The organism is Desemzia sp. FAM 23988 (assembly GCF_045528365.1).
GTDB lineage: Bacteria > Bacillota > Bacilli > Lactobacillales > Carnobacteriaceae > Desemzia.
This window is the reverse complement of sequence record NZ_JBGQQS010000005.1, coordinates 57,672-114,640: the sequence shown is the minus strand read 5'-3', so window position 1 is coordinate 114,640 and position 56,969 is coordinate 57,672. Positions and strand designations below refer to the sequence as shown.

63 protein-coding genes (2 of these 63 cut by a window edge) are annotated in these 56,969 nt (G+C 38.5%); 54 read left to right on the top strand and 9 right to left on the bottom strand.

Going from position 1 to position 56,969, the window contains the following annotated elements:
- From ACEN4L_RS04725 to ACEN4L_RS04715, 3 genes are all read left to right on the top strand, one after another.
- Window positions 1–2,524: the 3' portion of a sigma-54-dependent transcriptional regulator gene (locus ACEN4L_RS04725; protein WP_407096190.1), read on the top strand. The gene continues 314 nt to the left of window position 1, outside the view; 2,524 of the gene's 2,838 nt are visible here — the last part of the coding sequence; its start codon lies beyond the left edge, outside the window; it ends in the stop codon at window positions 2,522–2,524.
- A gap of 97 nt (window positions 2,525–2,621) precedes the next feature.
- A complete protein-coding gene (locus tag ACEN4L_RS04720; RefSeq protein ID WP_407096189.1) occupies window positions 2,622–3,119 on the top strand; it encodes a mannose/fructose/sorbose PTS transporter subunit IIB in 498 nt (165 codons plus the stop codon).
- A gap of 25 nt (window positions 3,120–3,144) precedes the next feature.
- Window positions 3,145–3,597, top strand: coding sequence for a GNAT family N-acetyltransferase (locus ACEN4L_RS04715; RefSeq protein ID WP_407096188.1), 453 nt, complete (start codon window positions 3,145–3,147; stop codon window positions 3,595–3,597).
- An 801-nt stretch (window positions 3,598–4,398) separates the two neighbouring features.
- Here ACEN4L_RS04715 and ACEN4L_RS04710 read toward each other — a convergent pair.
- From ACEN4L_RS04710 to ACEN4L_RS04700, 3 genes are all read right to left on the bottom strand, one after another.
- Window positions 4,399–5,151 carry a sugar phosphate isomerase/epimerase family protein gene (locus ACEN4L_RS04710; protein ID WP_407096187.1) on the bottom strand — a complete coding sequence of 251 codons (753 nt, stop codon included), beginning with the start codon at window positions 5,149–5,151 and terminating at the stop codon, window positions 4,399–4,401.
- A gap of 10 nt (window positions 5,152–5,161) precedes the next feature.
- On the bottom strand, window positions 5,162–6,160 hold the full coding sequence (locus ACEN4L_RS04705) for a hydroxyacid dehydrogenase (RefSeq protein WP_407096186.1): 999 nt from the start codon (window positions 6,158–6,160) through the stop codon (window positions 5,162–5,164).
- Between the two features lie 189 nt (window positions 6,161–6,349).
- Window positions 6,350–6,862, bottom strand: a complete 513-nt coding sequence (locus ACEN4L_RS04700; protein WP_407123583.1) for a YczE/YyaS/YitT family protein — start codon at window positions 6,860–6,862, stop codon at window positions 6,350–6,352.
- A gap of 188 nt (window positions 6,863–7,050) precedes the next feature.
- Here ACEN4L_RS04700 and ACEN4L_RS04695 point away from each other — a divergent pair, with 188 nt between their 5' ends.
- Window positions 7,051–7,791, top strand: a complete 741-nt coding sequence (locus ACEN4L_RS04695) for a sugar phosphate isomerase/epimerase family protein (protein ID WP_407096184.1) — start codon at window positions 7,051–7,053, stop codon at window positions 7,789–7,791.
- 275 nt (window positions 7,792–8,066) lie between these two features.
- On the opposite strand, the gene ACEN4L_RS04690 is transcribed toward ACEN4L_RS04695, so the two are convergent.
- Window positions 8,067–8,888: an aminotransferase class IV gene (locus ACEN4L_RS04690; RefSeq protein WP_407096183.1), complete on the bottom strand. Its 822-nt coding sequence runs from the start codon at window positions 8,886–8,888 to the stop codon at window positions 8,067–8,069.
- Window positions 8,889–9,094: 206 nt separating this feature from the next.
- On the opposite strand from ACEN4L_RS04690, the gene ACEN4L_RS04685 reads away from it, so the two are divergent.
- The 3 genes from ACEN4L_RS04685 (at window position 9,095) to ACEN4L_RS04675 (ending at window position 10,969) form a co-directional block, all read left to right on the top strand.
- Window positions 9,095–9,250: a hypothetical protein gene (locus ACEN4L_RS04685; RefSeq protein WP_407096182.1), complete on the top strand. Its 156-nt coding sequence runs from the start codon at window positions 9,095–9,097 to the stop codon at window positions 9,248–9,250.
- 111 nt (window positions 9,251–9,361) lie between these two features.
- On the top strand, window positions 9,362–10,510 hold the full coding sequence (locus ACEN4L_RS04680) for a zinc-dependent alcohol dehydrogenase (protein ID WP_407096181.1): 1,149 nt from the start codon (window positions 9,362–9,364) through the stop codon (window positions 10,508–10,510).
- Window positions 10,511–10,591: 81 nt separating this feature from the next.
- Window positions 10,592–10,969, top strand: a complete 378-nt coding sequence (locus ACEN4L_RS04675) for a VOC family protein (protein WP_407096180.1) — start codon at window positions 10,592–10,594, stop codon at window positions 10,967–10,969.
- Window positions 10,970–11,644: 675 nt separating this feature from the next.
- Here the strand turns inward: ACEN4L_RS04675 and ACEN4L_RS04670 are convergent.
- Window positions 11,645–12,817, bottom strand: a complete 1,173-nt coding sequence (locus ACEN4L_RS04670) for an NADP-dependent malic enzyme (protein ID WP_407096179.1) — start codon at window positions 12,815–12,817, stop codon at window positions 11,645–11,647.
- 12 nt (window positions 12,818–12,829) lie between these two features.
- Window positions 12,830–13,936, bottom strand: coding sequence for an Ldh family oxidoreductase (locus ACEN4L_RS04665; protein WP_407096178.1), 1,107 nt, complete (start codon window positions 13,934–13,936; stop codon window positions 12,830–12,832).
- 335 nt (window positions 13,937–14,271) lie between these two features.
- Between ACEN4L_RS04665 and ACEN4L_RS04660 the strand changes: the two genes are divergently transcribed.
- From ACEN4L_RS04660 to ACEN4L_RS04650, 3 genes are all read left to right on the top strand, one after another.
- Entirely contained in the window at window positions 14,272–15,636 is a 1,365-nt protein-coding gene (locus ACEN4L_RS04660) for a uracil-xanthine permease family protein (protein WP_407096177.1), read from the top strand.
- Between the two features lie 174 nt (window positions 15,637–15,810).
- On the top strand, window positions 15,811–16,467 hold the full coding sequence (locus ACEN4L_RS04655) for a CAP domain-containing protein (RefSeq protein ID WP_407096176.1): 657 nt from the start codon (window positions 15,811–15,813) through the stop codon (window positions 16,465–16,467).
- Window positions 16,468–16,790: 323 nt separating this feature from the next.
- A complete protein-coding gene (locus tag ACEN4L_RS04650; RefSeq protein WP_407096175.1) occupies window positions 16,791–17,720 on the top strand; it encodes a nuclease-related domain-containing protein in 930 nt (309 codons plus the stop codon).
- A gap of 276 nt (window positions 17,721–17,996) precedes the next feature.
- Here the strand turns inward: ACEN4L_RS04650 and ACEN4L_RS04645 are convergent, their stop codons facing one another.
- On the bottom strand, window positions 17,997–18,443 hold the full coding sequence (locus ACEN4L_RS04645; protein ID WP_407096174.1) for a YaiI/YqxD family protein: 447 nt from the start codon (window positions 18,441–18,443) through the stop codon (window positions 17,997–17,999).
- Window positions 18,444–18,722: 279 nt separating this feature from the next.
- Between ACEN4L_RS04645 and ACEN4L_RS04640 the strand changes: the two genes are divergently transcribed.
- The 16 genes from ACEN4L_RS04640 (at window position 18,723) to ACEN4L_RS04565 (ending at window position 35,225) form a co-directional block, all read left to right on the top strand.
- Window positions 18,723–20,489: a methyl-accepting chemotaxis protein gene (locus tag ACEN4L_RS04640; protein ID WP_407096173.1), complete on the top strand. Its 1,767-nt coding sequence runs from the start codon at window positions 18,723–18,725 to the stop codon at window positions 20,487–20,489.
- Window positions 20,490–20,594: 105 nt separating this feature from the next.
- Window positions 20,595–22,805 carry a methyl-accepting chemotaxis protein gene (locus ACEN4L_RS04635; RefSeq protein ID WP_407096172.1) on the top strand — a complete coding sequence of 737 codons (2,211 nt, stop codon included), beginning with the start codon at window positions 20,595–20,597 and terminating at the stop codon, window positions 22,803–22,805.
- 82 nt (window positions 22,806–22,887) lie between these two features.
- Entirely contained in the window at window positions 22,888–23,364 is a 477-nt protein-coding gene (locus ACEN4L_RS04630) for a chemotaxis protein CheW (RefSeq protein ID WP_079650667.1), read from the top strand.
- 55 nt (window positions 23,365–23,419) lie between these two features.
- Window positions 23,420–23,902, top strand: a complete 483-nt coding sequence (locus tag ACEN4L_RS04625) for a chemotaxis protein CheD (protein ID WP_407096171.1) — start codon at window positions 23,420–23,422, stop codon at window positions 23,900–23,902.
- 19 nt (window positions 23,903–23,921) lie between these two features.
- Entirely contained in the window at window positions 23,922–24,968 is a 1,047-nt protein-coding gene (locus ACEN4L_RS04620) for a chemotaxis response regulator protein-glutamate methylesterase (protein WP_407096170.1), read from the top strand.
- Window positions 24,968–25,750, top strand: coding sequence for a CheR family methyltransferase (locus ACEN4L_RS04615; RefSeq protein WP_407096169.1), 783 nt, complete (start codon window positions 24,968–24,970; stop codon window positions 25,748–25,750). Before ACEN4L_RS04620 ends, ACEN4L_RS04615 begins: the two co-directional genes overlap by 1 nt.
- 314 nt (window positions 25,751–26,064) lie before the next feature.
- A complete protein-coding gene (locus tag ACEN4L_RS04610; RefSeq protein WP_407096168.1) occupies window positions 26,065–28,104 on the top strand; it encodes a chemotaxis protein CheA in 2,040 nt (679 codons plus the stop codon).
- Window positions 28,088–28,684: a chemotaxis protein CheC gene (locus tag ACEN4L_RS04605; RefSeq protein WP_407096167.1), complete on the top strand. Its 597-nt coding sequence runs from the start codon at window positions 28,088–28,090 to the stop codon at window positions 28,682–28,684. The genes ACEN4L_RS04610 and ACEN4L_RS04605 overlap by 17 nt, the downstream gene beginning before the upstream one ends.
- A gap of 15 nt (window positions 28,685–28,699) precedes the next feature.
- A complete protein-coding gene (locus ACEN4L_RS04600; RefSeq protein ID WP_407096166.1) occupies window positions 28,700–29,062 on the top strand; it encodes a response regulator in 363 nt (120 codons plus the stop codon).
- Window positions 29,063–29,078: 16 nt separating this feature from the next.
- On the top strand, window positions 29,079–29,495 hold the full coding sequence (locus ACEN4L_RS04595; RefSeq protein ID WP_407096165.1) for a chemotaxis protein CheW: 417 nt from the start codon (window positions 29,079–29,081) through the stop codon (window positions 29,493–29,495).
- Window positions 29,495–30,487: a flagellar motor switch protein FliM gene (gene fliM, locus ACEN4L_RS04590; RefSeq protein ID WP_407096164.1), complete on the top strand. Its 993-nt coding sequence runs from the start codon at window positions 29,495–29,497 to the stop codon at window positions 30,485–30,487. The genes ACEN4L_RS04595 and fliM overlap by 1 nt, the downstream gene beginning before the upstream one ends.
- A complete protein-coding gene (fliY, locus tag ACEN4L_RS04585; protein WP_407096163.1) occupies window positions 30,487–31,563 on the top strand; it encodes a flagellar motor switch phosphatase FliY in 1,077 nt (358 codons plus the stop codon). The genes fliM and fliY overlap by 1 nt, the downstream gene beginning before the upstream one ends.
- Window positions 31,564–32,177: 614 nt before the next feature.
- On the top strand, window positions 32,178–32,477 hold the full coding sequence (gene flgM, locus ACEN4L_RS04580; RefSeq protein ID WP_407096162.1) for a flagellar biosynthesis anti-sigma factor FlgM: 300 nt from the start codon (window positions 32,178–32,180) through the stop codon (window positions 32,475–32,477).
- Complete coding sequence (locus ACEN4L_RS04575; RefSeq protein WP_407096161.1) at window positions 32,474–32,842, top strand: flagellar motor switch protein; 369 nt, start codon at window positions 32,474–32,476, stop codon at window positions 32,840–32,842. Before flgM ends, ACEN4L_RS04575 begins: the two co-directional genes overlap by 4 nt.
- Before the next feature lie 19 nt (window positions 32,843–32,861).
- A complete protein-coding gene (flgK, locus tag ACEN4L_RS04570; RefSeq protein ID WP_407096160.1) occupies window positions 32,862–34,298 on the top strand; it encodes a flagellar hook-associated protein FlgK in 1,437 nt (478 codons plus the stop codon).
- A 6-nt stretch (window positions 34,299–34,304) separates the two neighbouring features.
- Window positions 34,305–35,225 (top strand): flagellin, encoded by a 921-nt coding sequence (locus ACEN4L_RS04565; protein ID WP_407096159.1) that lies wholly within the window; start codon window positions 34,305–34,307, stop codon window positions 35,223–35,225.
- A gap of 90 nt (window positions 35,226–35,315) precedes the next feature.
- Here the strand turns inward: ACEN4L_RS04565 and ACEN4L_RS04560 are convergent, their stop codons facing one another.
- Both ACEN4L_RS04560 and ACEN4L_RS04555 read right to left on the bottom strand, forming a co-directional pair.
- The gene (locus ACEN4L_RS04560) at window positions 35,316–36,293 is read right to left on the bottom strand and encodes an FRG domain-containing protein (RefSeq protein ID WP_407096158.1); all 978 of its coding nucleotides are present in this window, start codon (window positions 36,291–36,293) and stop codon (window positions 35,316–35,318) included.
- A gap of 221 nt (window positions 36,294–36,514) precedes the next feature.
- Window positions 36,515–36,667 carry a hypothetical protein gene (locus ACEN4L_RS04555; RefSeq protein WP_407096157.1) on the bottom strand — a complete coding sequence of 51 codons (153 nt, stop codon included), beginning with the start codon at window positions 36,665–36,667 and terminating at the stop codon, window positions 36,515–36,517.
- A gap of 365 nt (window positions 36,668–37,032) precedes the next feature.
- On the opposite strand from ACEN4L_RS04555, the gene ACEN4L_RS04550 reads away from it, so the two are divergent.
- From ACEN4L_RS04550 to flhA, 28 genes are all read left to right on the top strand, one after another.
- Window positions 37,033–38,076 (top strand): flagellin, encoded by a 1,044-nt coding sequence (locus ACEN4L_RS04550; RefSeq protein ID WP_407096156.1) that lies wholly within the window; start codon window positions 37,033–37,035, stop codon window positions 38,074–38,076.
- Window positions 38,077–38,208: 132 nt separating this feature from the next.
- Window positions 38,209–38,568 (top strand): flagellar protein FlaG, encoded by a 360-nt coding sequence (locus ACEN4L_RS04545; RefSeq protein WP_407096155.1) that lies wholly within the window; start codon window positions 38,209–38,211, stop codon window positions 38,566–38,568.
- 14 nt (window positions 38,569–38,582) lie between these two features.
- Complete coding sequence (fliD, locus tag ACEN4L_RS04540) at window positions 38,583–40,037, top strand: flagellar filament capping protein FliD (protein ID WP_407096154.1); 1,455 nt, start codon at window positions 38,583–38,585, stop codon at window positions 40,035–40,037.
- Between the two features lie 13 nt (window positions 40,038–40,050).
- A complete protein-coding gene (locus ACEN4L_RS04535; RefSeq protein ID WP_407096153.1) occupies window positions 40,051–40,407 on the top strand; it encodes a hypothetical protein in 357 nt (118 codons plus the stop codon).
- A gap of 34 nt (window positions 40,408–40,441) precedes the next feature.
- Complete coding sequence (gene fliS, locus ACEN4L_RS04530; RefSeq protein WP_407096152.1) at window positions 40,442–40,807, top strand: flagellar export chaperone FliS; 366 nt, start codon at window positions 40,442–40,444, stop codon at window positions 40,805–40,807.
- A gap of 587 nt (window positions 40,808–41,394) precedes the next feature.
- On the top strand, window positions 41,395–41,772 hold the full coding sequence (gene flgB, locus ACEN4L_RS04525) for a flagellar basal body rod protein FlgB (protein WP_407096151.1): 378 nt from the start codon (window positions 41,395–41,397) through the stop codon (window positions 41,770–41,772).
- 15 nt (window positions 41,773–41,787) lie between these two features.
- Window positions 41,788–42,219, top strand: coding sequence for a flagellar basal body rod protein FlgC (gene flgC / locus ACEN4L_RS04520; protein WP_407096150.1), 432 nt, complete (start codon window positions 41,788–41,790; stop codon window positions 42,217–42,219).
- A gap of 76 nt (window positions 42,220–42,295) precedes the next feature.
- Window positions 42,296–42,616 carry a flagellar hook-basal body complex protein FliE gene (gene fliE / locus ACEN4L_RS04515; RefSeq protein ID WP_407096149.1) on the top strand — a complete coding sequence of 107 codons (321 nt, stop codon included), beginning with the start codon at window positions 42,296–42,298 and terminating at the stop codon, window positions 42,614–42,616.
- A 25-nt stretch (window positions 42,617–42,641) separates the two neighbouring features.
- The gene (fliF, locus tag ACEN4L_RS04510) at window positions 42,642–44,243 is read left to right on the top strand and encodes a flagellar basal-body MS-ring/collar protein FliF (RefSeq protein ID WP_407096148.1); all 1,602 of its coding nucleotides are present in this window, start codon (window positions 42,642–42,644) and stop codon (window positions 44,241–44,243) included.
- Between the two features lie 3 nt (window positions 44,244–44,246).
- Window positions 44,247–45,257, top strand: coding sequence for a flagellar motor switch protein FliG (gene fliG, locus ACEN4L_RS04505; protein WP_407096147.1), 1,011 nt, complete (start codon window positions 44,247–44,249; stop codon window positions 45,255–45,257).
- On the top strand, window positions 45,241–45,630 hold the full coding sequence (locus tag ACEN4L_RS04500; RefSeq protein WP_407096146.1) for a hypothetical protein: 390 nt from the start codon (window positions 45,241–45,243) through the stop codon (window positions 45,628–45,630). The genes fliG and ACEN4L_RS04500 overlap by 17 nt, the downstream gene beginning before the upstream one ends.
- Before the next feature lie 24 nt (window positions 45,631–45,654).
- A complete protein-coding gene (locus ACEN4L_RS04495; RefSeq protein ID WP_407096145.1) occupies window positions 45,655–45,990 on the top strand; it encodes a FliH/SctL family protein in 336 nt (111 codons plus the stop codon).
- A gap of 70 nt (window positions 45,991–46,060) precedes the next feature.
- The gene (fliI, locus tag ACEN4L_RS04490; RefSeq protein ID WP_407096212.1) at window positions 46,061–47,314 is read left to right on the top strand and encodes a flagellar protein export ATPase FliI; all 1,254 of its coding nucleotides are present in this window, start codon (window positions 46,061–46,063) and stop codon (window positions 47,312–47,314) included.
- A 31-nt stretch (window positions 47,315–47,345) separates the two neighbouring features.
- A complete protein-coding gene (gene fliJ / locus ACEN4L_RS04485) occupies window positions 47,346–47,780 on the top strand; it encodes a flagellar export protein FliJ (protein ID WP_407096144.1) in 435 nt (144 codons plus the stop codon).
- Between the two features lie 31 nt (window positions 47,781–47,811).
- Window positions 47,812–49,191, top strand: a complete 1,380-nt coding sequence (locus ACEN4L_RS04480; protein ID WP_407096143.1) for a flagellar hook-length control protein FliK — start codon at window positions 47,812–47,814, stop codon at window positions 49,189–49,191.
- Between the two features lie 13 nt (window positions 49,192–49,204).
- The gene (locus ACEN4L_RS04475; protein ID WP_407096142.1) at window positions 49,205–49,651 is read left to right on the top strand and encodes a flagellar hook assembly protein; all 447 of its coding nucleotides are present in this window, start codon (window positions 49,205–49,207) and stop codon (window positions 49,649–49,651) included.
- The gene (locus ACEN4L_RS04470; protein ID WP_407096141.1) at window positions 49,635–50,006 is read left to right on the top strand and encodes a flagellar biosynthesis protein; all 372 of its coding nucleotides are present in this window, start codon (window positions 49,635–49,637) and stop codon (window positions 50,004–50,006) included. Before ACEN4L_RS04475 ends, ACEN4L_RS04470 begins: the two co-directional genes overlap by 17 nt.
- A gap of 81 nt (window positions 50,007–50,087) precedes the next feature.
- Complete coding sequence (locus ACEN4L_RS04465; protein WP_407096140.1) at window positions 50,088–50,951, top strand: flagellar hook-basal body complex protein; 864 nt, start codon at window positions 50,088–50,090, stop codon at window positions 50,949–50,951.
- A gap of 92 nt (window positions 50,952–51,043) precedes the next feature.
- Window positions 51,044–51,253, top strand: coding sequence for a flagellar FlbD family protein (locus tag ACEN4L_RS04460; RefSeq protein WP_079650629.1), 210 nt, complete (start codon window positions 51,044–51,046; stop codon window positions 51,251–51,253).
- Window positions 51,250–52,071 (top strand): motility protein A, encoded by an 822-nt coding sequence (locus ACEN4L_RS04455; protein ID WP_407096139.1) that lies wholly within the window; start codon window positions 51,250–51,252, stop codon window positions 52,069–52,071. Before ACEN4L_RS04460 ends, ACEN4L_RS04455 begins: the two co-directional genes overlap by 4 nt.
- Complete coding sequence (locus ACEN4L_RS04450; RefSeq protein ID WP_407096138.1) at window positions 52,064–52,813, top strand: OmpA family protein; 750 nt, start codon at window positions 52,064–52,066, stop codon at window positions 52,811–52,813. Before ACEN4L_RS04455 ends, ACEN4L_RS04450 begins: the two co-directional genes overlap by 8 nt.
- On the top strand, window positions 52,813–53,280 hold the full coding sequence (gene fliL / locus ACEN4L_RS04445; RefSeq protein ID WP_407096137.1) for a flagellar basal body-associated protein FliL: 468 nt from the start codon (window positions 52,813–52,815) through the stop codon (window positions 53,278–53,280). Before ACEN4L_RS04450 ends, fliL begins: the two co-directional genes overlap by 1 nt.
- 28 nt (window positions 53,281–53,308) lie before the next feature.
- Window positions 53,309–53,698 (top strand): flagellar biosynthetic protein FliO, encoded by a 390-nt coding sequence (locus ACEN4L_RS04440; protein ID WP_407096136.1) that lies wholly within the window; start codon window positions 53,309–53,311, stop codon window positions 53,696–53,698.
- Window positions 53,699–53,724: 26 nt separating this feature from the next.
- Window positions 53,725–54,447, top strand: coding sequence for a flagellar type III secretion system pore protein FliP (gene fliP, locus ACEN4L_RS04435; protein ID WP_407096211.1), 723 nt, complete (start codon window positions 53,725–53,727; stop codon window positions 54,445–54,447).
- 9 nt (window positions 54,448–54,456) lie between these two features.
- The gene (gene fliQ / locus ACEN4L_RS04430; protein ID WP_079650494.1) at window positions 54,457–54,720 is read left to right on the top strand and encodes a flagellar biosynthesis protein FliQ; all 264 of its coding nucleotides are present in this window, start codon (window positions 54,457–54,459) and stop codon (window positions 54,718–54,720) included.
- Window positions 54,720–55,490, top strand: coding sequence for a flagellar biosynthetic protein FliR (fliR, locus tag ACEN4L_RS04425; protein WP_407096135.1), 771 nt, complete (start codon window positions 54,720–54,722; stop codon window positions 55,488–55,490). Before fliQ ends, fliR begins: the two co-directional genes overlap by 1 nt.
- Before the next feature lie 18 nt (window positions 55,491–55,508).
- Window positions 55,509–56,594 (top strand): flagellar biosynthesis protein FlhB, encoded by a 1,086-nt coding sequence (gene flhB, locus ACEN4L_RS04420; protein WP_407096134.1) that lies wholly within the window; start codon window positions 55,509–55,511, stop codon window positions 56,592–56,594.
- Between the two features lie 35 nt (window positions 56,595–56,629).
- Window positions 56,630–56,969, top strand: partial view of a flagellar biosynthesis protein FlhA gene (gene flhA, locus ACEN4L_RS04415; RefSeq protein WP_407096133.1) — the 5' end (the start) only. It continues 1,751 nt past the right edge of the window; only the first 340 of its 2,091 coding nucleotides appear in the window; it begins with the start codon at window positions 56,630–56,632; the stop codon falls past the right edge of the window.

The window sequence follows — 56,969 nt, the reverse complement described above, 5'->3', positions numbered from 1 at the left end:
TGATCTATTCCATAATATGATTGGAGCAAGCGGCAGTTTGACTAGTCAGATCAGTCAGGCAAAAGCAGCTATTTTTTATCCGCCGAAAGGATTGAACACGCTGATTATAGGTCCAACTGGATCAGGGAAGACTTATTTTGCAAATGCAATGTATCAGTATGCCCAAGACAATAAATTGATTGCTAAAGATAAGACGATGGTGGTGTTGAATTGTGCCGATTATGCGCACAATCCGCAACTTTTGATGTCTCATTTGTTTGGCCATGTGAAAGGTGCCTACACCGGAGCAATCAGCAGTAGTGAAGGGTTATTGGAAAAAGCCAACCACAATATGCTGTTCTTAGATGAGATCCATCGCCTGCCGCCTGAAGGACAAGAGATGTTGTTTTACTTTATGGATACGGGTTCTTTTTCACCTATGGGAGACACGGGAGAAAAGAAAAAAGCTGATGTGCGGATTGTATGTGCCACAACAGAAGATCCAAATTCAGCTTTGTTGGCAACTTTTAACCGACGGATACCTATCGTTATTACGCTGCCGTCATTCCAAAATCGTCCAGCTGTCGAGCAGATCAATTTATTGAAATATTTAATGAGCATCGAAGCTAAACGGATCCAAAAAAGTATCCAAATAGAAGATAAAGTCATGCAAGCCATCTTGGGTAGTGTCACATATGGAAACGTTGGACAATTAAAGTCAGTGATCCAAATGGTTTGTGCCAGAGGATTTTTGGATAGTGTCAACAATCGATCAGAAATCACGTTACGCTACGACAGCATGTCCAGTATATTAGAAGACGGATATGATTCTATTGCGTTAAATCAACGATTGAGACACGAAATTGTTCATTTTTTAGAACCTTGGACTACAATTACGCCGATTGACGATATTATGGTATTTGATTCAGATACTTACGAATTGCCATTTAATTTATATGAAATTATTGGAGATAAAGTAGCCATGTTGAAGGAAAGCGCGGTTTCTGATCAAGAAATCCACCATTTTATCACGACCGATATCGATCTGCATTTAAAATCTTTTTATAAAAATACGATTTTTTCGACTAAAGAAGACGGACTGAAAGATATTGTCGATGTGGAGATCATTGAACTAACAAAAAAAATTCAGCAGATCGTAGAAGAAATATTGCAATTCAATTTTTCAAAAAAATTCTTGTACGCGATGAGTCTGCACATCAGTTCTTTCGTCAAGCGTATCCAAGAAGGAATATTCGTACACAATAATAATGTACATTTAAAAGAGTTTGTATTGAATTACCAAGAAGAACAGCGTGCTGCTCGAGCGGTCAAAACTGAGATTGAACAGTATTACAAAATCGTAGTCCCCACAGTAGAGGTCAATTATTTGACGATGCTGCTGGTTTCTTTACGAACAGAAGAACAGCAAGGCCAAGTAGGGATCGTGATTGCAGCGCATGGAGTTTCGACAGCGTCCTCCATGAAAGAAGTGGTCGCAACATTGCTGAATTCTGTTAATTTGTATGCGGTAGATATGCCATTGGAAATGAATCCTAATGAAGCTTTTCCAAAAGTAAAAGCTGCTGTTGAAGAAGCAGATAATGGGGCTGGAGTGTTGTATCTGACCGATATGGGTTCTTTGGTAACATTTGGACAAAAGATCATGAATGAAACCGGTATTCGTATTGAGACTCATGATATGGTGACAACTCCTATGCTGCTTGAAGCTGCCAGAAAAACACAGTTCTCCAATCAAGACCTGGTGTCCATGTCTCAAGAATTGAAGCGATTCAGGGGATACTCTACACAAAAAAATAGTCTTGAAATAGCTGCAGAAGAGAACTACTCTTTATCCAAACAAACAGATAAACCTCAAATTATCGTTACGATATGTGCTACTGGAGAAGGAACAGCTATTCAACTGCAGAAGATCATTGAGGATATCTTAGCGGAATATCTAGAAAGCGACATCAGTATTATCCCGATCTCTATTTTGAATTATCAAGAGCAATTAAAAGAACTGCAGAAAAATTATACTGTTATAGCTACCTGTGGTTCGATCGATCCTCAACTGCAAGTGCCTTTTATTCCGATTGATGCTTTATTAGCGGGTAATGGAAAACACCGGCTGCATAATATCTTAGAGGGGATCGAATCAGAAGGGGAGCAAAAGATCTTGCCGCGTTTGTCTAAAGAGATATGTGTAGATTATATGAGTCAGTATGTAACCTACATCAACCCGGCAAAAATCATTACACCTGTATGGGATTTTTGTTATGTGATGGAGAAGCAGTTGGACCAAGTATTTGAAAATGCCTTTAACCTGGGCATCATGCTGCATCTATGCGGGATGTTAGAAAGAATCATCACACGTGAAGAAATCCATTCAGGAGAAGATGTAGACGAGGTGAATCCTAAATTGGCTTTATTGATCGAGGAAAATATTGCTCCTGTATTGTATGGTCTCAATCTAGAAGTTTCGAAAAATGAATTGAAATTTGTCGGAGCGATGTATCAGAATAAGTTGAAAGAAAAACAAGTATAAAAAGCCTTCATATGCATCACTTAAACGTAGTCTGGATGTTTTTTAACCGAATTGATTTAGAAAGTTTATTGAAAAGCAGAGGGAGAGACAACCTATTATGAGTATGGAAATTCGATTGGTCCGTATTGATGACCGCTTGATTCACGGACAAGTAGCCACTGTTTGGACCAAAACAACAAAAGCCAACCGTATTTTAGTCGTCAGCGACAGTGTAGCTAAAGATGAATTACGCAAAACGTTGTTGAAACAAGCTGTACCACCTGGAGTAAAAGCAAATGTGATCACCGTCAAAAAAATGGTAGACATCACGCATGATCCTAGATTTAGTGGTTTCAAAGCAATGCTGCTATTTACAAATCCTGAAGATGTCGTAAAAGTCGTGAAGAACCATGCAGACATAAAGACTATCAATATAGGCAGTATGAGTTATGCAGAAGGAAAGAAAATGATTACGAATGCCGTTGCGGTTGACCAAAATGATGTGGACGCTTTTAAATATTTACATGAAAAAGGAATTGAATTGGAAATTCGAAAAGTAGCCTCAGACAGTAAAGTAAATATGATGAAATTATTGAAAAAAGAAGGATTAGTCTAAATGAAGACTAAGGCAGGGTATAAATGTGCTGATTCGTAAATTAGAGTCAAATGAAGAGCCGCCAATGGAATTACTGCTGTCAGCGGATCCTTCAAAAGAGATTATTGAAGAATATTTGCTGAGAGGGGATTGTTATGTAGCTGAGAGGGACAATCAGATAATGGGAACCTACGTCTTAGTTGCGACAAAGCCTGATACCATAGAATTGATCAATATCGCTGTAGCAGAAAATCATTCTGGCAAAGGCTTTGGAAAACAATTGATCAAAGATTCCATTAAGCGTGCAGCAACAAAAGGATACAAAATAATGGAGGTCGGTACGGGAAATTCAAGTATTGGACAACTAGCCTTGTATCAAAAGTGCGGATTTAGAATAGACGGTGTGGATAAAGATTTTTTCCTTCAGCGTTATTCTGAAGTCATTTGGGAAAATGATATTCACTGTAGAGATATGATTCGATTATCTCTACAGTTGTAAATGAAAAATGTTTAACATCGTTGCTTGTGCTAAGCGTTTTTTTGGTGATTTTTCCCGTTTAACTTAATGATTGCACGAATCACAGTTATTTTCTTATTAGTAACCTCAAAAAAAGCTATCAATTTTCAATCATACTTCGGACTAACAAATTAAATATTCTTTTATTAGTCAAGTGACGACAAAATAAAAGCCCACTTGAAGAATAAGCCCGCTTTACTAGTCAAGTGACAACAAAATAAAAGCCCACTTGAAGAATAAGCCCGCTTTACTAGTCAAGTGACAACAAAATAAAAGCTCGCTTGAAGAATAAGCCCGCTTTATTAGTCAAGTGACGACAAAATAAAAGCTCACTTGAAGAATAAGTCCGCTTTATTAGTCAAGTGACGATAAAATAAAAGCCCACTTGAAGAATAAGCCCGCTTTATTAGTCAAGTGACGACAAAATAAAAGCCCACTTGAAGAATAAGTCCGCTTTATTAGTCAAGTGACGATAAAATAAAAGCCCACTTGAAGAATAAGCCCGCTTTACTAGTCAAGTGACGACAAAATAAAAGCCCACTCGAAGAATAAGCCTGCTTTACTAGTCAAGTGACGACAAAATAAAAGCCCACTTGAAGAATAAGCCTGCTTTACTAGTCAAGTGACGACAAAATAAAAGCCCACTCGAAGAATAAGCCTGCTTTACTAGTCAAGTGACAACAAAATAAAAGCTCACTCGATAACTAAACCTATTCATACAAAAAATCCCCTCAGCCACTGAGAAAATTTGTCAGTGGCTGAGGGGATTTTAAGAGAGTAGTGTTACTCGTGATGAAGCAACTGCTTCAAGTCTTCAGCGTCTTTTTTCATTTGTTCAGGTGAGTTGTCTTTGACAAATTCCAGTAAAGCAAAGTGTTCGGGTGACGTAGAAGGAGAGAGAATCTCAAAATAGGAAGCCCATTCTTTAGCCCCTTCTTCTAACGTATAACGCGTATGGTAATCTTGCCAATGAAAAACATGGACATTCGTCAACCAAGGTTTCAATAATGGAAGACTGGCTATACGTTGACCAAAGGATAAGCTTTCAGCTGGCTGCCAATACAACTTTACGTTTGGTTCATTGATGGCTTCCAACAGTTTAATGGCACTTTCGGGAGTATCGGTCAAGGTATTGCTGTGGTATTCAAAATTAAGTGTAATGCCAAGGTTTTGTGCCGAATGAGCATTCAGTTTAACATCACGAACGATCATATCGAATTTTGCTTCATCTGTTTCATCAGAACCAACATCGCCGGCCCAGATACGGATCATTTTAGTATTTAGTTCTTGAGCAGTTCTTAACACACCTTGAAAAGGTTCAGTAGATCCAGCTATGTAGTAAGAACCATAAGAAGACACGACTAATCCGGCTTCTTCAGTAAGACGAGCGGCTTTTTTTGCAGCCTTTAAATCTTCGTGAGGCACATGACCTTTGCCTCCCCATTCAATAGCCTCAAGCTCAGCTTCTTTTGCCAACTGAACGATCTCTTCTATAGAACGGTCACGAAATGTAACGGAACACAATCCTGTTTTCATTTAAATCCTCCTAAGCCATATGTTGGTATTTTTCTTTGGTAATTTGATAATCTAATGGCTCGTCGGCTAAGTAATGTTTCAACTCGCTTAGCATATAAGCTCCCATTCGCCCGACTTCCGTTCCTGCGCTCCCAGCAATGTGCGGAGTAAGAACCACATTTTTCATATCGTATAAAGGCGAGTCGATTACGGGCGGCTCAGGATAAGTGACATCTAAAACAGCTGTTAAATCGGTCCTTTCCTTCAAAACAGCGATCATTTGATCTTCGTTAACGATAGCACCCCGTGCGGTATTGATGAAAGTCGCATGTGGTTTCATGGATTTCAATAATTCTCCAGTGATCATTCCAGTAGTTTCAGGAAGCAAAGGAGAATGCAGGGAGACGATTTCAGACTCTTTAAACAAGTCTGTTAAAGTTACTTTAGTAACGTTCAGTTCGGCAGCTTCTTGATCAGATACAAAGGGATCATAAGCCAGTACATTTACATCAAAGGGTTTTAAATAGTCCAACACTTTTCTGCCAACTTGACTTAATGAGATCAACCCAATGTTCCGATTGTAACTGCCAAATACAAATGGAAAATCACCGAATTGATATGTTCGGTCTTGTCGAGCTTGTTCGCGCAATTCCCAACCATTTTTTAACGCAAATAAAATCTGACTCAGCGTAAATTCAGCTACCGGGATGGCATTGGCTGTATTGGCAGTAGTCACAATCAGTTCACGTTCCCAAACAGCATCGGTCAAAAGTGCTTTCATGGTTCCAGCTGCGTAAAAAATCGCTTTTAAATTAGGCGCTAATTCTAAGAAGTGGTCATCAAAAACAGGTGCTCCCCAGCCTGAAAAAATCACTTCTACTTCTTGCAGCAATTCTGGATGTTCAAAACACGATTCACTGGTTAAAGGACCATGAAGCACTTCAACACGTTCTGCTATTTCAGTTTGGACTTCTTTTGGATAAACAGCATCAAATAAACCTTCATTTAAGATATATAGAGCTTTTAGCATTTTTCTTCCTCCTCATTATACAGTAATTATTTAGTTGGAGCCAAATTGAAAAAAGTACTGAGGTGCTGCTTAAAGAAATTTGTGAAAGGGCCAATCAGAAAAGCTGATAGTACTGTTCCTTCTCGGATTCCAGTAACATTACCCAAGACAATTAAAGAAAGGATGACAGAAAAGACGATCAATCCATTGTCAAAAATCAGTTTTACATTTCCAAAAGATTTGTGAAATGCTATCGCCAAAAGATTTGTGAAATGCTATCGCTAAAGTGTTGACGATTCCTTCACTAGGATTGTAAATGGTCTGAGAAGAGAGTTGTAAAAATATCCCAAATGCTAAAACCACACAACCAATTAGAATAAAGAGGAGCTTGGCTGCATAAGGACTAGTTTGTAAAAAGCTGAAGACAGTCCCGTTTGAATCGATCGAGAGTCCTAATAGAGGACCGACAAGAAATTGCAAGTATTGTTTTTTCTGAAAGTCTTTTTTCAAGATCAGCAATTGTAGAAAGACGAAGAAAATATTCATCAGCATGGTAAATGTACCGAAACTGAAAGGAAAAATAGCGTTTAATACAAAAGGAAGACTGGTGACAGCGGTCGTTCCAAGGTTATTTTGTGTAATGATGCTGATACCTAGACCAATTATCCAGACGCTGATCAAAAATAACCCATAACGTTTGGCAGATTGCTTCAATAGATTCACCCTTTCTTTCTTTTGATGAAAAAAATCGGTATAGTATAATTAAAGCACAAAAAAAATATAGGAGCAAGGCGACTAAGGCGTACAAAGTAAGCGTGTTACATTTTCAGGCCATTAAAGTTTTAAGTGATTTCCACTAAACCAATCAGCCTAAAGAACCACAATAAAAATAGAGAAAGTATGGGATAAGAATGGAAAACAATCAATTAGCAGTCAATATGCTGGCTTATGAGGCAGCGGTAAATGAAACGACCAGCCAAGTACAATTTTTTAAAGAGATTAAAGCTGCTGGGATCACAAAAATCGAAGTGCGAAGAGAATATGTTCATGACGAGGAAGATTTGAACTCTATTCAGCTAGAAGCAGCCGAGTTGGGGATCGAACTTTTTTATGCCATTCCTGAAGTCTTGTTTGAAGACAAATTATTGCCGCTAAATCAATTAGAAGGGTACTTTAAAGAAGCTCAACTACTGGGAGCTAAACAAGTGAAATTTACTGCTGGATATGCTGCGGATGTTCCTCAAGAAGAAGCGGATGCCTTGCGTCGCTTATTGGATACTTACGGAATCGAGAATTTAACGCTGGAAAATGGTCAAGACCCAACATTTGCTAAAGCAGAGACTCTTTACAATTTCATCCAAGTGTTAAAAGGGAAAAGTTTGCCAGTGAGTGTCACATTTGATACAGGGAATTGCTTGTATGTGGATGAAGATCCACTAACAAGTTTTGCAGTATTGGAAGAGGAAATCAGCTATATTCATTTGAAAGATGTCTCTAAATTAACTCTTGCACCAACCTTGAATGGAGAAGGGGATGTACCGACGAAAGAAATTCTGTCACGAGTTCCGGTCACCGTGAATATCGCGATCGAATACCCGCTGGGGGAACATCCAACAGAAACATTGAGGGAAGAACTGGCTAAAATAAGCTAGCTATTAACGTTCTACATCAAAAATGTGGATGAAGAAATTTCTTGATGAGAGCCATAAAAAAAGAGGTTCTACAACATTTGACGTTGGTGAGTAGAAAATACACTTCTTTTTAACTCTAACTTTTAGGGGTCAGCACCAAGGCGTTCCCATGGTGTTCCATAAGCAACCCCATAGGCCGGAAGAAATTTCTTTACCAACGATAGAAGATGAAGAGCAAAAAAAGAAACACGAAAAGTTCAGTAAAAGGAACTTTTCGTGTTTTTTCTGTTATCAGATCACCGATTCTTGTGATGCAGGATATAGCTTTCTGTTAATTGTTTGTATTCAGTCATGATGGTCTGGATAATAGGATTTTTGGCAGGGTCGAGTACAATGTCATCAATCGAAGCAATCGGCAAGACATCATTGCCGGTTCCTGAGATAAAGGCACCTTCAATTACCGATAATTCGGCAGCAGGAATAGGTTGCTCCACGATCTCAATGCCTTGTTCCTGACAAATAGAGACTACTTTTGAACGAACGATACCCAACAGCACTGTTTTCGCCGGGGACGTATGCAATTTACCATCTTTAACGATAAATAAATTCGAGCGGCTGCCTTCCGTGACATTGTCGTGCTGGTCAACTAGCAATACTTCATAGGCACCCGTCTTTTCACGTTCCGCCAGCACCGTTTTTTGGTATTCTTCCCGCTGTATCTTGATATTAGGATCTTGTCTTTCCAATTTCAGCAAAGTTGTTTTCATCCCTGTGCGGTAGTACGATTCTGGAGGGTAAGGGCTCTTAGTAAAAAAAGACAGCAAGCCTACATCTTTATTTAAAATCAATTTGATGTTTTGATTGGAGACTTCATTTTTGGCTACTAATTGGTACAAACGCTCCGTCAATACGTCGTCTGACTCTGCCAAAGGAATTCCAACTGATAAAGCAGACCGTCTGAAGCGATGCAAATGGTCTTCCAGAAAAAGAGGTATCCCTTCTCGGACTCGAATGACTTCGTACACATTTTTCCCGCTTAATTGTTCAAATGGGCTGAGATCTTCTGTGGACTGCTCTTGATTATTAAGGTAATAAAGGGATTGTTCTATATATTCCATGTTTTTCATCCTTTCATACAATTGTGATGTGTATTCAGTGTAGCACTTTTTACAAGTTGAATGCATCTGAAAATAATGTTTCAACTCTAATTCTATCTGTTAGGAAATTTATATAAATTATGGTATTTTTTAGTGAGATACTGAAAGAGAGGAGTAATAGATATGTCTATATCAGAAAAAAATGGCGCAAGATTTACATAGGATTAATGATTTTTATTTACGCCGTATATGTACCGGTATCCGTTTTTGAATGGTTGGCTTCAGATGGAGGTTTTCCGTTTACAGCTGTGCTGTTAGCCGTGGCCCTTCCTTTGATGCGCAAAAATCATTTGACGCAATTGAAAAAGGAACGTAAAAAATGATGAAAAAGAACCATTCTTTAAAGCCGTAACTTTTTATTCTCCATGAAAAAGATGTTAAACTGCTTACATACACAGCTTCATCAATCATCTTATAAAAAGAGGAGAGATAGTATGCGCGCAGTAACTTGGCAAGGAAATGAAAAAATGGAAGTTAAAACCGTTCCGGATCCAACGATTCAAGAGCCGACAGATATGGTGATTCGAATCACCGCTACAGCTATATGCGGATCTGATTTGCATTTGTACCATAACGGAAAGCCGGTAATGGAAGAAGATTATGTGGTCGGACATGAGCCGATGGGAATCGTAGAAGAAGTGGGATCAGCCGTCAAAAAAGTTAAAAAAGGCGACCGAGTAGTGATTCCGTTTAACATTGGCTGTGGAGACTGTCAATTTTGTGCCCATCATATGGAAAGTCAATGTGACAATTCTAATCCGAATCCGATATTTGATCAAGGTGGATTGTTTGGATTTGGTAAAATGAACGGAAACTATCCTGGAGGGCAAGCGGAATACTTACGAGTACCTTTTGCTGATTTCACCTCCTTTGTCGTGCCTGAAAGCAATTTGCCGGATGAAAAAGTCTTGTTTTTATCTGATATTTTACCAACAGCTTATTGGAGTGTCGAGCACAGCGGCATGAAGCCAGGCGATACGGTTATTGTCCTAGGTTCGGGTCCAGTAGGATTGTTCGTGCAAAAATTTGCCAAAATGAAAGGCGCCAAACGTGTGATTGCCGTCGATAATGTAGACCATCGCTTACAACATGCTAAAAAAATGAATGGTGTAGAGATCGTTAATTTTTCTGATGTTTCTGAGGTTGGGGATCAATTGTACGAGATGACAAAAGGCGGAGCCGAAATCGTCATTGATTGTGTCGGAATGGACGGAGTGAAACCAGCGAAAGAAAAAGCCAAAGACTTTATAACATTGCAAAGCGGTTCTTATTCGCCACTGCAAACAGCGAGTGAATGTGTTAAAAAATTCGGTACCCTTATGGTCACTGGAGTATATATGACACCAGCTGCAAGTTTCCCATTCCAGAATTTCTTTACTCGAAATGTGGACATTAAAATGGGGCAGGCTCCAGTTATTCACTTGATGCCTACGATATACGACATGATCGAAAGAGGAGATTTTGACCCGACCGATATCATTACGCATACGATGCCTTTGGAAAAAGCTGCTGAAGCGTATGATTTATTTGATAAAAAAGCTGACAACAACATTAAAGTAGTGTTGAAACCGGGGATGTCTTAAAAATAATGGACCTTTTGAAAAGTACAGGCTTTTCAAGAGGTTCTCTTTTTGTTTTGCGAGCAGAAAAGAAAGGAGCAACATATGATTCAAGAAATAGGCAGAATTATGTTGTATGTCGATAATCAAGAAGAAGCTAAGAATTTTTGGACACAACAAATCGGATTTTCTGTTGTAGACGACCAAACTGAAAATGGTATCAGATGGATAGAAATCGTTCCTTCAATGGATGCACAAACCAGTTTTATATTGCATGACAAAAAAATTATTTCAAAATTAGAGCCTGAACTGACGTTGACTACGCCATCTTTGATGTTTTACACTCCAAATGTAGAAGAACTATATGAGACATTCAAACAAAAAGGCATAACAGTAGGTGAGATGGTGACCACATCGTCTGGTAAAGGATTTAATTTCGCAGATAGCGAAAACAATTACTTTGTAGTGGTGAAAAAAAATTAAGCTTAGTAATTTAATAGTTTAAACTGAGGAGTTAGTCCAAAAGTTGAGTGGGTTGAGTCGATTTTTAGGCAGCTTCTTTTTTTATTGCCCACAAATAGTTGTTATTGGCTAGTAAAAGCCATTTGGACTTTTTTTTAGTTCGAAATGGCCGCTATTCGTTTATTAAGAGCTATTTGAACTTTTTCTCAGAGTGAGATGGCTGCTATTTGCCTATTAAGAGCCATTTGGACTTTTTCTCAGAGTGAGATGGCCGCAATTCGCTTAATAAGAGCCATTTGGACTTTTTCTCAGAGTGAGATGGCTGCTATTTGTTTATTAAGAGCCATTTGGACTTTTCCTCAGCGTGAGATGGCCGCAATTCGCTTAATAAGAGCCATTTGGACTTTTTCTCAGAGTGAGATGGCTGCTATTTGCCTATTAAGAGCCATTTGGACTTTTCCTCAGCGTGAGATGGCCGCTATTTGCCTATTAAGAGCCATTTGGACTTTTTCTCAGAGTGAGATGGCTGCTATTTATTTATTAAGAGCCATTTGGACTTTTCATCAGAGTGAGATGGCCGCTATTCACTTAGTAAGATCCGTCTCCATTTTTTTATTTCTTGCAATAGCCATCACAAGACAACAAAATAGGACTATCTCATTTTTATGATAGTCCTATTTCCCAATAGAAAAGCTATTAAATTCTAGCTACACCAGTCTCAACAGCTGCTTTTTTTACAGCTTCAGTTACGACACTAGCTACTCTTTTATCCAACGCATCTGGAATAATATAATCGGGTGACAATTCAGCTGGTTCAATCAACTCAGCAATGGCAACCGAAGCCGCTATTTTCATTTCCTCATTGATGTCACTGGCTCTCACAGCTAAAGCGCCTTTGAAGATACCAGGGAAAGCCAATACATTATTCACCTGGTTTGGGAAATCGCTGCGTCCCGTACCAATAACTGCCACACCAGCTTCTTTAGCTTTATCCGGCATGATTTCAGGAGTCGGATTGGCCATCGCGAACACAATCGCATCCCGGTTCATTTTTTTGACCATTTCAGTACTTAAAATGTTGGGAGCAGAGACGCCGATAAACACGTCAGCTCTTTTTAATGCTGTTGCGAGGTCTCCTTGAACATTATCCAAATTAGTGACGTCCATCATTTTTTGCTGCTCACTGTTCAAGTCAGAAGAAGCTGATGACAGGATGCCTTTTTTATCTGCTAGGATCAAATCCTTGACTCCAAAACTGAGCAAATGTTTAGCGACAGCGATACCAGCAGATCCAGCCCCATTGACTACGACCTTGATGTCTCCAAAGGACTTGTTGACTAATTTTAAAGCATTGATCAGTCCCGCTACTACCACGATTGCCGTACCATGCTGATCATCATGGAATACAGGGATATCCAATGATTCTTTCAAACGACGCTCGATCTCAAAACATTCTGGAGCAGCGATATCTTCTAAATTGATGCCCCCAAAACTGCCGGCTATTTGCTGAATAGTCTGAACAGCGGTGTCTACATCGGTTGCTTCTATACAAATCGGAAATGCATCTACATCTGCAAACTCCTTAAATAAAACACATTTTCCCTCCATTACCGGCATAGAGGCACTTGGCCCAATGTTTCCTAGTCCCAGTACCGCTGTTCCATTGGTAATAACGCCGACTAAATTATTTCTTCGAGTCAGTTGGTAGGCTTTTTCAGGCTCTTTTTCAATCGCTAAGCAAGCTTCAGCTACTCCTGGGGTGTAGGCTAAAGCTAAATCTTCACGACTTGTGATCTTAGCCCGGCTGATCACTTCAATTTTACCGTTCCATTCGTAATGCTTTTCTAATGCTTCTTTTCTTACATCCATATCAAGGTCTCCTCAATTTTCAAATGGGAAATGAAAGTCGGTAAGTCCGGCATCGTCTCGAATCGCCAACAGTTCTTTTTGAACAGATTCATTTACCGGCAATCCTGTTTTTTCCCGTTCTTTCCAAATCAAATATTCTTTTTCTCCTGCTGTATAGATCCGTTCTGCTCCGGGTGCTTTTTCAGAGGTCCGTAATTCGCGCATAATGTCTCCAGCAGTTTTCTTAAAGCTGTCCAATCCCATAAATGCTTCAGTATCGATCGCAATAAAGAAATGTCCTAAATGGAATTTTGTTTTTTCTCCATTTTCCCCGATCCCTGACAACATACTCAAAAAGCTCCCTTGCTGCAAAGCAGCAGATAATACCTCTACAATAGTAGCATATCCGTAACCTTTATAGCCAGACAGTTCTTCTCCGATTCCGCCTAATGGAGCTAAGGCTGCTTCACCAGATTGGAGATCATTTAAAATTTGGTTGGAGTCGGTAAGGGCCGATCCATCGCGTCCAATGACGGTTCCCTCAGGAGTATCTTTGCCTTCACGTGCATACAATTCAATTTTTCCTCTTTGTATAATAGATGTTGCGCAGTCTAATGAGAAGTGGAAAGCTTCATCTGTTGGAAAACTAACCGTTAACGGGTTGGTTCCCAATTTATTTTCGACTCCAAAAGTAGGGGCGATAGAAGGACGAGCATTTGTTCCGGACATACCGATGCATCCGGCATCAGCCGCCATATCCGTATGATATCCAGCGATTCCGTAATGGGTAGAATTGCGAACCGCCACCATCCCCATGCCATATTTCTTCGCTTTTTCAATAGCCATTTTCATTGAACGATATCCAATTACTTGACCCATTCCGTCATGACCATCCACAACAACAGTAGTAGGAGTTTCACGTAAAATTTCAAAGTTTGTGACTGGATTCTGTACACCATCTTTTATCCGGTCTATGTAAATCGGTTTAAAACGATTTACACCGTGACTTTCGATTCCTTTTTTGTCTGACTGCAATAAGACATCCGCACAAATTTTGGCATCTTCTTCTGGTACTCCATAAGCAACAAAGGCTTTTTCAACAAAATCTGTCAAAAAATCCCATTCTAAGTAGTTTGACATTGTAATTCCTCCTTTAAATTTTTGTTTATGTGAATTAGCGAGCAATAAAGAATAGTAGGAAACGCTTTCATAAATACGTCTATAGTTTACCACAACATAAAATTGTCCTCAATGATTTCTTAAAAAGAATTCATTTAAGCTATATTATGTATGAGAAAGTGTTATAAGAATAGAAATGAGCACAAAAGCGAATGATTTGAAATAACTAATATAAAAATGTTCGCTAAAATGCTTTACAATTCTAACAACGGGGATTATAATGGCACTATCACATTAATAAACGAACGATTAGATAATAGCATAAAATAAAAGTTCGTTAAAACAGGAGGATTAACGTGGAAGAGAACATGCAGCATCAGGTAGTTGGCAGAAACGCGGGAAATTTAAAGGAACAGGACGACAGTTTAACTTTAAACTATGGCATTGAGGACAAACCAGATCTTGTGACCACAACTATTTTAGGTTTTCAAAATGTATTAACCGCTTTTGGAGGCTTGGTAGCTGTTCCCTTAGTCATTGCTGGGATTGCTGGATTTGGTGTAACGGATACAGCTTATATGATCAGTGCTGCATTATTGGTTTCAGGAATTGTTTCTATTATTCAATCAAAAGGTTTCGGCCCTAAACGTTTTAGAGTTGGTGCTGGAGTCCCAACAATCATGGGCACAGATTTTGGCTTTGTCGGTCCTGCTAATGCGGTCATCAATACGATGGGCGGCGGAATTGCAGGGTATTTAGGCGGAACGATGATGGGAGCTTTACTGGAGATTGGTCTTAGTTATTTCGTCAAACCGTTAATGAAATTTTTTCCTCCTGTTGTAACGGGCTCAGTCATTGCTCTGATGGGAATGACTCTTATGCCAGTTGCCTTTGAATGGGTCGGCGGTGGTGTAGGCGCTGCGAGTTATGGAGATCCGTTTAACTTGATTATCGCTACTCTTGTATTTTTGATTATTCTGGCTATCAACCATTATGGTAGCAGCCGTATCGCACCAGCAGCTGTCTTGATCGGTATCGTAGTAGGGTACATCGTTTGTATCCCGCTTGGAATGGTAGATTTCTCTCAAGTAGCTCAAGCAAAATGGTTTGCTTTCCCTCAATTGTTCAAATTTGGAATTTCATTTGACATTCGTTTTGCGATTCCATTCTTAGCTGGGTATTTAGTAACGGTTATTGAAACAGTGGGAGTTATGCAAACGATCGGTGAAGTAACACAAACAAAATTATCTGACGAGGACATTGCAAATGGCGTTCGTGCAGATGGAGTGGGTTCCTTTATTGGACCAGCTCTAGGGTCTGGACCGGTTGCTACATTTAGTCAAAATGCTGGTTTGATTCCATTGACTAGAAACGCTTCACGTACTGTAGCGATTGCTGCTGGATTTATTTTGATCTCAATGAGCTTCTTCCCTAAATTTGCAACATTGGTGTCTATTATGCCGATGCCGGTGTTAGGTGGAGCCGGAATTCTAATGTTCGGTACAGTGGCTGGAGCAGGGATCAAATCACTTTCACGCGTCAAAATGAACAACCGCAACTTATTGATCGTTTCTTCTGCCATTGGAGTGGGTCTGGGTGTTGCTTTCAGACCGGAAGTTGTGGCAGGATTACCTGGCATTCTTGGTGGATTATTTTCTTCAGGCATTTCAGCTGGAACTATCGTTGCACTAGTATTGAATATCCTTTTAAAAGAAGATTAAGTTGATTTTCTATCTAACAAGCTACTCTGCTAAAGATGAGTGGCTTGTTTTTGTATAGCTTTACTTCCATTTTTTTCTATTTGCTGGTCACTTTTCGTCAAAAAGAATTGTTCACAACATGATAAGTGGATATCTGGTATAATTATTCTAAGAAAAAATAGAAAGGAAGCTTAGATGACAAAATTACTAGGTTTTATCGTTAGCGTTTTAATTTCGATAATGTTCGGGTTTTGGCTGGCAGCGACCAATATATTAGATGGAACTCAAGTCGGACAATTATTGTATGATGTCGTCGATATGATTCCTGTTCCAAATGAATTCAGTCCAGGAATGCAGGTAGGTTTGCCTGAAGAAGAAACTAACTCAAATTCAAAGACTGAACAACAACAAGAAACAGCAATTGAAAATAGTTCTGCTGAAATTGATTACAAAATCATTGAAAATCGGATTTTTGAGTTGCTCAATGAATTAAGAACTGAAGTAGGTGTTCAACCGGTAACGAAAAACCAGCTATTAAAGTTGGCTGCAGATCAACGTGCACTCGAAACGGAAGAATTGTTTGAACACACACGTCCGGATGGCAGCGATTCATTTACTGTTTTAGAAGAAACAGGTCACGAATACCGCTATCAACTGGCAGGAGAAAACTTAGCCATGGCTACTTATTATTTAGATGAACTCGGTATGGCTGATGTTATTTTTGACGGTTGGAAGAACAGTGAAGGGCATTACGAAAATATGGTCAAACCTGAATTTGAAGAAGTAGGCATAGGCATTCATTATGATGGGGAAGTCCTCTACGCTACTCAAATTTTTGGAACACCAAGATAAAAAAATGTGGCAATGAGAAAGATAATGACTCCAAAAATTAGAGTAAAATCTAATTTTTGGAGTCATTTTTTATGAGAAAGTATTAGGGTGACACTTTATTCCTCAAGTGAGCCCAAAACTATTGTTCGCTTGATGCGTAAAGTGGCTTTACTCATCAAGTGAGCCTGAAAATATTGTTCACTTAATGAGAAAACACGTTTTATTCGTCAACTGAACTTATTTTAAATTTCCACTTGAATAATAAAATCCAATTCATTTAAAGATTCAAACCTTTTTTTGCGAATAGTATAGAGTAATGACTATTTTGTGAGAGGAGCTTTTTTATGATTATCAAGAAACGATCCAAGCCATTGACACTTAGAGTTTTAGAATCTTTGAATTGCCGAACCGACCTCAAAGTTTTAGAAAAAAAAGAGTATTCCAACCATACTAAGGGTTTCGAAGGTGAAACAGATTTTGACATCTATCCAGAAATCCTGCCAGCTGATAATCTCGTGATAAACGATTTATTGCTTAAGGAAAATGGACAAATGTTTCAAATTGATTGTCTTATTTTAAAGGAAAATACGATTTTTCTTTATGAAATAAAAAATTATTCTGGCAGTTATGATTACAAAAACGGGGCTCTTCATGGGCAGTCGGATTTCATCATCTCGGATCCTCTAACTCAAGTCCATCGTAGTCAGCCACTTCTTCATAATTTAGTCCGTAAACTTGGCTTTCAAATGGAAATAAAATCGAAAGTCGTCTTTATCAATCCAGACTTTTATTTATATGAACTTCCTAGGGATAAACCATTTATATTCGCAAACCAATTACCCCGCCACTTTGAGCAGATGGCAAAAATAACTTCAGTGACAAACGTGGCTCAGAGTCAGCTTGCTAATCAGTTGTGCGCATTGCATATAGATAACTATCGACCGCTTGATTTGCCACAATATGATTTTTCCGTGTTAAAGAAAGGAATTATCTGTCCGCGCTGTTTTTCATTTGATCATATAAACACGCGTCAAAATCGCATCTGTTCTGCTTGCGGGTATAAAGAAACGGCCTCAGATGCTATCATACGTTCGGCAGACGAATGTCATCTGCTTTATCCGGGATTGAACGTCACGAAACGACTCATTACTCTTTGGTGTGGAGAAGAATATGATGAACAGCGTGTTCAACGGGTATTGGCGAGACATTCTCATACACATGGGCACTACAAAAGTACTTTTTACGAACTCCATTCCCCTTTATTCATCAAGTGAGTCTAAAATAATCGCTCACTCGATGAGAAAACCCGCTTTATTCATCAAGTGAACTCAAAATAACCGCTCACTCGATGAGAAAACCCGCTTTATTCATCAAGTGAACTCAAAATAACCGCTCACTCGATGAGAAAACCCGCTTTACTCATCAAGTGAACTCAAAATAACCACTCACTCGATGAGAAACACAACCCACACACATCACTTTAGACACTACTTAACTCAGCCAATCAGCTGCAAAAAAAGGTGTCAGCGAAAAATAGCTGGCACCTTTTTTTATACTACAGAATCCAAAACGCCCTTTAGCGACTCTCTGAATTTATCCCGGTCTTCATTAGTAAAGGGTTTCGGTCCTTTAGTCCGTTTGCCGCTTTTTCGCACCATGGCGCTCATGTAGCGAGATTGCAACAGCTGATCGATATTGTCAGCAGTATAACGGAAACCAGTGTGGTGTAAAACTAAACAGCCTTTTGCTAAACACAATGAAGCTAGACCATAGTCTTGAGTGATCAATAGATCCTCTTTTTTTACCAGCTGCATAATTCGGTAGTCAGCTGCTTCTGCTCCGGTATCGACATAAACTGTCTGAACTCCTGGTGGATACTCAGTGGTAGAATAATGTGCAATACTGGTTACTAAGGTGACTGGAAGACCGCGTTTTAATCCCTCTTCGATCACAATATTTTTCACTGGACTTGCATCCGCATCAATATAAACGTGCATCCTTAGCACACAACCTTTCTATGCCGATAAAACCAATAATTTCAGTATACAAGAAAGCATTCCATTTACCAATTCAAATATAAATAGAAGACCCACTAAATAAAATGTAGTAATCCAAAAATGTGACAAAGTATTCACATTATTTTCCTTAATATACGCTGTTTTTTTCCGATATGGGTTACAGCGATAAAAATAGGGAGGGCTTCATAAAAGAGGAGGGAAGAAAAGGTATCGGTGAGGCAAAGAAATGTACATAAGAAAAGTGAGGGAATAGAACTAATGGAAACTACAAACAATATAAATGAAACAAACTTAGATAATCTAAAAAAACGATCTCGGAGCTTAAAAGGTAAATTTAATGCGAAAACGATCAAAGGAAAATTGTTAATGAATTTTGGTGTCATCATTTTATTGGTCTTGATCAGCAGTGGATTCAACTTATTCAGTGTTACGAATCAAAATAACGCTGTGAAAAAAGTATTAGAAGAAGATATGGCATTATTGATTTTAGATGAAGGCATTGCAAATAATATGGCTGAACGCATGAATTTACTACAAGCCTATGTGATTTCAGATGACACACAGTATTTAGAGAAGTTCAATGACAGAATCGATGCGAGTATTGCTTTAGAGAATGAATTTTTAACTAAATCCAGTTCACCTGAAGCTGAAGAGTTAGTTGACCAAAAGACTAAATGGGGAGCATTTACAGATGAGGTCATTTCAGCAATGGAGAGAGAGGACACTGCCTATGCTGAAATGACGATGTTGACCGAAGTTATTCCTCGAGGAGATGCATTGATTCAGTCCTTTAACGAACTATCAGCTCATCGAGAAGAAGAAATTCAAGAAATAGCTCAAGAAGTTAATCAGTCCGGTGCTTGGATGGTAACTAACTTAGTGATTATTTCAGTACTTACAGTAATTATCGGAACTGCAATTGCTTTGATCGTTGCTAATAATATGACTAAACCAATCAAACAATTAAAAGAACGCATGCAAATTATGGCAGCCGGAGATTTAAGTTCTGAACCGCTTGTGGTTACTTCTCAAGATGAAATCGGAGAATTGATGACAGCAGCTAATGAAATGAGCAGCCAAACGGCAGAAGTGTTAAAAGAAGCCAGTGCGATTTCGGCTACTACTTCCAGCCATAGTGAAGAATTGACGCAAGCTACTTTGGAAGTGAAAAGCGGTGCTGAACAAATTGCAACAACAATGCAGGAAATGGCATCTGGATCAGAAACTCAAGCAGAGACAGCTTCTGAACTAGCCGTTATGATGGATTCATTTGTGAAGATTATTGAAGATGCTAACGAAACCAGCAGTGAAGCTAAGACAAAATCAGCTCATATCTTGGAAATGTCTGAAAACGGACAAGTTCTCATGAACACTTCAACAGAACAAATGACTAAAATTGACAATGTAGTCAGTCAAGCCGTTGAAAAAATGTTTGGATTGAACACTCAAACCAATGAAATTTCTAAATTGGTAGAAGTTATCAAAGATGTAGCAGATCAAACGAACTTGTTAGCGTTGAACGCAGCTATTGAAGCAGCGCGTGCAGGGGAACACGGTAAAGGTTTTGCTGTAGTAGCAGATGAAGTGCGTAAATTAGCGGAACAAACCTCTAACTCAGTGAAAGACATTACCAACTTTGTCCAAACGATTCAAAATGAATCTTTCGATGTAATGGACTCTTTAAGCAGCGGATACAGAGAAGTAACCGAGGGCTCAGCACAAATCAAACAAACAGGAATGACGTTGAGTTCAATCAATGCTGAAATCTCACATATTACAAGCGGCGTAAATAAAATTACGGCTAATTTACAAGATATTTTGGCTTACAGTAAAGAAATGGATGTTTCTATCGGAGATATTGCTTCTGTTTCCGAAGAATCTGCTGCAGGAGTCGAAGAAACGTCAGCAGCTTCACAAGAAATTTCTGGTTCAATGGATGAAGTATCTGCGAGTGCTGCCCAAGTTTCAGAATTAGCTGAAGAATTGAATAGTTTGGTACAGCACTTTACATTAACAGCAGAATAAAAAGATCTATTCGACTGTTGAATAGGTTAGACGCGACAGTTTATGGGTTTGATTTAAAAGGAGATTTTTACATGCACTGACTTTATAGTTGAAGGGGAATAAATGATGGCTGACAGATTTTTGGATACGGTAAAGCGAATGTGGGAAAAAATAAAGACCATTCAATGGAAAAAAGCGGTACATACAAAGGGAGAACGGAAAAAAAGTATTAAATATCCCGTTATCTTTTTGGTTGTATTACTGGTGATCGTACCAGTTATTGCAGCTTTGACATTGTCTTTGAACAGTTCAAATAAATTACTGGCTGATCGCATTGAAGCCAGCGAAAAAGATATGACTTCTATTTTAGCGAATCAATTAGAAGCAACCGCTAAATCAATGGAAGTCAGTTTGGATTTATTGGCTAAAGAAGAAGTTTTTTGGCAAATAGCTGAGGACGAATCGGTACGTTCAGATATTTGGAATAATTTAAGCATGATCCAAACAACAAACAGCAACATTGGGAATGCATTGTATGCTCCTGTAGAAAAAGAAATCATTGCCACTACAACGGGAGTATACGAAAATTACGATCCTACCACACGAGAATGGTATACCGGCGCATTAGACGCTAAAGGGAAAGTTTACTGGAGCGCACCGTATACCAATACGGCCACTGCAGAACAAATCGTTACAGGTTCTAAAGCCATTTATCAAGGCGGATCTTTAATGGGTGTATTGGCTTTTGATCTAGTATTGACTGAATTCAATGATGCAATCTCTAATTTGAATATTGGAAATACCGGTTACTTTTTTGTAGCAGACACTGCCGGGAAAGTGCTGATGTCTCAAAAAGCTTCGGAAGTAGATGCTTCCATTGTGAGCAGTCCTCTGTTTACTACTGCTTATGAAGAAAGAGGATTTGTCACTAACGAACGCAACGAGGACATTGACGCTTATTACCAAAAATTGCCTACCTTAGGCCTCACCGTTTATTCTATTGCGGAAGAAGAGGAAATGGCTCCTGAAACAAGCGCAAGTATAAAATTGTTATGGGTGTTGATCCTGATTGGAATAGTCATTGCTATCCTATTGGCTTTATTGGTCGCAAAATACTTGACACGTATCACATCCCTATTTGCTCAAGCCTTTGACAAATTAAAAAATGGGGATTTAGCTGCTCGCTTAACCGAAGATGATTTGGCATTTACATTTGAAAGCAAGCTGCTTAAATGGAAGAAAGAGATCAAAGCTACAAAAATAAGCGAAGACAGCAATGAATTTGGGCAAATTGCGTATCATTTTAACGAAATGGCTGCTCGATTCAATCAAACTGTTGGGCAAATTCAGCATGACAGCATTCTGTTGACGGATATGACGGAAACGATGCAAGAGATCTCTAAACAAACGTCCTCAGCTACAGAAGAAGTCTCAGAGACAATCACGGGCATTGCTGAAGCAACTGTATTACAAACACAAGATACAGCTACTACGGCCGAGAAAATGGATGAATTAGTGAATGTATTCAATCAAATTGAAGTCAGCTTAGGAAAAATGCAACTTCATATCAATGATACTTCTGATGCTAATATGAACAGCAGTGAAAAGCTGTTCTATGTGTATGAAAATTGGCAAGGAACTATTGCGATGATGATGAACTTAAAAGAAAACATTGATAGTGTCAATGTTGAAATCCAAAATGTGGATAAAATTGTTCAGGCCATTCGCGACATCTCTAAACAAACGAATTTGTTAGCTTTAAATGCAGCTATAGAAGCGGCTCGAGCAGGAGAAGCTGGAAAAGGATTTGCGGTCGTTGCGGATGAGGTTCGGAAGTTAGCTGAAAAAAGTTCTTCTTCTACTAAAGAAATCAGTCAAATTATTGGAACTATCCAGCGTAAATCTAAAAACATGGTGGACAAAGTACAAGAAACCAATGAGGGAAGCGAAAAGCAAACGGCCTTTATCGATCAAGCTATTGACGCAGCCAATACGGTTACGGATGAAATGGATCTATTGCTGCAAGATATCAACAGTGTGTCGGAATTAAATGAATCCATTATAGCTAAAAAAGATGAAGTAGTGCTTTCTATTGAGAATATTGCAGCTTCAGCTGAAGAAAATTCTGCTGGAACCGAAGAAGTTTCCGCAAATGCTGAAGAAATATTAGCTACAATGGAAGAATTTAGTGCCCACATTACAGATTTGGAAAAGGTAGCCGGAGAATTAAACGAAGTAGCCAACCAGTTCAAATTGCAAGATGACGATCAAGATACAGCAAGTAAAGACAGTGAAACTCTGGGAGAATCAACGGAACTTTCATTAGAAGGAATATAAAGAATGAGCCAGCCAGCCGACCTTTCGCAGTCAAGAAGTGAAAGGTCGGTTGACATAGCCGTTTAAGAGAGCAGGTGAAGCTATGGAAAAGCACATTATTTTCATGTGCAATCATCAAAAAATTGCTATAAATATTGATGCTACTGAACGAATTTTGTTGTTGGAAGATATAACATTGATTCCAGATACATCAAGCTACATTAAAGGAGTCATTGATTATAATGAAGAAGTTCTTCCTATTGTAGACATGAACGAACGATTATTTAATGAAACATACCAACGAACAGAACAAACCAAAGTGATTGTAGCTTTTTGGAAAAAACAAAAAATCGGTTTGATCGTAGATGATGTGATTTCTGTTCGAGATTTCAACGATCAGCAACTCCAGTCTTCGAATGAAACTAAAACAGATGGACAGAAAAAGAAAAGCATCCACGCCATTATTAGAACAGAAGACACGATCATTACAGTCATAGAAGTGAACAACTTATTTTCAAATGAGGGAGAAGATGAATTGTTATCGATTATAGAAACATTTGCGAAAGAGAAAGCAGAATGAATCTAATGATGGAAAACGAGTCCTCTTCTGCATGTAAAGAAGTGGTGAACAATGAATGTCAGAAGAAATAAAAGTAAGAATATCAGACTATAAATTGGCAACTTATCCAGATACGTTGATCACTATTGCATTGGGTTCATGTGTAGGCATCGCGATTTATGATCCCATTACTAAAGTCGGCGGTTTGAGTCACGTCATGCTGCCGGATAGTACCATGTTTAAACCGCCTTATAAAGTAGAAAAATTTGCTGATTTGGCTCTTCCGCAAATGGTGGAAGAAATTAGAAAGCAAACAAAGCACCATCAGCTGGTAGCAAAAATAGCAGGTGGAGCCAACATGTTTCAGTTTGCCAGCCAAGGAGAAGGCGAATCGATCGGTGAGAGAAATATCAAGGCTGTCATAGCCAGTCTGAATGAGCTGAAAATTCCATTACTGGGACAAAATACAGGCGGTAATATAGGAAGAACGATGATAGTGGATCTAGGTAAGTTCGAAGTGAAGGTACGAAATGCGAATCGCGATATTAGTATTTTATGAAAGGTAAAGGAATGAAGAAATGAGTATTAAAGTGTTTATAGTCGATGATTCGCCATTTATGCGAAAAATATTTTCGGATATTCTCTCTGATACTGCGGGATTAGAAGTCATTGGTACTTCTAGAAGTGGAAGAGATACTATCCGCAGATTAGATACCCTTAAGCCGGACATCATTTTAATGGATGTGAACATGCCGGGACTTAGTGGGTTTGAAGCTTTAAAACTCATCAAGGAAAAGACATCGATTCGAATCATCATGATGAGCTCTCAAGGTGGAGAAGACGTTACTATAAAAGCCTTGGAAAGTGGTGCGGAAGATTTTATCGGTAAACCGCAAGATTTAAAGAACACTTCCACTGAATTTAAAAAAGAATTGGAGTACCGTATTAAATCATTGTTTAAAAATGAATGGGTGCGAAAAGAGAAACCGCTGAAAAAAAATCCGCCAGTAAGGAAAAGAATTTCAGAAAAAACGGTTTTTTCAAATCAAGACCTCCCCAAAAAAGTAGAAGCTATTACAATCGGTGCTTCAACAGGAGGCCCAAGAGCATTGATGCAGCTGATCCCGCTTTTTCCGGCGGATCTATCAATACCTGTTCTTGTGGTGCAGCATATGCCGGCAGGTTTCACGGCGTCATTCGCTAATCGCCTCAATGCTGAATCAAATGTGACCGTTGTAGAAGCTGTAGATGGTTTACCTGTGGAAAAAGGGGTCGTGTACATTGCACCTGGAAACTACCATATGATAGTTGAAAATAAAACGATCCGTTTATTGTCTACACCTAAAATGCATGGCGTTCGTCCGGCGGTGGATATTTTATTTGAATCCGTAGCGAAAGAATATGGTTCTAAAGTACTAGGCGTAATCCTTACAGGAATGGGATACGATGGAACTCAAGGGCTGTATGACATCAAAGCTGCAGGCGGCTATTCCCTTGCACAAGATGAAGAAACTTCTGTTGTTTACGGAATGCCCAAGAATGCTGTCGAAAATGGTGTAGTGGATCAATGTATTGGATTAAAAGAGATCTCTGAGATTCTAAATCAAATGATAAAGGTGAGCTAATGGAACTAAACTATGAATTCTTTTATCAATGGACAACTAAAAATCTGAAATTGAATTTAGATGGATACAAAGAAACACAATTGCAGCGACGGATCGCTACCAGTATGAAAAATGCCGGGGCTGAAACCTTAGAAGAATATGCAGATGTCATCAACAAAAATCCTGAAGCAAAACAAAAATTTTTAGACTATATCACGATCAACGTAACAGACTTTTTTCGCAACAAAGATATTTTTGAGGAGTTTGAAGAGCAGCTGATCAATGAATTGCTTCCAAAATTTCCTTCGTTGAAAATATGGAGTGCAGCTTGTTCAACAGGTGCTGAAGCGTATTCTATCGCAATGATTTTAGCGAAACATCACGTTAAATTACAGAATAAAATTTTGGCTACAGATATTGATGAAACGATTTTACAAAAAGCACGTGTTGGAGTTTACAACGAGTATGAATTGAAAAATCTGGAATACAATTTGCGGGACAAATACTTTCAGGAAAAAGTGGGAAAGTATGCCGTTAACAGTTCCATCAAACATACCGTTGAATTCAAGCGACATGACTTGATATCGGATGATTATCCTAAAAACTATCATGTCATCGTATGCCGGAATGTTATGATCTACTTCAAAAATGAAGTGAAAAACGATATTTATCGTAAAATAAGCGAGTCATTGGTACCCGGAGGACTCTACTTTGCAGGAGCTACCGAAACTATCTACAATCCTTCACAATATAACCTGACAAAAGTAACATCATTTATCTATCAAAAAAAACAGGATGCGTAGAGGCCTTGGGAGCAATGAAGCAAAAATAGGAAATTTTGATTGGGGTATTTTTTACCCCAAACAAAATTTATCTTTTTTGCAAAATTGCTAGGCCTCGCAGCTCAACTAAACCAGGATGCGTAGGTTGCTTGATAGACACGACAAGAACATAGGAAATTCAAATGAGGATGCTCTTTATCCTCAATTGAATTTATCTTTTTCTCGAGTGTCTAGCGACCGCAGCTCAACTAGAACTAGGATGCGTAGGTCGCTTGCTCAAGCTCGAAAGACACATCTAGTAACAGAACAAATATATTATACGAGGAGGGGATTCAATGGATGACAATAGTAAATACCTTGAATTGTTTTTCGAAGAATCGGATGCACATATCCAAAGTTTGAATGATTGTGTGTTGGAATTAGAAAATGATCCAGATAATCAAGATATTATGAATGAGATGTTCCGTTCCGCTCATACATTAAAAGGAATGGCTGGCACAATGGGATATGACTCATTAGCTAAACTGACACATAAAATGGAAAACGTATTTGATTTATTAAAGAAAGAAACGATCAAAGCAGATTCTCAATCCATTGGACTTATTTTTGACTGTTTGGATTCTATATCCGCCATTGTGGAAGATTTACGAGAAGGCGGCGAAGGAGATTTAGACGTAGCTGAACTAGTGGGACGTCTGAACGCAGTTTCTGAAGGAGGATCAGTTGCTTCAACTACTGACCAACCAGCTGCAAAAAAAGATGATAACTTCAATTCTCAACTGCATTTTATCGATGAATCCGATGTCTCAGTCATTGAAAGTGCGGCTGCAGATGGCTACCAAGCCTTTGTAGTAACGGTTAAAATCGAAGAAACCAGTGGGATGAAAAATGCCCGCGTATTTCTCGTGATGAGCAAATTAGACCAACAAGGGGAAGTACTCTATTCTGAACCAGATCCAGAAACACTAGAAAAAGAAGATTTTGGTTCTATTTTCAAAGTAGTGCTGTTGACACAAGCAAATGCTGAAACAGTCAAAGAAGCTGCGCTGAACAACAGTGAAATTGAAGATGTCTTAGTCAAACACTTTGAAAAAAGTGATATCATTTCAAATGAAATTCAAGTTCAAGAAGAACGAGTTGAAGTTGAAACAGTAGAAGAAGTGAAGGAAACTAAAAAAGAAACCAAGAAAAAAAGTACAGCAAAAGCTGTTCATGCCAATCATACCGTTCGTGTAGACATCACTAAACTGGACGATTTTTTGAATGCCGTGTCAGAATTGTTGATTTACCGAACTCGTTTGGAGAGCATCAGTCAAGATAACCACATCAAAGAAATGGATGAACCGTTAGAGCAATTTGCTCGAATCACGACTGAATTGCAGGATCTAGTATTAAAAATCCGTCTGCAGCCCGTCAGCACGGTGATGACGAATTTCCCTAGGATGATTCGTGATTTAGGAAATGATTTAGGCAAAAAATTCAATTTAGTGATTGATGGCGGAGAAACGGAGCTGGATCGGACAGTTGTTTCCGAGTTAGGCGAACCGTTGATCCATTTGATCCGAAACGCTGCCGACCATGGAGTAGAAATGCCGGACAGACGTCAAGAACTTGGAAAAGATTCTGCTGGATTGATCCAAATTGCGGCTTATCAAGAAGGAAATCGTGTCGTATTGACGGTGCGAGATGACGGAAAAGGACTAGATCCTCAAGCTATCAAAGAAAGTGCTGAACGTAAAGGCATATCTACTGCAGGACTTACCGATATCGAATTGCAGCATTTGATTTTCCATCCAGGTTTTTCAACGGCTAAAACAGTTACCGGAATTTCTGGTAGAGGAGTCGGAATGGATGTAGTGCAACAAAAAATCCATTCTTTAGGCGGAAACATAGAAATCATTAGTGCGATCAATCAAGGAACGACATTTAAAATCAATTTGCCATTGACCTTATCAATCATCGATTCATTATTGATTAAAGTTGGAGAAAGTACATTTGCGATTCCTCAAGGGATTATTGAAAAAGTAGTGAGTCCAGATCCAGGCGAGATCATCCAAACGTATCAACAAGAAGTTTATACTAAAGGAGGAGCCACTCCAGTCATCCGTTTAACGAATGTATTGAATGTTCAAGAAGTTGACACACCGGAACCCTATTTGATTATAGTCAAATTAGGAGAGAATCGTTTTGCTTTGATGATCGATGATGTTATCAAGCAACAAGAAATCGTGATCAAAGATCTAGGGAAAGAATTGGCCAACGTGACCAGCTATTCAGGAGCTACTATTCTAGGAAATGGCGAAATCGTGTTGATTCTAGATGTAACAGCCATCACCAATGAAAGTCAAGGTGTTCAAAATGCCATCCGAGTTTAATAGTGTACAGCTAGATGCGTTAAAAGAAGTGATCAACATTGGGGGCGGGAATGCGGCCACAAGTTTGTCTCAGCTGATCAATAAGCCGGTTCAAATGACAGTGCCGGTAATTGAAGTATTGGCTTACGATGATTTGTATCAACAAGTCATGTCAGAAGAAACGATCGTTGATGCAGTGATGACGAGAATGATCGGACAAGCAGAAGGCGTCTTCTTGCTGGTGGGGCTGGAAGAGGATATGAATCACGTAGCTTCTATCATGTTGCCAGATGATGCAGCAGCTAGTCCTGAGATGATCAACTCGGCCTTAAAAGAGCTGGCCAACATTTTAGTCAATTCATTTTTAAATTCTGTAACAAAACTGTTGGATATTAACTTATTGACATCCATTCCTTTATTGACACAAGACATGTTTGGCGCCATAGTAAGTAGTGTCTATATGGAAAGCGGACAATACGATGACACGATATTAATTTTAAAAAATGAATTTTATTATATGGGCGAACGAATGGAAGCAGCTTTGTATTTCGTTCCAAAACCCGGTGTATTAGAGAAATTATTTAGTTTATTAGGAGTTTGAAAGGGGAAATAAAAAATGACAAAACGAGTACTGATTGTAGACGACGCGGCATTTATGCGCATGAAATTGAAAGATATCTTGGAGAAAAATGGTTACACTGTGGTAGCGGAGGCTGAAAACGGAGCCGATGCAATCGAAAAATACAAAGCTGAAAATCCGGATATCGTTACAATGGACATCACTATGCCGGAAATGGACGGAGTAGACGCATTAAAAGGCATCAAAGCCTTTGACGCCAATGCTAAAGTTGTGATGTGCAGTGCGATGGGGCAGCAATCAATGGTTATGGACGCTATCCGTGCCGGAGCCTTGGACTTTATTGTTAAACCATTTGATACAGGACGTGTGATTCAAGCGTTAGACAAAGTCACTCAATAATTGGAGTTGAACAAGAATGCAAATTGTGATGTTTACGATAAAAGAGAAATACTATGCCATTGAATCCAAAAATGTGGAAGAAATTACGCAACAGTTAACTTGGACTCCTGTACCTACTGCACCAGAATGGGTACAAGGACTGATTAATCTGCGAGGCGAAGTCCTAACTTTGATCAATTTTCAACAATTGCTGTATCCCGATCTCACAGGAGAAGATTTGTGCTACAATAGGACCATCATTTTATCGACTGAAAAAGGGAAAATCGCTTTAATGGTTGATAGTGTGGAAGAAGTAACCAATATAGATACCGCTGATATTGAACTTGCAGACAACAGCTCTCAAGGAAAAGTTTCAGGAGTGGTTTCTATTAAAGATAAGATCGTTAGTGTTCTTAACTTGGATACTTTATTACCTAAAAGTGAGGGAGAATAGTGAAACAAGTCTTATCACAGCAAGAAATAGACTCCTTATTGGCAGCCGTACAAAGTGGGGAAATCGATTCAGAAGAACTCGAAGAAGCTGAGAAGCCAAAAATAAAAGCCTATGATTTCAAGCGACCAGTTCGCCTTTCGAAAGAATACATAAGCACTTTGACCATGATTTTTGAGGAATTTGCTAAGATCGTGGGAAATCAATTGACTACTCAAGTACGCAGTAATGTTTCTCTTCAATTGGCTTCTATCGAGCAAGTCAGTTTTGAAGAGTTTATCCATTCTGTGCCTCGTTTTACTTGGATGAACGTGTTCCACTCGAATCCTTTAGAAGGGGTACAAGTGGTAGAACTGAATCCGCAAGTAACGTTGCAGATGATCGAATTGTTGTGCGGCAGTTCAGAAATTATTGAAAGCAAAGACTTCTTAGAAAAAGAAAGCTTTACAGAAATCGAATTAGCTATTTTAGAAGAAGTTTCTCTAAGTTTTAAAAAAGCGTTTAAAACGTCATGGGCAGGTATCATAGAATTGGATACTGAACTAGAAGCGATGGAAACAAATCCGCAATTGCTGCAAAGTATGTCGCCAAATGAACCAGTTGTATTGACCACGTTTACAGTAACCCTGTTGGGAAATCAGTCATTTATGAACTTGTGCATACCGTATGTTTTCTTTGAAAAAATCTTGGACAAATTAAGTTTCCGAAATTGGTTCCATACTGAAAAAGGAAATAGCGATCTGGACAATGAAAAGTTGGAAAACAACTTACAAGCGGTCCAAGTCAATACGGAAGTAATGCTTGGAAAAACACAAATGACGTTAGACAACTTTTTGCAATTGGAAGTGGGAGACATTATTCAATTAGATGGAAAAACTTCTCAACCGCTGGTAATGTCTGTTGAGAATTTACCTTCTTATCTGGTGAAACCTGGATTGCATGGCAAAAACTTGGCAGTTGAAGTACTAGAAAATATTGGAGGAGAAACAAGCTAATGAGTGAAGCATTATCCCAAGAAGAAATCGATATGTTGCTAAATGGAAACAGCTCAGCTTCAGCAGAGGAGCCAGTTGAATCGTTGACTAAAGATCAACTGGACATCATTGGTGAAGTCGGAAATATCTCTATGTCGCAAGCGGCAACTACCTTATCGACAAATTTAAATCATCAAGTTAAGATCACGACGCCACGTGTTTCGACAACGACTTTTAAACAGATCATTGAGGAGTCTGCTACTCCAAAAGTAGCAACTACGGTTGAGTTTAAAGAAGGCTTAGTAGGAACGAATTTATTGATGATCGATGTGAACGATTCTGCTGTGATCGCCGACTTGATGATGGGCGGAAGCGGAGATGTTCAATCGGAAGAATTAACCGAGTTGGAATTGAGCGCCGTTAAAGAAGCCATGAATCAAATGATCGGATCAGCTTCTACAGCCATGGCAACTATGTTAGGACGGGCCATCGATATTTTACCGCCAAATGTCATCGTCCTGAATGAAGACAATTTGGATGCTCATGAAGAATTGATCAATAATACAGGAGTAGTATGTAAAATTGCGTTTGATTTAGACGTAGAAGGTATCTTACATAGTGAGATCATGCAAGTCTTTACTTTGGATACAGTGAAGTTGATTGAAAGTCTCGTGATGAATGATACAGCTGAAGTGCTTCAAGATCGGCCTCAGCCTCAAGCGGCAAAAGTGGAACAAGCTCCAGTTGTGGAATCACAACCTGCACAACCAACTGAAAAAGTATCTGTATCTAAACCCCAATTTCCTGAATTAAGCGCCAAAGATTCAGAAAAAGCGACGAACAACTTGGACTTGATCATGGATGTTCCCCTTGATTTCAGCGTCGTACTAGGCGAAAGCCGCAAAACGATCAAAGACATCTTGTCACTAGGAACAGGTTCAGTGGTCGAATTAAACAAAATGACTGACGAGCCATTGGAAATTTATGTCAATGGCAAATTGATCGCTGAAGGCGAAGTAGTCGTCATCAACGAAAGCTTCGGAATTCGAATTACGAATATCTTGAGTAAAGAACAACGTGTGAAGCACTTAAACTAGCGAGCGACTAACCAAAGCTCGCTACAGAACTTTCTAACAATATTAGATGATGAAGAACCCTAAAAATAAGTCTTGATGAGAAGTAGCGATACTTTTTATCAAGGCTTATTTTATTTGATGATCCATTTTGTCAGCAGAACTAACAAAAACAACTTTTAACTGACTTGTGAAGTGCGAAATTGAAGCGACAAGTCAGGTTAAACATCTATACCTGACTTGTAGGGAGAAAAATTACCCTCACAAGTCAGGAAACTAACTTTTATCTTACTTGTGAGGTCTAAAATAGGAGTGATAAGTCAGATAAAGAATTACTATTGATGTGAAGTACTTTGAGGAACGCTGATAGATTGAATAGAAAGAGACTAAATTACCATTCTAGCTTTTTGCAATTAGTACAATGAGTAGTCGTAAAGTAAAGGAAACTCAACCCTTGAAACTCACCTTGTTGATTGTCTTTTACCTCGTTTGTCAATGTGTCACAAAAGATTTCATTTATAAATTTCAGTAAATGGGTTAATATTTAAAGGAACTGTCCGATATAACTTTTGAAAGTCATAAAAGACACGAATCAACTGGATAATAACCTAACGGATAAATAGAAAGGAGCTGGAGACATGAAAATCAATAATGGTTACAACCAATATGTGAATAATAATCTCCGCTACAATAAAGAAAACACTCAAAATAAAAAAATTCAAGATCAATCGCAAACGGTAAATGAAGATGCTGTAAAAGTAGACATCTCTGATGCTGCTAAACAAGTTGCAGAAGCAAACAACAATGTTGTGTTTAGTGAAAAAGTTCAAGCGATCAAACAAGCTGTTTTAAATGGTACCTATGAAGTATCACCAGAAAAGATCGCGGATAACATGACTGCTGAGATAGGTCAACAACGAAAAGGTATTGAAGAATGAGCCAACAAAAGAGTATTTTCAACTTGCTGACAGAATTTGTAGATTTGTTGAAAAGTGAAAAAGAGGCTTTGATTCATAACGATGCTGAAAAAGTAGTCGAAATCGTCACTCAAAAGCAAACGTTTCTAGAAATCTTAGAAACGTTGACGCCAGCTTCATTCGACGACGCGTCACTAAAAGCGCCTTTAGCTGAAATTAAACAATTGCAAGAAACCAACTTGATGCTGACAAAAACAGCCTTACAATTCCAAGAAACGGTATTGAAAGCCATCACGAAAACAGTGAAAAATTCAGGCAATACGTATTCAAAAAAAGGCTATTACAAAGGCAATGAACAAGCAACTTTAATCAATCAATCCCTATAGAAAAACAAGAGGTGGAAAAATGTCCGGATTATTTGGATCATTAAATTCAGCAACATCAGGTATGACTGCTGCTCAAACTGTGCTGCAAACAATCAGCCATAATGTCGCAAATGCGGGTACAGACGGCTATTCCAAGCAAAAAGTCACTATGGAAACCAACAACCCCTTCAACAAATCGGGTGTGGGTCAACTAGGTACTGGTGTGCGTATTTCAGGAATTATTCGCGTAGTGGATGACGCTGTCGTTGAACAATTGAGAAATGAAAACAGCAGTCTTGAAATGTTTGATACGAAATCAGAAGCTTTAGCTCAACTAGAAGCAATCTTTAATGAGCCTTCGACAACTGGCTTGAGCAACAACTTAAGTGAAGTATTTGCTTCTTGGACTTATCTGGGATCAAATCCAGAAGTGGCAACAGCTAAAACAATGGTGGTTCAAAATTCAGAAACTATGACAGATACTTTGAACCATATGTCGACTCAATTGGAAAGTCTGCAAACAGGTACCATAAAAAATATTGAACAAGATGTAAAAGACTTCAACAGCAAATTAGAGCAATTGAATTCCTTAAACAAACAAATTTCTTATTCTATGTCAAGCGGACAAACACCTAATGACTTATTAGATAGACAAGATGCTTTGTTAGGTGAGTTAAGCGGCTTAGCAGGTGTTGATGTTCAATTTGATGAAATGCGCCAAGCTACCGTAAGCATCGGCGATGAAGTTTTATTATCGCCAACCAATATGCAAAAATTAGCAGTTGCTGAACAACCGAATCCAGAAGGAAAGATTGTTCTGGCTGGGGATAACCCGAAAGAAATTACTTTGACCAGTGGATCAGCTAAAGGTTCTCAAGAAGCATTAGCAGAGGTGAATCATCAGGTAGAAAACTTGAATGATTTTGCTTTTACATTTGCTAGTGCTGTTAATGCGATACATAGTGGCGGAGAAGAGAATGGGAAAATGTTCTTTGATTTAGGAACAGATACGAACTATGCTAAAAATATTTCTGTGAATGCTGATTTGGTCAAAGATCCTAAAAATGTAAACTCTGGCAAATCATTGGAAAGTCCTGCTGCTGGAGATGGTACACGTGCTCAAGCGATTGCGGATTTACAAAACACGAAATTGGTGTATTCTTCAGAAACAACGTTTAAATATGACGAAGAGACAATGACGATTGGAAACCAAAGCGGTGGAACTTCTGCTGTCAATGGATACAACGATATCGTAACAGAAGTCGGAATTTCTAAACAACAATCCGATAACATGGCTGCCAGTCAAAAAGATTTAGTGCAATTATTGGATCAACGCCGTCAATCGATTTCAGGTGTTTCCATCAATGAAGAAGTTGTCAGCATGATCCAGCACCAAAGTGCTTTTCAAGCCAATTCCAGAATGATTTCAGTCATTTCTGAAATGCTGGATACTTTGATCAATAGAACGGGGGTATAATGAATAATGCGTATAACAGATTCTTACATGTCTTCTAGTTTTCTTAGCAGCTTACAAGATAATTTAGCTCGTGTGTCTAAAACACAACAACAATTGTCTTCCTTGAAAGAAGTTAGCAAATCTTCAGATGACCCCATGTTGGTTTCACAAATCATGGATTTGAACAACAGTATCATTCAAAATGAAGAATATATGGTTACTATTGAAGATTCAATTGATTTTTCAAATATGCAAGATTCAGCTTATAGTTCAGTCACCGAATCTTTATCTAGAATCCGTACGCTGATTCAACAAGCTGGTACAGATACGATGAATAGTGGAGACCGCCAAATCGTAAAAGCAGAAGTTGAAGCTGAAATTCAAACCATGACAGATGCATTGAACACAAATTTTGGTGGGAAATATATCTTTTCGGGCATGAATACTACAGAAAAACCTTTTAGTATTGCAAAAGATGCAGATGGAAATATGACCGGTATTGATTATGCAGGAACGTCTGATAATCTACCTCGAAGAATTGCTCAAGGAGTTCAAATTGAACTCAAAACAGACGGTTCGGCTCTGATGAATGAACAAGTTACTGCGGAAGGCTCGGATAACTTGGGTATTTTCTTAGCGGATGTATTAACAGCTTTAAATACAGATGATGTAGAGGCTTTATCAGGAAACTTACTTGAAAGAGCAGACAATAATATTGATAATATTGTGACACAACGTGCAGAAAACGGAGCTATTTTTAACCGATTGGAAGCCTCTAAAGAACGCAATATATCAGAGAACCTAAACTTAGAAACCATGCTTTCAGGCAAACAAGACATTGATTTAGCTGAGAAATTCATGGAGTACACCATGGAACAAACAGCTTATCAAGCATCATTAGCAATGGGAACAAAAATTTTATCTACAAGTATTTTAGACTATCTGTAAAAAGATAGTCTTTTTGTTATTTAGACTATAAAAAGAGACCCCGAAAAGCTTAGATTGAATTCTAAGCATTTCGGGGTCTTTACTATCCAATTATTCTGAGTATTGTCCTTTAATATAAGTCGCTGCATGTTCAAGATCGGGGTGAATGTGATGATCATTAATGCCTAAATTGGCTAATTCAATTTTTATAAATTTCTTTAAGGCAGAAGGAATGATGTATCGGATAACTTTATTGCCTTGTTTGACTCTATACTGTTCAATGGAGGATTTGATTCCGTTGGTTGGTGAATCTAAGAAATCATCCTTCATATCATATAAACTAGTAATAATGAAAGAGCCGTTTTGGTTATTGATTCTTGGATTGTCTATATGTGTACTGACAAAAAAGGCTTGGGTTAGATGACGAGGATCGATAATGGGTTCAAAATCTCCCACAGTTGACCGGATTTCATGCAATAAATATTTTACAGGACCCGTTTGATTGAATTCAGAAATAACTTCTTTCGAGTTGTCATTAGAAACGTTAAATTTCTTGCTGAATTCTTCAGAAACTTTAAAGAGTTCTTGCTTTTTAGTAGCATCTATTGCAGCCAATGCGCTAAGAATTTCAACGGTATCGCTATTGTTCGTTTTAATTTTATTGTCTTGTACATCGAACATAATAAATTCACCGTCTCGATTAGGACTTCCTGAAATAGCAAAATATAAACCGATTAATGGGTTCGAAGTGATATCTATTAATCTAGTAGGCATTCCGTAATGTTGCATTTTCCGTAGACCGTCCACATGACGATGGATGTTTAAGAAATCTTGATTGGAAGTGGATATTAATTGATTGTTCATCTGACTCTCGTGGTTGATTAAACCGTTTCTGTATATACTCGGAAGTAAGGAATAGTTAATGCTACTTTGTCCTCGATAAAAAAATAAATCTTTCTTTTTTTGAAAATTTGAAAAAGCCTGAGTAGTTGCTGACTGTATTTCTGACTGTTGTTTATAGGCTTGAGAGTGTGGAAAGTCATGCTTAATCTGCTCGGTCTCTGAGTTTATTGCATGAATGGTTTCCATTTTAAGTTTTGCATGAAGTTTTTGTAAGAAAGTGTAAGGATTTAGGATAATACGTGCTTCAATGGCTGGACTAATAAAATAGTGTTTTTGATTCTTTTCAAGTAAATCATGAATGTATGTTTCAGTATCAAGTTCTTGTCCAGCTTCATAGATGTGTCATTTGTTTTGACTATTCTAAAGACGCCGATGTTTAAAACAATTTCTCGATTAGGGAGATGACGCTAGATAAATTTTTCTGTATTGACGCTCCCTTGTGTGTTCTGTTGCTGTCTTACATCATGTAAACTGAAAAAATCTTCGATACATACAAGACCGTTTTTTTCAGCTGCCTTGATAAGTTCACTAAACGCTGTCTGTTCATCCATAGCTGCCATTCCATCTCTCCTAAAAATATCAATTTTTTATAATAGCTATACTAGTTATTCTAGCACTAGTTTACCAAATGAAAGTAGAAAAAAAGAAGTGTGTTATTAAAAACAAGAATAGTTTATTCAATCTTGAATGATTCAAGGCAGTCATGAGAAAAATTAGTTCTTTCTATTCTAGATTATCTACAATTTTTTTAAAATAACCCCTTAATGAAGTAGCTATTCCTCCGATATAGTCTTTGAAGACGCGAACTTCAATAATTTTAAATTTATAGCATAAAAAAATAAAAAATACTTAACTACTAAAATGAATGACCGATATAGATTTTGAAGACGCGAACTTCGACAATTATCTTAGGAGGAATTATATAATGAGAATTAATACAAATACAGCAGCAGCAAATACTTATTCACGTTTAAACTCAGCAAATGCATCAAAAGCGGGTTCTTTAGCTAAATTATCATCAGGCTTACGTATCAACAAAGCCGGAGACGACGCAGCTGGATTATCAATTTCAGAAAAAATGAAAAACCAAATCAGCGGTTTGACTCAAGCGACTCGTAATGCACAAGACGGTATTTCATTGATCCAAACAGCTGAAGGTGCTTTAAACGAAACTCACAGCATTTTAAACCGTATGCGTGACCTATCTGTTCAATCATCAAATGATACGAACTCACTAGATGATAGAAAAGCTATCGATGCTGAAATGGAACAATTATCGACAGAAATTGATCGTATCTCTTCAGATACTAAATTTAACGGCATTTCGCTACTTGCCGGTGAAAGAGGATTGAATATTCAAATTGGAGCGAACTCATCTGATAAAGCTCTAGAAGTCAAAACAATCGATGCAAGCTTCAAAACAATCGCCGGTGGAAAAGACAAGAAGGCAACAGCAATTACAGAAGCTTATCAAAAAGTCTACAAAGATGAAGATATTGCAACATTACAAAGTGACCTTGAAGGAGCTCAAGATGCATACGATAAGGCTTTAGCTGTTGATAAAGCAGCTGGGAATAATGCTACGGCTCCAAGTTTACTTGGTGCGGTTACAACTGCAAAGTCTGACCTTGAAGAACCTTTAAAGAAACTTGCGGAGGCTGAAAAAACGGATGCTAAAGATTCAGTTGCAGCAGCACAAGCTAATATTGATATGCTTGATAAAGCTATAACAAATGTTTCAGACGCACGTGCAACATTCGGTGCACAACAAAACCGTTTGGACCACACAATCAACAACTTAACAACATCAAAAGAAAACTTGTCTGAAGCAAACTCTCGTATTCGTGACGTTGATATGGCTGAAGAAATGATGAGCTTTACGAAATCAAACATTCTTTCATCTGCAGCTACTTCAATGTTGGCGCAAGCAAACCAAATGCCGCAAAGTGTTTTACAATTATTACAATAATCTATTCAATATAAACGAACTAATAATAAGCCGACTTTTGTCGGCTTATTATTGGTAAGTTGAAAAATATGTGAAAAGCATTTAAGATAAAGAAGGTAACTCTTCTTTTTCATCATGGTGGAGGTGTAAAGTGTGATAGAAAATTATTCTATTCAATCAAGTAAGCCTGTCACAGCTATTTCTAATAATGATCAAATACGTTCTTTTGTTTCTAAAAACGACTCAAATGAAATGCAGCTCCAATATGATGAAGCAGAAGAGAATGTTGCAAATGAAGAACTTGAAAAAGCAGTGAATAAGATAAATGAACACCTTCTGGGAGTAAATACACAATTTCAGTATAAAATACATGAAGGAACTGAGAGAATTATGGTGAAATTAATTGATACTGAGTCGAATGAAGTTATTAAAGAAATTCCACCAGAAAAAATGTTGGATATGGTAGCTGAAATTTGGAAACGAGTTGGACTTGTAGTGGATAATCAAGAGTAATGAGGGGATAAATAATGACAAGCAGTGTAAGTATTATGGGAACATATTCAGGAATTACAATGGATACAATTGATCAATTAATTCAAGCTGAATCAGGGAAGTTAACTCAATATACAAATCAACAGACCGAATTAACAAATGAGAAAAATGCTTGGAAAGATATTAATACACGTTTGGATACATTATATAAAAAATTTGATGCTCTAAAAGCAGCTGAAACATTTGATTCCAAAACAGTCAGTAACAGCAACGAAAAAACTGTTAAGGTAACTGCTAACACTAACTCCGTTGAAGGAGTCTATAAAGTATCTGTTCAAAGATTAGCGACTTCAAGTCAAGTTACTTCTGGGGCTATTAGTGCTCTAACAGGGAAAAAAAGTACAGAAGCCTTATCATTATCTGGAACGTTGACTTTAACAACTGCTAATAGTAAAGATACAGAAAATCCTGATAGTAAATCATTTTCTATTGATATTGCTGAAGGAGATTCTATAAAAGATATCGTTACTAAAATTAATGAAACGGCTAAAGAAACAAAATCTGGGTTGACAGCTTCGATTATCGATAATCGTCTTGTCTTAATGGATTCTGATATGGGCGAACGTACAATTGAAATAACGGATGCAAATCAAATTTCTGGAGAAGAGTCCTTAACAAGTAAATTGGGGCTAGAAGGTGTATCGACTGTCTTGGGGCAATCAGCAAAACTATCCGTAAACGGTATTGAGATGGAACGGAATACCAATAGTATAACTGATGCAGTCGAAGGATTAACTTTTGATTTGGTGAGTGTAAGTGAAACTGATTCAGTTAGCACAATTAAAGTAGTAGAAGATGCCGAAAAAACAACGAAAGCTGTTCAAGAATTTGTAGATCAATACAATTCAACGATGTCTTTTATTGATACGCAATTAGATGTTGGAAACCCTGCTGCAGAAGGAAACACAACAGGAGCCTTAACTGGAGATAGCTCATTAATGCGTCTACAGTCACAACTTCGCTCATTAGTTACCTCTTCATCTAAAGATGCCAATCAATCAATAAAAGGGCTGTCTGACTTAGGTGTAGAAGTAGATCGATATGGAAAAGCTACTCTAGATACAACTAAATTGAAGGAAGCTTTAGCAGAAAATTCTAATGATGTACAAAGTTTCTTTTTTAAAGAAGATCCCGTTTTAGATGCTTCAGGAACAAGTACTGGAGAAAAAAATACAACTGGGTTAGCTCAACAAATGACATCGTTTATTAATGAATATATTGGAGAAAAAACCGGCATTATCATGACGAAATCAGCAACCATTGACGATATGATTGAAGATTTAGACGAACAGATAACAAAGTTCAATGAGCGCTTAGAAAAGAAACGTGAACGGTATATTACACAATTCACTGCCCTAGATGTAGCAATGATGGAAGCCGAATCTCAAATGAGTTATTTAAATAGCCAATTAGGAATTTCTGAAGAATAGAAAGGTATAATAAATGCTAGCTAAACAAGATGATCGTTTTGAAATACTAAACCTACTTTACCAACACTTGACGATTTGGGACGGTAGTAGTACCAGTGCTAATGAAATTATTGAAAAGAACCGACATTTGCTAGCTGAGTTGAAAGCAGTTGATGAAAGATTGAACCGACAAGGCAATGGGAAATACAGCAAAATAGAGCATCAACATGTTGTCAGCATTGTTAAAGCTCAGCAAGAATTGTTAACTGTCATCAAACAAGATCGAACAGCGATTTTAGAAAAAATGAAACAAGTAAATCAAAAAGATAAGATTGTGAATAACTACTATTCATCGTTTCAACAATCTATTTTTGTAGATAAAGGAATGTAACTCTCAGGAACAAGATAACAAGGAGTATAAAATCATGATGCAACAACGAAATGCACAAAATATCTATAAACAAAATCAAATTTTAAATGCCAGCCCTAAAAAATTAGTAGTACTACTCTATGATGGGTGCATCAAAAATCTTAGACTGGCAGAAAACAGTATTGCTGAAAAGAATGTAGAACAAGCAAATACAGCTTTATTAAAAGCTCAAAATATTATTGCTGAATTAGCTAGCACGCTTAACATTGAACAAGCTGGTCAAATCGCTCAAGATTTGAATGACATTTATGAGTACTTAATGACAAAATTAATTGAAGCCAACCGCACAAAAGACATTTCGATCATTCAAAAGAATCGAGAGATGCTGGAAGAGCTTCGGGAAGCTTGGGCAGAGATCTAATTGTGACGAAAAAAGTTGAATTTTAGACATTCTTTTGTAAAGTAAATAATTCACAAAGAAACTACCTTGAAAATAAAGGTAGTTTCTTTGTTGTATCAAGGAATGGAGACTTATTTTTAATAAGAGAACGCGGCTTATAAAACTGAATGTTACAAAAGTTGTCAAACAATTACTTTGATTTACAAAGGAATTACAAAAATACCGTTGTCAAATAATAATTGGTGTTTTATACTTTAACTGATTGAGGTAGACGTTGTCATAAAAAGGAAATTATACACAATTTGAATATTTATAATACGCGTGTTGTTTAATGATGGGAAATAAAAGTGAGTTTTGGAAACTGGAAAACGAGCATTATTTTATTATTAAGCTCTTTTTTTACGCATAATTCAAAAAAATGATAAAAGGTTTAACCATCAAAAAGAATAATTATACATATATATAGTGGGCTAGAAAATAAAGTTGCTTAACTAAAAAGTCGCTTTTTGCTGGAAAATCAGCCTTTTTTATTTTTGGTATATTTTCAATAGCTTATAAAGAATGTATAAATCAACTTAAAAAGAATAAGTTCCACTGGAGGCTTACTATTGGATACAACATTTGGATTAATCAAAAATGCATTGAATGCTTCGGAACTGAGACAGGAAATGATCTCCAGTAACATCGCCAACGTCAATACGGACGGATATAAGGTCAACAAAGTGGAGTTTGAGAGTCTATTGACTCAAGCATCAAATGGGTTTGCATTAACGAAAACGGATGATCAACATTTTGGGATTGCGGATTTAACTAATGTTCAACCTATTGTGGGGAAAAAGACCAACACTACTGTCAAAGACAACGGCAATAATGTAGATATTGAAGTAGAGATGATGGATCAATCTGAAAACAGTCTTTACTATAACGCATTGGTTACACAACTGAATACCAAGTATTCTATGTTGAATAGTGTGATCACGAAATAACAGGAGGAATGAAGAATGTCTATTTTTGATTCTATGCGCATCAACAGCAGCGGATTGAGTTTGGAACGATTAAAACTGGATACTATTTCGAGTAATATCGCAAATGTGAATACGACTCGTACAGAAGAAGGGGGACCGTACCAAAAGAAAACGATCGTCTTTGAAGAAAGCTTGATGCAAAAAACGTCCGATTTGGCGGGAACAATCGGTCAAAAGAGCTTTGGGGTTAAGGCAACGGGTATTGAAGAAAGTGACGAGATCGTAATGGAATATAATCCAACACACCCAGATGCAGATGAATTTGGGTATGTTTCGATGTCCAATGTCAATATGGCTGATGAAATGGTGGATATGATGAACACGATCCGTACGTATGAAGCTAATGTAACAGCCACTAACGCCAGTAAAAGTATGCTGAGTAAAGCGTTGGAAATTTCAGCTCGTTAAGAAAGAAAAATATGCGCAGTGGTTGCGTATAGTATGAATAAGTCAGCGTAAAAGATTGTTATGAGGGAGAAATGAAATGAACGTAGATGCAATGTACAGTAGTTTATTGAACGGGATCACAAGCACGGATAGTTTAGCAAGTTCAAATGCAGCAGCGGCTAATGGAACAGGTGAAGCACAAGCTTTTGAGAACGTATTGAGCCAAACTATGGAAAGTTTAAATGGTCAACAAGCAGCGTCAGATAATGCTATTACAGGATTGATTACAGGTGATGTAGATAATTTACATAATGTCATGATTCAAACGACTGAAGCTCAACTTTCTTTAGAATTAGCTATTCAAGTACGCAATAAAGCGATTGAAGCGTACAATGACGTTAAAAATATGCAGTTCTAATAACTTTTGAGGAGAATACGTCTAAATGGATAACGTAAAACAAGCTTGGGGGAAAGTTCAAGGCGGCTGGCAAGCTATGGATAAAAGCAAAAGAATTCAATTAGGAGTTATTCTTTTAGCCATTATCTTGGTAGTAGGAAGTCTTACATATTACACAAAAAAAGTCGATTACAGCGTGTTGTTTGCCGATATGGAAGCAGCGGATGCAGGTGTGATCGTAGAGGATTTGGAAGCGCAAGGTGTAGCTTACAAGTTAGAAAATAATGGAACAACTATCATGATCGATTCTTCTTTAGTCGACAAATACCGGATTGAATTGGCTATGAACGATATGGTGCCGGCAAGTTCTGTTGGGTTTGAGATATTTGATACGTCCAGCATGATGGCAACGGATGAAGATCGCAGTATTATGTACCAGCGTGCGGTTTCTGGCGAACTGCAACGTGCCATCACAGCATTGGATTCTGTCGATGGTGCGCAAGTGATTTTATCGATGCCGGAAGACAGCGTGTTCGTTGATCAGGAAAATAAAGCAGAAGCGTCTGCTTCAGTGGTGATCACACCGAGAACAGGTAATCTGTCTGCTTCAGAAGTTCAAGGGATTGCTTCCTTGATTTCAGGAGCGGTGGATAATTTGCCGCAAGAAAACATTAAAATCGTGGATACAAACGGGAATTTGTTGAGCAGTGTCTTAGGAAATGAAGGCTTGAACTCAGTTGATTTAACCAACCAATACCGGGATATTGAAGCGAAATACGAGCAAGAATTGATCAGCAAATTAAAAGAAACATTGGGTCCGATATACGGAGTGGAGAATTTAACGATTTCAGTCAATGCTGCTATGAACTTTGATGCAGTGGAAGAAGAAGCTGTTAATTACGATCCTAACTACACTCCAGATGGTGAAACCACAGAAGGCCCTGTTGTCCGCAGTGAAAGTGTACAAGCAAGCGGCTCAAACATGGGGATTGATGAAACAGGCGGAAACGATAACGTAAGCAATGTGATTGTAGAAGGTGAAGCTGAAGAGGGGTCTAGCTACAATCGTACGGTCAACAATGAAATCGACACAACTACGACCCGTACAGTTAAAGCGCCGGGAACCGTGACGTCGTTGTCTGCTTCAATCGTTTACAACGGGAACTTAAACCTTGACCAGTCTGCTCAAATCGGTGAGATCGCACAAATGACGATCGGAGCAGATCCAGATAGTATCGTGATACAAGGTATTCCTTTTGTGAACTCGGACACAAACGAACAAGTGCCGATTGGTGAAAATATCCAACAAGACTTGATTGCTGCATTGAAGAAAAACTGGCCTTACGCGGCTGGTGGAATCGGATTGATCATTTTGCTGGTTCTCTTATTGAAGATCTTTAGAAAGAGAAAAGATGATGAAGACGAATTCGATGACTTTTATGAGGAAGAAGAGGAGAGCAGCGCTCAATCGATCATGAGAGAAAACGAAGCTTTGATTGCGAAAAAAGCAGCTGAAAAAGAAGAAGCTGATTTGAAACTGCAATTGAACAGAACCATGAATGAAAAAGAAGATAAAGTGAAAACGATGGCCAAAGAAAACCCTGAAATGGCCGCAGATTTAATCAAAATTTGGATGAAGGAAGAGTAGCGGATGGAAAATGAACAAACAGACGGCTTGAAGAAAGCCGCTATTTTAATGATTACATTAGGTTCTGAAGCCTCTTCTCAAATCATGAAGATGCTGCCGGACAAGATCATTCAAAAAATCAGTTATGAAATTGCCAATATCGATTACGTAAAACCGGAAGAGCGGGATACAATCGTCAATGAATTCATTGAGATGCAGCAAGCTCGCGAATACATTATTGATGGCGGGATCGATTATGCGAAAAATTTATTGAATAAGGCTTTAGGACCTCAACGGGCAAAAGAAGTAATCGATATGCTGAATCAAATCCAATTACGTGAGCGCCCATTTGATATTGCGCGCAAGGCGGATCTTCAACAATTGACCAATCTTTTACTGGGCGAGCAACCTCAGACAGTAGCGTTGATCTTATGCTACATGCAGCCTGAAAAAGCCGCTAATGTATTAGCTGAGTTTCCGATTGAACAACAATCGGAAATCGCTGAGCGGATCGGGACAATCAGTCATACGTCGCCTACGATCATTGAAAAGATCGAAAAAGTGATTGAAAATAAATTCTCCAATTATGTGGAAAACAATACGGAAGCTGTTGGAGGCGTACAAACGTTGGTAGAGATTTTAAATTCTGTTGGCAGAAGTACCGAGAAAAATATTATCCAAGTATTGGAAGACAGACAGCCTGAATTGGCGAATGAAGTCAAAGCAAACCTATTTACCTTCGAAGACATTGTTACGTTGGAACGCTCGGATGTACAGAAAGTCCTTCGTCAGGTCAACAAGGACGACTTGTTATTGGCGCTTAAAGGAGTATCGGATCAAATCAAAGATTTTGTTTACAGCAACCTGTCCAACCGTCAAGTAGAAACAATGAAGGAAGATATGCAATTCTTAGGACCTGCTCGTTTGTCACAAGTCGAAGAAGCGCAACAAAGTGTTGTGGCGGTTATTCGCAAGCTGGATGAACAAGGTGAAATTTATTTGAGAAGAGGAGAAAGTGATGTCATTATTTCATAATGTGATAAAGGCAGATCGAGCTTCTCAAGAAGCACAAGTGGCAGAGATCACCACAGACTTTACTGTATACAAAAAAGAACCTGCCAGTTCTGCAGAATCGGGACCCATCAGTGAGGCACAGACTAAAGTAAACCGTCTCTTAGAAGCAGCAGCGCAAGAAAAAGAACAACTGCTGCAAGCTGCTCAAATAGAAGCAGAAAATATTAAGGCTATTGCTCAACAAACGGGTTTTGAAGCGGGAAAAGAGCAAGGTTACCAAGAAGGTTATGCAGAAGGATATGCTGTGGCTACTGAAGAAGGGGAACGAGCTACCGCAGCACTGAAACAAAGTGCCCAGCAAATGGTGCAGCAAGCGGAAGAACTAGTGAATTAATACTATGTTGAAAAACAGGAACAATTGATCCAATTAGCAGCTACTATGGCGGAAGCGATCGTCCATCAAACCATTGATGCTTCTTCAGAGCAAGTATTGGAATTGGTAAAACCTCTGTTGATTCGCATGAACAAAACAGAAAAACTGATTACCGTAACGGTTCGCCCAGAACAATCTGAACTGGTCCAAGAGAAATTAACGGAATTGGAACAAAAAAATCAGGAAGTTCGATTTGTAGTGTTAACGGATCACACATTGGAAAAAAACGGCTGTGTGATCGAAACAGCTCATAACATTACTGATCTGCAAATAGGAAAACAACTCGACAAAATGGTAGCAGAAATGAAAACAATGAGGTGACGGTAAAGTGATAGAAATTCCTTTTGAAAAGTATGGAGCAGTATTAAAAAAGAAAACTTATACCTTGAAAATGGGGAAAGTCAGTCAAGTTACCGGGTTGATCATTAAAGTAGAAGGCTTAGATGCTTTTGTTGGAGAGGTATGTGAAATCCTCATTAAATCCAGCGGCCGAATGGCGTTGAGTGAAGTGGTTGGATTTGTGGATGAGACGGTCCTTTTGATGCCGTTGGATGAAGTAGAAGGAATCGGACCTGGTTGTTTGGTCCGTCCAACGGGAACCACACTGAAAATTGAAATTAGTGAAAATTTGTTGGGAACAACCATGGACGGCTTGGGTCGCCCAATGTATCAAGATATTGAGATCAATGGTGAAAACTTTAATGTAAACCAAAGTGCGCCCAATCCTTTTACACGTATGAAGATCAAGGATGTAATCTCAACCGGGATCAAAGCAATCGATGGGTTGCTGACAGTTGGTGAAGGCCAACGGGTCGGGATATTCGCCGGTTCCGGGGTTGGGAAAAGTACATTGCTTGGGATGATCGCTCGTTACTGTGAAGCGGACATTATCGTCATTGGGCTGATCGGAGAGCGTGGTCGTGAGGTCCTGGAGTTTATAGAAAAAGACTTGGGTCCTGAAGGCTATAAAAAATCCGTTGTAGTTTGTGCGACTTCAGATATGCCGCCTTTGGTTCGTTTGAAAGGTGCTTCTGTAGCAACAGCAATCGCAGAATATTTCCGAAACCAAGGGAAAAAAGTGGTCTTGATGATGGATTCGGTCACTCGTGTAGCGATGGCGCAGCGGGAGATCGGGTTGGCAACAGGAGAACCGCCAACATCAAAAGGGTATACACCATCGGTATTTACGACTTTACCGAAACTATTGGAGCGAAGCGGTATGTCCGATAAAGGATCGATCACCGCGTTTTACACCGTTTTGGTTGAAGGGGACGATATGAATGAACCTATTGCAGATACGGTGCGCGGGATCTTGGATGGACACATCGTCTTGTCTCGGAAAATTGCCTCGGAGAATCATTATCCGGCGATCGATGTCCAAAGCAGTATCAGTCGTTTGATGAAAGAAATTACAGATGACACCCATTACCAATTATCCGGAAAGCTGAAAGAAAACTTAGCGATCTATGCGGAATCAAAAGATCTGATTGATGTAGGAGCTTACCGTCAAGGAAGTAATCCATTAGTAGATCGTGCGATCCAATTGAATCGTCCGATAAAAGATTTCTTGAAGCAAAATGTGGATGCACCTTCTACATTTGAAGAGACAAAGGCGGCCTTGAGTCAAATCATGCAAGGTGCTTAACAGATAAGAGAAAACAGTTGAGGTGAAGCAAGTGGCAAGTCAGAAATTTTCAATGGAAAAAATCTTGGATTGGCGTTCAGACATCGAAGAAATGGCTAAGCGAACAGTAGGCCAAGTACAAGTAAAAATCGAAGCTCAAAAAGCAGTATTGGAAGATTTGATTCGGGAGAATACTAAAATAAAAAATGATCAGCTGACGACAACAAAAATCAATGATTTACGCCACCAGCAATTGTATAAAGCGTTGCTGGACGAAAAAATCATTCAGCAAAAAAATCAACTGGATTTGACTCAAAAAGAGTTGGAAGATGCACAAGCTAAATTAGTTGAAGCACATAAAGATAAAAAAGTGATGGAAAAATTAAAAGAAAAAGAATTGTGGTCAGCTCTGGAATTAGAAAAAAAAGAAGAGCAGCAGCAATTAGATGAAATAGCTACACTAAGTTACGGACGCTCATTTTATTAACCTCAGTACGATTTGAAAGGAGGTGAAAACTATGCAAGCCATACAAGCAGCGACCACGATACATAATACAACTGAACCAGCAACAGGGCAACAAACGACAGCTGTTGAAAAAGCTGCCTTTTCCGAGCAATTGGAGCAATCAATAGACCAACAAGCCAAAAAAGCAGAAGACTCTGTCAAAGATGATTCAAGTTCAGATCAGTCATTGGAAACGGATGAAGCTGAGCAAAACGCTGAACAAATGGAGCTAAGTGAAGACGAAGTAAAGCCTGATGCAGCATTTTTATGTTATCAACCCTTTCTAACAGCTGAACAACAATTGGCCGTTCGTTTTAAACATGTATCGGTCGAAAAAGAGATAGAGCAAAACGATGGTCAAACGACTGTTGAGCCGCTTCAACCACAAAATACCGCTATGCTGAATCGTCTCGAAGTTGGACTGAAAGCAACTGAAGCTGTATTGCCTGGAGAAAAGAATGCAGTTCTTCCTATTTCGTTAGATGGAACACAAGATACAGTGGAAACAGAAGTAAAAAAAATGTTGCCGGATACTCTTCAAATAGTCGATAAAACAGCTGGGCCACATTTAACTGATCAAACTGTTTCTTTAATAACAGATAAAATGCTAGATGCAGGAAAACCTGTTGAGCAAGCTGTTGTAACAGAGGACGGTCAAGAAGCTTCAGCAATGCAAGAAAAACCAGCAGTTGGACAACAGAATCTGTCTGTGTCTTCTAATCAACAAAGTATCGTAGATCCACTTGTTGCAGAAGAAGCGGCTGAATTAAAACAACCTCCAGTAGTTGAAGGTATGCAAATGGAAATCAGTGATTTGGATGTGCAATCTGATTTGCGTTTGAAAGTCACAGCGGCAACAACAAGCGACTCGTCTTTCGCACAACAACCTGTAACTCAAAGAGAAGTGCAGTTACCTGTAGCTTTGAACAGTGGAAGTCTGTCAACAAATCAACAAGTATTGTCTCAAGCTATCAGTGAGGTAGTGATGGATCAAGTCACTACGCTGAAAGATGGTCAACAGACAATGGCTCGACTCAGTCTGACTCCTGAAACACTAGGACACATTAAAATTGAATTGAGAATGAGAGACAGTCAATTGCAAACAACGATCGTAGTAGAAACTACGGAAACAAAAGAGCTGCTCGACAGCAGTATGCAGCAATTGACAACGAGTCTGGCACAGAAAAATATCCAGCTCCAGGACGTATCGATTCAATTGAATCTGCCTCAAAACTCAAGTTTTACATTTGCGGAAAGCGGTTCGCAACAAAACGCACAGCAACAAGATAGTGAACAATCAGCAATGTACTTTGACCCTGTAGAGGAAATCGGTCATCCAAAAACAAATGAGGAAGAAGACTCTACTACAGGAAGGTTGAGTATTTTAGCCTGAAAGGAAGAAAATAATGGATATTCCAACAAGTTTTAATATTGGATCTGTAAGCAGTATCAGAGGAACAAAACAAAAATCCAACTCTGAATTGAGTTCAGAAGACTTTTTGAAAATCATGGCGGCGTCTATCAGCAACCCTCCTCTTTCAGGTGGAGAAGGTGGCAGTAGTGATGGAGGGAGCAGTGATTACATCTCACAAATTGTTCAGTTCAACATGGTGGATCAGTTAACAGCTTTAACGGAAACCACGACCAATAATATGCTGATGATGCAGCAGCAACAAGGATTAGATCTATTAGGCAAAGAAGTAAAAGTGCTTGATGAAACGACTTTTGTAACGGGAACAGTTGAAAAAGTGAAGTTCACGCAAGGATACGCTACTCTTCAAATCAACGGAACCGAATATGCCTTAAATGATGTGGTAGAAGTAGGTGTTCAAGCGAATGACCCTGCGAATTGATAGTCAACAAACTCACGCGTTTAACTCTAACAAGTCGGTTAATCCGAAAATCGACCGGACGTTCAGCACGTTCTTATCTGAAGCTGCTCAACAAACTGTCAGCACGAAAGAGATCAAAATCTCTAACCATGCTCAAAAGCGCCTAGATGAAAGAGGGTTGCAGTTGGAAGATAATGACATGGAAACCTTGGAAACAGCCTTTGACGAATTGAATCAAAAAGGTTCTAAAGATTCCTTGATTTTTTTCAAAGATATGGCATTGATCGCAAGCATTGATAATCGAACGATCATTACAGCTCAAAAAACGAGTGAAATGCGGACAGTCACCAATATAGACAGTGCAATATATATTTAACTAATTATTTGGCCGGACCTAACGGAAGCCAATGACCCATGGACCGAATGAAGTGGGTACAACTGAATGGAGGAAATCAACATGTTAAAATCATTATACTCAGGCGTTACAGGAATGAAGAGCCAACAAACAAAAATGGACGTTATCTCAAATAATATTGCAAACGTTAGTACGACAGGGTTTAAATCAGGACGCGTGCGTTTTGAAGATATGATCAGCCAAACGAATGCTAATGCTCAAGCAGGCATCAATGCTCAGCAAGTCGGATTAGGGGTGCAAACTGGTTCAATTGATACAATCATGACAGGTGGTTCGTTGCAAACAACCGGAAGAGCATTAGATTTTGGGATCGAAAATGGCGACAGCTCATTCTTTACGGTAAGTGGAGATGGCGGAGTGAACAATTCTTATACACGTGACGGTGGTTTCTATACCGATTTTAACGGCAACTTGGTTACATCAAGCGGCTTGAGTGTTATGGGATATGCTGCTAATGCAGATAACACAGGTATTGCTGAACCTAGAGTAATGGAAGCCTTAAATATTCCTGCAGAACATCCAACTGTAAATGATGCAGATGGAAATCCAGTTAAATTGCAAAACTATTCAGTAGATAAAACAGGAATGATTACAGGGACTTACAGTGACGGTAAAGTTTACACTATCGGACAAATCGCATTGACTAGTTTTTCCAATCCAGACGGTCTAGAAAAAGCTGGCAGTAATCTATATAATGCTACAGCCAACTCTGGAGAACCTGTACTTGGCGAACCAGGCGAACCGGGATTTGGTAATGTGCAATCTGGTTTCTTGGAAATGTCTAACGTGGATCTAGCCAATGAATTTACCGATATGATCATTACAAACCGAGCATATCAAGCCAACTCAAGAAGTATCACTACTTCAGATTCAATGTTGGAAGAATTGATTAATCTGAAACGTTAATTACTAGATACCTAAAAAGGGGCACTTAATGAAGGCCACAATTGATAAGTCCTTCATTAAGCCAGTCTCTAACAACGAAATGAGGTTGATGTATGATTGCTTTAACATCTGTGTCAGGAAAAGAATTTTATTTGAATTGTGATTTGATTTACCGGGTGGAACATACTTTTGATACCATCATTACTTTGGTAGATGGAAAAACGATTCGGGTTGTGGATTCTGAAGAAGACATTGTCAAAAAAATGATTGCTTATAAACGCAAAATACACAGTCCATTTCCAGAGAGCGAGGAAAAAGCATGAAGAAAAATATGGTTCCTTTAATTGGAATAGTTGTAGGAACTGGACTACTGATTTGGTCGATCACTTCTGGCGGCCCGTTTGCTGCCTTTTTAGATGCACCATCACTTGCTATTACGCTGGGTGGTTCATTTTGTGCATTATTGGTTAGTTTTCCATTAAGTGATGTAAAAAAGATGCCGACTATTCTCAAAAAGTTAATGTTCAGCCCAGACACCAATGAAGAAGAACTGATCAATACCCTTATTGAAATTTCTAAAAAATCGAGAAGCCAAGGGATTTTAGCAATTGAAAATGATATCAAAGAATTAGACAATGAAATGCTGGTTTATGGATTAGAAATGGTAGTAGATGGATCTGACGCAGAAGATATCCGTGAAATCATGGAAATCAAAGCAGAGAATATTGAAAAGAGACATAGCGTCGGACAGAATATATTCAATAAGTGGGGAGAACTAGCCCCTGGTTTTGGGATGTTGGGAACACTGATTGGATTAATCATCATGTTGGGGCAATTGACTGATCCAAGTACTATTGGTTCTGGTATGGCCACAGCATTGATCACTACTTTCTATGGAAGTTTCTTAGCCAATATGATTTTCTTGCCGATAGCGAATAATTTAAAAATGCAGACAGAGGCAGAAATGCAATTGTGTGAAATGACGATTGAAGGAGTTTTATCGATTCAAGCTGGACAAAATCCGCGGGTCATTGAACAAAAGTTGAAAAGTTACTTGGCCGATTCTAAAAATGGTGTCGATTCTGAAGCGAGCAGCGATAAACTAGACGGCGAATTTTCAAAGGAAAAAAATTATGGCTAGAAAACAGAAAAAAAAGATAGATGTAGAAAGCGGAGGCTCTCCGGGCTGGATGACGACCTTTTCTGATCTAATGACTTTGTTGTTAACGTTCTTTATTCTTCTTTTCTCGATGTCCAGTGTCAGTGATACTAAATTCGACCAAGCATCTGCGTCAATGTCTTTGGCTTTTACCGGTCAAGACGGTTTATTGCCTAAAGAAACGACTGTAGTTCCGGATGATACTGGAGAAAAAAAGGATATCGATGGCGTTAAAACAACTGGGGATGAAATTCCGCCTGAATTAGTTGAAATGTATGAAAAAATGGAGCAGCTGCTGCATGAACAAGATATGGATACGACTATCGGCATTGAAGTGGACTCAGAAGGGATCTATTTAGACATTAAAGATTCGATTCTCTTTTCACCAGGGAGTGCTGATATCGTTGGTTCCGGAACAGAGACCTTGAACAATTTAGCTGAATTGATTCAACAAGTAGACAACGAAGTCATTATTGAAGGATATACAGATGACGTTCCAATGAGTAATGAACAATACGACAGCAACTGGGAACTGTCAACATCCAGAGCCGTTTCTGTATTGCGGTATTTAAGTGAAGAAAAAGCGGTCGATCCAACACGATTATCTGCTAGAGGATACGGTGAACATCACCCGATTGTACCGAATGATTCAGCGAAAAACAGAGCAGAAAACAGACGAGTCAATATCGTCATATTATATGAAGAATTTGAGGAGGGAAGTTGATGGAAAACGAGACTTCTAAACCAAAAAATAAATTAAAGCCTATTATGATCGCTGTGGTCATTTTATTGGTCTTAACGATTGGAACTTTATTAGGAATTGGATTTAGTACTGGAAAAATTCAAGAGGTAACGGCAACTATGTTTGACTCAAGTGAAGAGATCACTGTTCCGTTAGATCAGTTTCTGGTCAATTTAACACCTGGCGAAAGCAACAGAGATCAATATTTACAAATTGAATTATCCATCTTCAGTGCGCAAAAAGATGCAGAAGCAACACTAACCGAGAGAATGCCGCAAGTTAGAGATGCTGTCATCACGGTACTGAGAAATAAAACGAGTGATTCCTTATATGCAACAACTGAAGACGGAACATTAGTGATCAAAAATGAAATAAAAGAAAAAATCAATCAAGAAATTGGAACGAGTTTAGTAAGTGATATCTACATAACGAATGTTGTTACACAATAAAGAGTCAGAAAGGAAGAGGAGTTAAAGAATGGGTTTTGGAACAGGGCTTGAATATGTCTTTAAAAGTGTTTTAGCATTGATCGTGATCATCTTTCTGGCAAATAAGTTTTTACAATATTTAAATTCTGTGATGAAGAAACAGGCTAAAACCATTCAGGTTATTGAACGGATGCCGATCAATAAAAGTTCTTCATTATGCATTGTGGAAATGCTGGGAAACTATTATTTAATGAGCTTTACAGAAGGACGCAATGAGATTCTTAAAGAATTTACCACAGAAGAAAGCCAAGCGATCGTAGCGATGCAGACAGAAAAAGTGGCTCTTGGGGAACAAAAAATACCAAATGCAGAACAGTTTAAAGATGTATATGCAAAAATTCAAGAAAAAATTCAAACTTATACTGAAAAGAGGAACTAGAATTGTTGAAGAGAATCTTGCTTGTTATGGGCGGAATAGTAGTGTTGTTTGGGTTTCCCCAACAAGTAGGAGCAGCAGAAATTATGGACAGTGTAACTTCTGCTTTGGAGAGTGGAGCGGGAGAAAATGCCGAGACTGTTCAACTGTTCTTATTGCTTACCCTGTTAAGTTTCGGAACAGCATTTCTTGTTTTAACAACAGCTTTTACCCGAATCATTGTGGTATTATCTTTTACCCGAAGTTCACTTGGAACACAACAAAATCCGCCAAATGTCGTGATTATGGGACTAGCTTTGTTCTTAACACTTTTCGTCATGCGTCCGGTAACGGACGAAATTATGGATGAGGCCATCAAGCCTTATTTGAATGATGAAATCACAACCGAAGTTGCTTTAGACAGAGCGGAAGATCCGTTAAAAGAATTTATGGCAGCACAAACGCGTGAAAAAGACATTCAGTTATTTCTAGATATCTCTGGCGAAAGTCAGCCGGAAAACCTGGAAGATCTGCCGATGATGGTTTTGACGCCCGCATTTGCGATCAGTGAATTACGGACTGCCTTTACTATCGGGTTTCTGATCTTTATTCCCTTTCTAGTAATCGATATGGTAGTGGCCAGTATCTTGATGTCCATGGGGATGTTCATGCTTTCTCCAGTCATGATTTCCTTGCCATTCAAGTTGTTGTTGTTCGTTTTAGTAGATGGATGGTATTTAGTAGTTGAATCCCTTGTTTCAGGATTTCAGTAGAGGTGCAAAATGACGATAGAAAAAGTGTTAGATATTTTACGTGAAGCATTCTTCGCGATTATTGAAGTAGCTGGACCAACGCTGGCGATAGCGTTAGTAGTAGGTTTGTTTATCAGTATTTTACAAGCTACTACTCAATTGCAAGAACAGACATTGAGTTTTGTGCCTAAAATATTGGCAGTGATCGCTTCTTTGATCATCTTTGGCAATTTTATGCTGAATGTACTGATCGAATTTACTGAAAAAATCTTTGAAACGATTGCGAGTTTGTGATGGATACAGGAATGTTAGCGGAGATTCATGTCGCTCTATTGATTTTGATGCGTGTTTCTGCCTTTATCTTTGTTTGTCCCGGGTTCTCGTTTACCGGGTTGCCTAATTTAGTTAAAATTGCGATCTCAGCAGGAATTTCTATTGGTGTGTATTCAGTGGTTCCAGCTGTTACCAGTATTGATGGTGTGATCGAATTTTTTTTCTTAGGATTGAAAGAAGTGTTGGTCGGATTTGCGATCGGGTACATTTGCCAGTTGTTTTTTACAGCTGTGGAGATGGCCGGGAAATTAGTGGATTTTCAAGTCGGATTTTCGATGAGTGAAGTATTTGATCCTAGTTTAGGTATCAGCGCTTCCAATTATGGAAAAGTATTTTATTGGATATCCATGTGTGTATTCTTTTTTACAGACTTGCACCATGCGGTCATTAAAGCGTTGGTCCAATCTTTTACATATTTGCCCTTAGAAAGTACGAATTTAGGTACCTTTGGAGTAGAAGGCATTATCAAGTTGTTTGGTATGATTTTTGAACTGTCGATCAATTTAGCGGTGCCTTTGATGATCACTTCTTTGATCGCTGAAGTTGTTTTGGGATTGATATCGCGAACAGTTCCGCAAATCAACGTGTTGATTTTGGGGATGCCGATGAAAGTTCTAGTCAGTTTGATCATTACATTAGCAGTGTTGACACCGATGACGGAGAGTATTCAAGACATTATGCCGATGATGGTGAAATACATGAATGAATTTATGCGCTCATTGCCAAGCTAAAAAAGAGAGGTGAACAGCATGCAGGATAAAGACAGTAAAACAGAAAAGGCCAGCCCCAAGCGATTAAAAGACGCTCGAAAAAAAGGGGATGTGGCTAAAAGTTCCGATTTAACGTCTGCTGTCTCCTTTGCTGTTTTTGCATTGATGACGGCCTCTCTTGGTTTATACGTATTTGAAAAATCCTTTGCTTATCTGCGAGGTTTTCTGTCAAATGGGTTAACCATGGGAAGCCATGTAGGCACAGAAGCCTTGCGAAATAATTTAGCGAGCCTCGGTGTCCAGGCAATCACCATTCTCTTTACGATTGCCGGACCTTTTCTATTGATTGCTTTTTTCGTGTCGTTATTTGCTGCTGGATTGCAAACCCGTTTTCTCTTTTCAAAAGAACCGCTGAAAATGAGTTTAAATAAGATCAATCCTGTGAACGGATTGAAAAATATGTTTAGTAAAAAGGCTTTATTTACGATGTTAAAGACCTTTTTAAAATTGGCACTGGTGTTTTACGTCACTTTTGCTGCTCTAAGTGATTCTTTGGATGTCATTATTAATTTAGGGAAGTTTGGTACAGAAAAGATCTTTTTCGTCATATTGGAATTGGTCAAAACAGTAGGAACTAATTTAGCTGTATTGTTATTGGTACTGGGAATCATTGATTTTGTTTATGAAAAGTATGAATACAGTACAAAAATGAAAATGACTAAACAAGAAGTGAAGGATGAGTTTAAAGAAAGCGAAGGAGACCCGCAAATCAAATCCCAACGGAAGCAACGTCATCGTCAAATGATGAATGGGAACATTAAAGATGTGGAGTCAGCAGCAGTGATTATTACCAACCCTACGCATTTGGCAATCGCGATCCGCTATGAACGCGGAAAAGATGAAGTTCCGATTGTAATGGTAAAAGGAGCCGATTTAATGGCTCAAAAAATTCGAGAGCGGGCACGCGAACACGGTGTTCCAATTGTCGAAAATAAACCGATCGCTAGAAACCTCTACAAAAATATCCAAGTGGGTCAAACGATTCCGGCGGATCTTTACCAAGCTGTTGCAGAAATATTAGCGTTGGTGTATCAAATGGAAGAAATGAACAAAAATAAAATTTGATCGGCTGAATCAGTACAAATGAAGGAGAACAAACAATGATAAGTGCTTTAAATGGAAAACTAGAAAAAATGACACGTTTTTCGGATATAGGAATTGCGGTACTGGTCATCATGATTTTAGCGATGATCATTATTCCTTTACCAGCGTTCATGCTGGATTTTATGTTAGTAGTGAACATCTCATTAGCCTTGATTATTTTACTATTAACTTTATTCACTAAAAACGTATTGGAGTTCTCTACTTTCCCCACTTTACTGTTGGTGACGACGATGTTCGGATTGTCCTTGAATATTTCGTCTACTCGTCTGATTTTGACTGAAGGAAATGCCGGACAAATGATCGATACATTTGGAAACTTCGTAGCCGGGAACAATT

Excerpts from the sequence above, each read along its gene's own strand:
- ACEN4L_RS04720 (WP_407096189.1), top strand. The coding sequence starts at position 2,622 with ATGAGTATGGAAATTCGATTGGTCCGTATTGATGACCGCTTGATTCAC.
- ACEN4L_RS04710 (WP_407096187.1), bottom strand. The coding sequence starts at position 5,151 with ATGAAAACAGGATTGTGTTCCGTTACATTTCGTGACCGTTCTATAGAA.
- ACEN4L_RS04705 (WP_407096186.1), bottom strand. The coding sequence starts at position 6,160 with ATGCTAAAAGCTCTATATATCTTAAATGAAGGTTTATTTGATGCTGTT.
- ACEN4L_RS04695 (WP_407096184.1), top strand. The coding sequence starts at position 7,051 with ATGGAAAACAATCAATTAGCAGTCAATATGCTGGCTTATGAGGCAGCG.
- ACEN4L_RS04690 (WP_407096183.1), bottom strand. The coding sequence starts at position 8,888 with ATGGAATATATAGAACAATCCCTTTATTACCTTAATAATCAAGAGCAG.
- ACEN4L_RS04685 (WP_407096182.1), top strand. The coding sequence starts at position 9,095 with ATGATTTTTATTTACGCCGTATATGTACCGGTATCCGTTTTTGAATGG.
- ACEN4L_RS04680 (WP_407096181.1), top strand. The coding sequence starts at position 9,362 with ATGCGCGCAGTAACTTGGCAAGGAAATGAAAAAATGGAAGTTAAAACC.
- ACEN4L_RS04675 (WP_407096180.1), top strand. The coding sequence starts at position 10,592 with ATGATTCAAGAAATAGGCAGAATTATGTTGTATGTCGATAATCAAGAA.
- ACEN4L_RS04670 (WP_407096179.1), bottom strand. The coding sequence starts at position 12,817 with ATGGATGTAAGAAAAGAAGCATTAGAAAAGCATTACGAATGGAACGGT.
- ACEN4L_RS04665 (WP_407096178.1), bottom strand. The coding sequence starts at position 13,936 with ATGTCAAACTACTTAGAATGGGATTTTTTGACAGATTTTGTTGAAAAA.
- ACEN4L_RS04655 (WP_407096176.1), top strand. The coding sequence starts at position 15,811 with ATGACAAAATTACTAGGTTTTATCGTTAGCGTTTTAATTTCGATAATG.
- ACEN4L_RS04650 (WP_407096175.1), top strand. The coding sequence starts at position 16,791 with ATGATTATCAAGAAACGATCCAAGCCATTGACACTTAGAGTTTTAGAA.
- ACEN4L_RS04645 (WP_407096174.1), bottom strand. The coding sequence starts at position 18,443 with ATGCACGTTTATATTGATGCGGATGCAAGTCCAGTGAAAAATATTGTG.
- ACEN4L_RS04640 (WP_407096173.1), top strand. The coding sequence starts at position 18,723 with ATGGAAACTACAAACAATATAAATGAAACAAACTTAGATAATCTAAAA.
- ACEN4L_RS04635 (WP_407096172.1), top strand. The coding sequence starts at position 20,595 with ATGGCTGACAGATTTTTGGATACGGTAAAGCGAATGTGGGAAAAAATA.
- ACEN4L_RS04630 (WP_079650667.1), top strand. The coding sequence starts at position 22,888 with ATGGAAAAGCACATTATTTTCATGTGCAATCATCAAAAAATTGCTATA.
- ACEN4L_RS04625 (WP_407096171.1), top strand. The coding sequence starts at position 23,420 with ATGTCAGAAGAAATAAAAGTAAGAATATCAGACTATAAATTGGCAACT.
- ACEN4L_RS04620 (WP_407096170.1), top strand. The coding sequence starts at position 23,922 with ATGAGTATTAAAGTGTTTATAGTCGATGATTCGCCATTTATGCGAAAA.
- ACEN4L_RS04615 (WP_407096169.1), top strand. The coding sequence starts at position 24,968 with ATGGAACTAAACTATGAATTCTTTTATCAATGGACAACTAAAAATCTG.
- ACEN4L_RS04610 (WP_407096168.1), top strand. The coding sequence starts at position 26,065 with ATGGATGACAATAGTAAATACCTTGAATTGTTTTTCGAAGAATCGGAT.
- ACEN4L_RS04605 (WP_407096167.1), top strand. The coding sequence starts at position 28,088 with ATGCCATCCGAGTTTAATAGTGTACAGCTAGATGCGTTAAAAGAAGTG.
- ACEN4L_RS04600 (WP_407096166.1), top strand. The coding sequence starts at position 28,700 with ATGACAAAACGAGTACTGATTGTAGACGACGCGGCATTTATGCGCATG.
- ACEN4L_RS04595 (WP_407096165.1), top strand. The coding sequence starts at position 29,079 with ATGCAAATTGTGATGTTTACGATAAAAGAGAAATACTATGCCATTGAA.
- fliY (WP_407096163.1), top strand. The coding sequence starts at position 30,487 with ATGAGTGAAGCATTATCCCAAGAAGAAATCGATATGTTGCTAAATGGA.
- flgM (WP_407096162.1), top strand. The coding sequence starts at position 32,178 with ATGAAAATCAATAATGGTTACAACCAATATGTGAATAATAATCTCCGC.
- ACEN4L_RS04575 (WP_407096161.1), top strand. The coding sequence starts at position 32,474 with ATGAGCCAACAAAAGAGTATTTTCAACTTGCTGACAGAATTTGTAGAT.
- flgK (WP_407096160.1), top strand. The coding sequence starts at position 32,862 with ATGTCCGGATTATTTGGATCATTAAATTCAGCAACATCAGGTATGACT.
- ACEN4L_RS04565 (WP_407096159.1), top strand. The coding sequence starts at position 34,305 with ATGCGTATAACAGATTCTTACATGTCTTCTAGTTTTCTTAGCAGCTTA.
- ACEN4L_RS04560 (WP_407096158.1), bottom strand. The coding sequence starts at position 36,293 with ATGGAAACCATTCATGCAATAAACTCAGAGACCGAGCAGATTAAGCAT.
- ACEN4L_RS04555 (WP_407096157.1), bottom strand. The coding sequence starts at position 36,667 with ATGGCAGCTATGGATGAACAGACAGCGTTTAGTGAACTTATCAAGGCA.
- ACEN4L_RS04550 (WP_407096156.1), top strand. The coding sequence starts at position 37,033 with ATGAGAATTAATACAAATACAGCAGCAGCAAATACTTATTCACGTTTA.
- fliD (WP_407096154.1), top strand. The coding sequence starts at position 38,583 with ATGACAAGCAGTGTAAGTATTATGGGAACATATTCAGGAATTACAATG.
- ACEN4L_RS04535 (WP_407096153.1), top strand. The coding sequence starts at position 40,051 with ATGCTAGCTAAACAAGATGATCGTTTTGAAATACTAAACCTACTTTAC.
- fliS (WP_407096152.1), top strand. The coding sequence starts at position 40,442 with ATGATGCAACAACGAAATGCACAAAATATCTATAAACAAAATCAAATT.
- flgC (WP_407096150.1), top strand. The coding sequence starts at position 41,788 with ATGTCTATTTTTGATTCTATGCGCATCAACAGCAGCGGATTGAGTTTG.
- fliE (WP_407096149.1), top strand. The coding sequence starts at position 42,296 with ATGAACGTAGATGCAATGTACAGTAGTTTATTGAACGGGATCACAAGC.
- fliF (WP_407096148.1), top strand. The coding sequence starts at position 42,642 with ATGGATAACGTAAAACAAGCTTGGGGGAAAGTTCAAGGCGGCTGGCAA.
- fliG (WP_407096147.1), top strand. The coding sequence starts at position 44,247 with ATGGAAAATGAACAAACAGACGGCTTGAAGAAAGCCGCTATTTTAATG.
- ACEN4L_RS04500 (WP_407096146.1), top strand. The coding sequence starts at position 45,241 with ATGTCATTATTTCATAATGTGATAAAGGCAGATCGAGCTTCTCAAGAA.
- fliI (WP_407096212.1), top strand. The coding sequence starts at position 46,061 with ATGGGGAAAGTCAGTCAAGTTACCGGGTTGATCATTAAAGTAGAAGGC.
- ACEN4L_RS04480 (WP_407096143.1), top strand. The coding sequence starts at position 47,812 with ATGCAAGCCATACAAGCAGCGACCACGATACATAATACAACTGAACCA.
- ACEN4L_RS04475 (WP_407096142.1), top strand. The coding sequence starts at position 49,205 with ATGGATATTCCAACAAGTTTTAATATTGGATCTGTAAGCAGTATCAGA.
- ACEN4L_RS04470 (WP_407096141.1), top strand. The coding sequence starts at position 49,635 with ATGACCCTGCGAATTGATAGTCAACAAACTCACGCGTTTAACTCTAAC.
- ACEN4L_RS04465 (WP_407096140.1), top strand. The coding sequence starts at position 50,088 with ATGTTAAAATCATTATACTCAGGCGTTACAGGAATGAAGAGCCAACAA.
- ACEN4L_RS04460 (WP_079650629.1), top strand. The coding sequence starts at position 51,044 with ATGATTGCTTTAACATCTGTGTCAGGAAAAGAATTTTATTTGAATTGT.
- ACEN4L_RS04455 (WP_407096139.1), top strand. The coding sequence starts at position 51,250 with ATGAAGAAAAATATGGTTCCTTTAATTGGAATAGTTGTAGGAACTGGA.
- ACEN4L_RS04450 (WP_407096138.1), top strand. The coding sequence starts at position 52,064 with ATGGCTAGAAAACAGAAAAAAAAGATAGATGTAGAAAGCGGAGGCTCT.
- fliL (WP_407096137.1), top strand. The coding sequence starts at position 52,813 with ATGGAAAACGAGACTTCTAAACCAAAAAATAAATTAAAGCCTATTATG.
- ACEN4L_RS04440 (WP_407096136.1), top strand. The coding sequence starts at position 53,309 with ATGGGTTTTGGAACAGGGCTTGAATATGTCTTTAAAAGTGTTTTAGCA.
- fliP (WP_407096211.1), top strand. The coding sequence starts at position 53,725 with ATGGGCGGAATAGTAGTGTTGTTTGGGTTTCCCCAACAAGTAGGAGCA.
- fliQ (WP_079650494.1), top strand. The coding sequence starts at position 54,457 with ATGACGATAGAAAAAGTGTTAGATATTTTACGTGAAGCATTCTTCGCG.
- fliR (WP_407096135.1), top strand. The coding sequence starts at position 54,720 with ATGGATACAGGAATGTTAGCGGAGATTCATGTCGCTCTATTGATTTTG.
- flhB (WP_407096134.1), top strand. The coding sequence starts at position 55,509 with ATGCAGGATAAAGACAGTAAAACAGAAAAGGCCAGCCCCAAGCGATTA.